Origin of the sequence: Polaribacter sp. Hel1_33_96 (assembly GCF_002846595.1) — a bacterium.
Classification (GTDB): domain Bacteria; phylum Bacteroidota; class Bacteroidia; order Flavobacteriales; family Flavobacteriaceae; genus Polaribacter.
On record NZ_PJMV01000001.1, the window covers coordinates 1,837,916 to 1,895,586 of the forward strand.

The window sequence follows — 57,671 nt, forward strand, 5'->3', positions numbered from 1 at the left end:
CTCCCTTAACCACTGTGAAATTGAATTTAAAAAAAGCTACTGAAAAAGCTTTAGAAAATTTACTACTTCTTATTAATAATAAACCCATTACAGAAAACACATTAATAGAAGGTAAGATTATTTTTAGAGAAAGTACAGAAAAAAAATAAGCACATATATGAAAACCTCAAAACTATTTTTTACAGTCTTATTTTTAATACAAACTTTTGTTATAGATGCTCAAAACTCATTTACCACAAGTGGAAGTGAAGATATAGATAGAGTTCGTAAAGAAATTGTTACCAATTCAACAACCAAAGAAAATTTTAGAGAACATTCTGTTTTGATGTATATGTGGGTAGGAACATTGCAACATTTAGGTGCAGATTTACGTTCATTTTATGATATTGATAAAAAATATTATCAGCTAGAAAACCAAGTAAATAGAAAAAAAGGAAAAGAAAAAATAGAAGCAACTCAAAAAATGACTGTTTTAATTGATGCAGGTTTCGCAAAATTAGAAGAGATTCACAATGAGTATTTAAAAAATGGTTCAATTTTTAAACCTTTTGAAAGTGATGGAAAAGGATTTCCAAAAGGTGGAAATATGGATGCTGAATGGCCCATGTTTCAATCCAACAAACACAACAATGGATATTCAGAGGCACCAGGTCCAAAATATGGAAGAACTGCCTGGAAATTCCCTGTAGGTTTGGGTTGGTATGTGCGTCCAGTTATTGAAAATGGTAGTGTTTATGTAACTTCACCAGGAATGTACACTACGTGTTTTAAGCTAAGTTTAAAAACAGGGAAAATTCTTTGGAAATCAACACAAGAGCATCCGTTATTTGGTATTTACAAATATCCTGCAATGATGTCGACACCTGTAATTCAAGGTGATAAAATAATTTTACGTGAAGTAAATAGTCACGGAGGCAATAAAGGACAAGCAAAAAACCTAGTGTATATTGATAAAAACACAGGTAAAACCATCTCAAAATCTTATGCAGGTCATGTAGATTATAGAACGCAAAATGCACCTGTTGCAAGTAATAGCGATTATGTGGTTTATCCTTTTGGAGTTTCAGATATTTATCAATATCCGCCTGTTTGTCAAAATTTTAATAGATTAATTTGTAAAGATAAAAATAATAAAAAACAAATGTGGGATTTTAATGTAGGTGATATTGATGCACTTGCAGAACCTGTTTTGTCTAAATATCAAGTTTTTCAAGGCACTACTGAAGGTTATTTATACGCTTTAAACTTAAAGCCTGGTGTTTCGGGTCAAAAAAACTTTAATAACGAACAAGCAACCAATGAAAAAAAATTAATTGCTTGGAATTTTAAAGCTGAAGGTGCTATAAATACAAAAGTATTATTGGACGATGGAAAAGTGTATTTTGGCGCAAATGATGGTGTTATCTATTGTTTAAATGAAGTTGATGGAAAATTACTTTGGTCTAAAAAAGTAAACAAAATTGAAAAAAGAGCGCGTAAACATTTTACAAATCCGTTAATTGATAATGACGTTTTATACATAGGTTCTGCAAATAAAAATGCATACGCAATTGATGTAAATACAGGTGATATTCTTTGGAAAAAAGAAACAAAAGATTGGATAAGAGCAAAACCAGTTGCTACTAAAAAGCACATTTATTTCGCTGATGTACAAGGAAATATTTACAAGTATAAGAAAAACGGAAAACAAGTTTGGTGCAAGCGAATTAGCACACATCCTATTTTTGCAGATTTAACAATTTCTGAAGATAAAATTGTTTTAAACGACAGTAATTTACTAACGTTTTGCTTGGATTTAGACGGAAAAGTAATTTGGAAACACAGCATTTTATCAGCTTATTGGGACAACGAAGGAGAACGTATTTTTACGGATGTACTTTCTGGTGGTACCTATTATCAATCCAAACCGACAGCAGCAAATAATAAATTATTTTTTGGAAATCCTGCTGGTTTTTTATATGCTGTTGATGCTGATACAGGCAAAGAAAAATGGAAATTTGAAATGGGAGGAGCCATTTCAGTTGGACCTGCAATTATGGACGGAAAAGTATATGTCGGTCAACAAGGAGGAGAACGTTTCTTCTACTGTTTAGATGCAGAAACTGGCGAAGTCGTTTGGAAGCAAACTGTTCCTGGTGGATGGGTTTGGGGTTCTGCAACAGTAGATGACGGTTTAGTTTACGTGCCTACAGTTAATGGTTATGCAGTTTGTTTAGACGGGAAAACCGGCCATATTGTTTGGATGTACCCAACTGCAAAATCAGTTCCTGCAGAACCTGCTATTGATGGGGATATTGTCTATTTTGGATCTTGGAGTAGATCTTTATACGCCTTCAATAAAAAAACTGGAAAAATTATATGGAAAGCCAATGGTGTTGGTTTAGATTCTGGTACCCTTATCTCTCAAGATGGTAAAATTTATTTGCCTCATCACAGTAATATTTTTATGAGTTTTAACTCTAAAACTGGTGAAATTTTAACAGAAGGAAACACAAATGAAAGTGATAAAGGAAAGTATACAAATTTTAATGCAAGCCCGGCTTTTCATAACGGCAAAGGCTTTTTTACAGCAAGAGTTGGTATTGGTTTAAAAGGAGTTCCTTTAACCTCAAAAGTGTATAGCGTAGATGCAAAAACAGCCAAAGTAAATTGGACATTTCCTGATGGAGGAGGTTTATCTGCACCTGCTTTAGCTAATGGACGACTGTATATTGGTTCTGGAAACTATCCGTATTTGTATTGTTTAGATCAAGAAACAGGAAAATTATTATGGAATTATAAAATGGGAACTCGTATTGAAGAATCTACCCTTTGTATTTATAGAGATAAAGTGTTCGCGCTTGCTGGTGATGGATATGTGCACGCTGTAGAATAAGCAATTTATTTTTTATTTAATTGCATGTAAATATCCATCAGAAGACATAATACATGTGCTTCCTTTACATAAAGCTAGTGTAGATTTTCCTACCTTATTAACCATTATATATTTACACTTTATGTTGGTTTTGCCATGTTAAAGGTTCGAGTCTGATGATAATAATAATTATTTTAATGTTGGTAAGTTATATTCCAGAAATATCAATGTTTTAATAAGATTATTTAATTTATAAATTTAAAATCTAATTATTTTTAATATGAAAAAAGTAGTAACATTTGGGGAAATCATGTTGCGCTTAGCTCCTCAAGGATTTTTAAGATTTTCGCAAGCGTCAAGTTTTGATGTCATATACGGAGGAGGAGAGTCTAATGTAGCAGTTTCACTAGCAAATTACGGAGTAGATGTAGATTTTGTAACACGTTTACCGAAAAATGATATCGGTGAAAGTGCAATGATGGAAATGCGTAAAAGAGGTGTTGGGGTTGATAAAATTATTTGGGGTGGCAATCGCCTCGGAATATATTTTTTAGAGACAGGTGCTGTGTCTAGAGGATCTAAGGTGGTGTATGACAGAGCACATTCTGCTATTGCTGAAATAGAATCAGGAATGATCGATTGGGATGCCGTTTTTGATGGTGTAGAATGGTTTCATTGGACAGGAATTACACCTGCAATATCTCAAGGAGCTGCAGATGTTTGTTTAGAAGCCGTTAAAATTGCAAGCGCAAAAGGAATTACAATTTCTACAGATTTAAATTATAGAGCTAAACTTTGGAAGTATTGTGATGATGCACATAGAGAAAAAATAATGACAGAAATTACATCTTATTGCGATATCATTTTAGGAAATGAAGAGGATGCAGAAAAGCATTTTGGTATTCATCCAGAAGGGTTAGATGTGCACAAACATGGGCATGATATTAAAGCAGAAGCATTTTTATCTGTTTGTAAGCAAATGATAAAAAAATTCCCAAGCGCAAAAAAAGTAATTACAACATTAAGAGGTTCTATTTCTGCATCTCATAATACTTGGGCTGGTGTTTTATACGATGGAAAAAAAATGTTCTATACTCGCCAATATCAAATTACAGATATTGTGGATAGAGTTGGAGGAGGAGATTCTTTTATGGGAGGTTTAATATATGGATTACTTAAATATCCAGAAGATAACCAAAATGCACTTGATTTTGCAGTAGCAGCCTCTTGTTTAAAGCATACTATTAAAGGAGATGCCAACTTAGTAACGATTGAAGAAGTAGAAAAATTAATGGAAGGTGATGCCTCTGGACGCGTAGCACGATAAACAAAATACAATGGCACAATACACACGAATAGAAGTAGCACAAGTGATGAAAAGTACAGGGTTAGTCCCATTATTTTTTCATAAAGATATAGAATTAAGTAAGAACATTTTAAAAGCTTGCTACGACGGAGGAGCCAGGTTATTGGAATTTACAGCACGAGGAGATTTTGCTCATGAGATCTTTGGAGAACTTACCAAATATGTAATAAAGGAATTACCAGGAATGATACTAGGTGTTGGCTCTATAACCGATGCGGCAGCAGCATCTTTATATATGTCATTGGGTGCTAATTTTATTGTAACCCCCGTATTACGAGAAGATATTGCCATTGTTTGTAACCGCCGAAAAGTATTATGGTCTGCAGGTTGTGGCTCATTAACAGAAATAGCCAATGCAGAAGAATTGGGTTGTGAGATAGTAAAATTATTCCCGGGAGATACTTATGGGCCAAACTTCATAAAAGCTATTAAAGGTCCTCAACCTTGGACCAATATTATGCCAACAGGTGGCGTGTCAACAACAAAGGAAAATCTAAAAGGATGGTTTGATGCTGGTGTTACTTGTGTAGGTGTGGGGTCTAAACTGATTTCAAAGGACATTATTCAAAACAAAGATTTTGATAAACTAAAACAAATAGTTCAGGAAACATTACAAATCATTAAAATGCTTCAACCATTAGAAAAATAGTTAGCTGTTTATGGTCGTTGTTATTTTTTATTTAATAGCATGTAAATATCCATCAGAAGACATAATATATGCTCTTCCTTTATATAAAGCTGGTGCAGATTCTTCTACCTTATTACCCATTTTATATTTCCATTTTATGTTGGTTGTGCCATCAATATTCCCTTCACTGTCAACACAGTAAAAATATGGGTCTGCAATATTTGAGAAATATACATTACCTTTTTCACCAATAACAGGACTGCTTAATCCTGCACCTAATTGTGTCCAATTCAAATCACCAGTTTTTGCATCTATACAATACACAACTGCTTCTATACAAACGCCACCTAAACCCAGACCATGCCAACAAGACATATACACTTTTCCATCGTGAACAGCTGGTGTAATATTAAAAATGTTATTACCATCTTTAAACTCCCAAATCAATTTCCCGGTTTTTAAATCGAGGCATTTATTTTTTAAATACACTTTGCCATCTTTTATGACAGCTACACCAGAATCTGTACCTCCTCCATTATATTTCCAAAGTAATTCTCCAGTTTTTTTATTAAACGCTTTTAAATAATCGTCCCAACTTCCAAAAATAACGATATTTCCTTCTACTGCTGGTTCACTACAAACTGAACGTGAAAATGGTTTTTTCCAAATCATAGCTCCAGTATTTGAATCTAAAGCCCAGGCATAACCATCTATTCCTGGGATATAAACCATATTATCAGAACAAGTAGCAGAACCCCAAACCCAATCTACATTTTGTTTCCAAATGAGTTTACCTGTTTTTGCATCCAAGCAGTAAAAATCATCTTCACCTCCTTGTTGACCTACATAAATTTTACCTTGATAATAAGTTGGTGCTCCAGAAATAGATGCTCCAATTTCATGTTTCCAAATTTCTTTTCCTGTTTTAGCATCTAAAGCATAAATAAACCTTGAGGGAGAACCTACAAAAACCATATCATCTGCGGCTGTTGGTTTAGATTGGTAATATGCACCTCCTGCAATTTGATCAGAAAATATTCTTGTATTATCTTTTACAAAACTATCTATGGTGCTAATTTTCCAAATTTTATCACCTTTTGTATTGTAACAATGCGTGTATAAATCAGAATCATTAATGACAATTTTATCATCTTTTATGCTTAAATCAGCAAAAATAGGATGATGACTAATTTGTGTTTTAAACAATTCTTTGGATTTGTTTTTATGAAATTCTACACCATATAAAGTACCTTTCATTGTAGCAAAAAAGAATTTATTTTCTGATGCAACTGGAGCTGAACGAATCCAATCATCTGCCTTTTTATTGATTAAAACTTTACCAGTTTTAATATCAAAAACATAGAAATGTTTGTCTGCACTACCTACAGCTACTTTTCCGTTTGCAACATAAGGTGCAGAAAAATGCTTGAAAGCGTTAGTTTCAATTATATCTACTTTATGCTTCCAAATTAATTTACCAGTTCTTTTATTAAGGCAGTAAAAAACACCATCATTTGCCCCAAACAAAACAAAGTTTCCACTGGTAATTACTTTATCATTTATAGCTCCTTCTGCTCTAAACATCCAATTAGGCTTGGGCCTATTGTGCAATCTTTCATCAGCTTTCCAAGCATATAAATACCCTTCTGCAGTTCCTTGATATGCCCAATTTTCTTTATCTAAATGAGGTTCTGAAAACGTGTAACCAATATACATTTCATATAACTTTTGACCTGTTTTTATATTCTTGGCGATCATCCTGTCAAAAGCTTGTGTTAAAGGGGGTGTTGTATGAATATCTTGCACACCAAAAGGGTAAACAACTACATCATTATTAGCAGCAAAAGGAGCATGACCAGCTCTATAATCTACATGACCAACTTCAATTTCTTTAGTAATTTCCCCTGTTTTTTTATCAACCAAAACCACGTCTTTTGTTGGGCCTTTGTTCCCTCTTGCACCCATTTCTCTATACATAATATAATTTTCTAAAATAACTGGACTTGACTGGTTATTAGGAGCGTGGTATAATTGATCACCCATAATTTCTATTTCTTGTTGGGTTTTCCAAATTGTTTTTCCTGTATTTAAATCTAAACAATACAACTTGGTTCTAATTCCTGGTGATGAGATATACACACGACTTCCTTCTATAGCTGGTTTTGATTCCCAAGCTAAACCAATAGGGAATTTCCAAGCTTTCTCACCTTTTGTTGGTCCAAAAGCACCTGTATAACCAGATAAACCCTCATTTCCTTTGTATGATGTCCAAGGAATTTCTTTTTGTTTGTTGTAGTTTAAAGGATTTAGATTACTGGTAAAATCTGTTGATTTTCGAGTATTAGCAATCGCTTGATATTTTTCTAAAATAGCATAACCAGCATCAATAATTAAACAAACTTTTTGCATTTGCTTGTCTGAAAATTGTTGTGGTTTATTTCCACTCCAAAGATTATTCCATCTTGTTACTTTGTTTAACCTATTATCAATAGCAACATACTCTTTTAAAGGAATGCCTTGTTGTTGCAACATAGCAGCCCATAACTTCATTTTTATAGCTCTTAATTTAAAGGTTTTTCTTTGTGTAATATTAGAAGTTATTTCTTTTCGAATCTCATCTAATTCCAAATCACCACTCGAGTTTTCAATAATTCCTTGAGCAGATATTTCTACAATAAGCAATAAAAATATAATTAGTTTAAAATTCTTCATTAACAAAAAAATTAATTTACTTTACCGTTTGCATAAGGCACAGGTTTTGATTTTTTACCCCATTTTGTAGGTTTAGCACACATTGTAAATTCTAATATCCCACCTCTAACAATATCTTCATGTTTAACCCATACCTCGTTATATGGTTGTCCATTTAACTGTACAGATTTAATATAGATATTTTTATCTCCATAATTTTTTACTCTTACACTAAATATTTTGCCATTTTCTAAATTTAAAGTTGCTTCTTCAACCAGAGGAGAACCAAATACATAAATTCCACCAGCAGGATTTACAGGATAAAAGCCTAAAGCACTAAACACATACCAAGCAGACATTTGGCCAGCATCTTCATTACCAATATATCCATCTGGTGCAGCTTTATAAAAATCTTTATCTATTTGATGAATTAGTTTTTGTGTTTTATGAGATTGTCCAACATAATTATACAAATACGCTACGTGATGACAAGGTTCATTTCCGTGTGCATAATCGCCAATAAAACCAGAAACATCACCAACTTTAGAATCTTGTTCTGGTAAAGTAAAAAGTTTGTCTAACTTTTTACTCATCGCTTTTTTACCTCCTAATAAATCTGCTAAACCGTATACATCGTGGGGCACAAACCATAAATATTGCCACGCATTTCCTTCTGTATAATCTCTATCATGAAAATCTTCTCTGTGATACGCTCTTGGATTAAAAGGTTCTATAAATTTTTCATTATTAAGTTTTGCCCGAAAAAATTTAGAATTATCATCCCAAACATTATTAAAGGATTGTGCTCTTTTTAAAAAAGTATCTGTGGTTTTTTTATCACCTAATTTATCAGAAAATAAAGCTACAGCCCAATCATCATAAGCGTGTTCTAATGTTACAGAAACGCCTGTTCTTACCAAATCATTTGGATGGTATCCTTTTTTAAGATAGTGTTGTTGTCCATAATAAGAGGGGTAAATATTTCTGTGTGCTGTACTATCTATTCCGGGTTGATTGGCGCTTATTACCATTGATTTTAGCAAATCTTTTGCATCCTCTTTTATCAATCCTTTAGAATAGGCATCAGCAATAACAGGCAATGCATGTAAGCCAATCATACACGTATTTTCGTTTTGATACATAGACCACATAGGCAACATTTTACGTGGATTTTCTTTTTGAAAATTAAGCATTGTACTCACAATGTCTTTTGTTCTTTCTGGATGAATAATTGTAAAAAGTGGGTGTGCTGCTCTAAAAGTATCCCATAAAGAAAACATGGTGTAATGTGTAAAATCTTTGGTTTTATGAACCTCTTGATCCATACCCCTATATTCTCCATTTACATCATGGTTTATAGTAGGATGTATGTTATTATGATACAAAGCAGCATAAAATTTAGCTTCTATATCTGGCGTTGCTTTTACCTCTATTTTATGGAGTTGTTGCTCCCATTTTTGACTAGCTTCTTTTTTAATTTTGGTAAAATTCCAATGAGGAATTTCAGTTTCTAAATTCTCTAAAGCATTTTTCATTGATACAGAAGAAATTGCAATTTTTACCATTATTTCTTCATTCTCTTCAGTCTTAAAATTGAAAAATGTTTTAATTTTTGGAGCAGAATAATCTACCATATCCCAAAGGAACTTTTTCTTTTTATTAAAAACCAATCCTCTAGGATCATATATTACATTAGATATAAATGGTTTTGAAAATTTGATAGCAAAATACAATTGTCTATTTGCTGCCCAAACTGAACTTGTTACTCTATAACCAGTAACAGTTTGGGTATCTTTAATTTGAATATAAGCCTGTTTTACGCCACTTCCTCCGCCTTTTATATGGTGCACCAAATCTAATAAAACATGTGATTTGTCAGATTTCGGAAAGGTGTATTTATGAAAACCTACACGTTCTGTAGCTGTCATTTCTGCGTTGATGTTATCATCTAGCAAACGAACTTGATAATAACCAGGAGTTGCTTTTTCATCAGTATGAGAAAAGCGTGAACGATAACCAGCATCGGGGTTTTCATGAGTTCCTGGGTCTACTTTTATTTTTCCTACTGTTGGCATTAGAAGTAAATCACCACCTTCTATTAAGCCTGTACCACTTAAATGTACTTGACTAAAACCTAAAATATTTTTTGCATCATAATGATAACCACCAGCAGCATCCCACCCTTGGGTTTCCCAATCTGGACCTACGGCAACTGCACCAAAAGGAACCATTGCATGTGGAAAAGTATGTCCGTGACCGCCTGTACCAATAAATACATTTACTTTATCGGCTAATTTATTTTGTGAATATGCTGTTAGATGATTGAAAACAATCAAAAGAATTAGCAAACTTGCATACATACTTTTTTTCATCAGTTTATGATTTGATTATCAAATATAATGAATATATTACACGTGTAATAAAAGTTGTTATTTTATTAATTAAATTGCGAAATATGATTTTCAAAAAACTTAATATTAGTATTTTAAACAAAATATTGTTTTCATTTTTTCTAGTTATTTTAAACTCTTATTACCTCTCTGCCCAAAAAAATAATTTTTCGTACTTTAAGTTATGTGTAACCAATAAAAAAAATGAAGTTTTATTAGTAAAATACAATGGCATTTGGGAGTTAGCTGGGAAAAAATATGTTGACCCTAGAACTATTTCTGAATTTACAGGTTTTATGGCAGATGAATTGGGTATAAAGTTCAAAGATTTACGTTTACGTGGTTTATTTACTTTTTATTATAATAAAGGTACATACCCAATATTATTTAATTATTACAGTGCAAAATACAAATCAGGTGAATTAAAAATTCCCCCAGGATGTACAGATATAGCTTGGTTTCCAATAAAAAGAGCTATTAAAATTATCCCTTTTGAAACGATGAAAGCTATTTTAACAAAAATGTATCAGAAAAAAAGATATGTTTGGGGTGCTTCCATCAGAATTTTTAAAAAACCAAATTCACTTGTAAATACGATAAAAATGGAGGAAGATTTTTATCCGCTTTCTAAATAATTTTAGTTGGAAGGTTTTATAATTTCATTATACACGTTTTCATTTTTATCAAAACAACCAGAAAACTGAACAACGGCTTTTTTATTTTCAATAAAAATTGGACAATCGCTCATATAATTTCTAAATCTACCTCCTATTACAGAAACGGTTAACTTTTTATCTGTGTTACAGATTCTACAGTAATAAATACATTATTTTGATCTGTAATTTTAAAGACACTTCCAACCGGTTGATTCTTTATTGAGTGTTTTGTTCCTCTAGAAGTTGGTCCGTGAACACCAATTAGAGATAAATTATTTCTTAAAATAATACCACCATTTATATGATAAGGTTCTTCAGACGGTTCCAAACAAAAAGAAGCGCCTTTTAATGAAGCCCAAAATAATTGCGAACTTGTTAACTATATAGTAAGAGAATTATTTTTTTCCTAAACTTAATTCGCTGGCTCAACTCTGTAACGTCTTTTAATTCTGATGTCTGTCATTTCTTTTAATTCTTCATCAGACAAATCCATTTTATTTTCTTTTTTAAGCGATGCTAATCGGGTTTTTAAAGTTGCAATCAACGCACTGTTTTCTTTAGTGTCGTAGATGTTATTGGTCTCATTAGGATCTTTTTCTAAATCGAATAATTCCCATTCATCCATATCATAATAGTAATGTATTAATTTATACCTGTCTGTTCTAATGCCATAATGCGGCTGCACATTATGCCAATAAGGATACTCGTAATAATGGTAATACACTGCGTCTCTAAAAGGGGCCGTTGTGGTGTTTTCTAACACAGGGACAAAGCTTTTTCCTTGCATATCATTTGGAGTTTCGACGCCCGCTAAACTTAACAGGGTAGGCGCATAATCAACATTTAGGATTAAATCGTTGTTGACACTTCCTGCTTTTATTTTTTTAGGATATTTTATCAATAAAGGCATGTGCATTGATTCTTCGTACATAAAACGCTTGTCAAACCATCCGTGTTCACCTAAGTAAAACCCTTGATCTGAAGTATATACAATGATTGTGTTTTCTGCTAAACCACTTACTTCTAAATGATTTAACATCTCACCAATTGCATCATCAACGCCTTTTACAACCCGTAAATAATCTTTTACATAACGCTGGTATTTCCAGTTTTTACGTTCTTGATCTGTCATCTTTGGATCAGGAGTCCAGAATTCTCCATCGTTATTTCCGTATTTGTTCCAAGCAATTAATTCTTCCTCCGTTAATCCTGATGGTGGTTTAATTTTCACATCCTTTCTATTCATATGCCCATCAATTCGCATCCAAGAATTTTTAGCGGCTTTTCTGCCTTTATAATCATCATTAAAAGTTGTAGGATAAGGCAAAGTAACATCACTTAAATAATTTTCATAACCAGGTCCTGGATCCCAAGGTCTGTGTGGTGCTTTAAATTGATACATCAACATAAAAGGTTTTGTATCGTCTTTTCTGTTTTTCAACCAATTAATAGCATCGTCTTTAATAACGGTTGTAGAAAATTTTCCTTTCTCCTCAACAATACTATCATTTGCCATTTCAAAAACAGGATCAAAATAAGAACCTTGTCCTTCTTTGTTAAACAGTACTTTATAGTAATCGAAACCCGTTGGTGCGGTTCCTAAATGCCATTTTCCAATTACAGCAGTTTCGTAACCTGCTTTTTGCAATAGCTTTGGAAACGTTTGTTGTGCGCCATTAAAATCGCCACCACCTTCATTTTTAAAAAATCCATTGACGTGCGCATATTTCCCTGTTAAGATCGATGCTCTTGAGGGTCCACAAATAGAATTGGTACAAAACATATTATTAAAACGCATACCATCATTTGCTATTCTATCAATATTTGGAGTGGGTGCAACTTCAGACAGAAAACCCTTGTAAGCACTAATGGCAGCCAACGCGTGGTCATCCGTCATTATAAAAAGAATGTTTGGCTTTTGTGAAACTTCCACTTTTTTTTCAGTTTTACAGCTAAAAAAAGACATCAATAAAACTAATATTATACTATATTTTTTCATAATTAATTCTTTTATTTAAAGTTTGATTACTTTCTTTAATGCGATGTTTTCACTCGACTTACCAATTAATATTTCAAATTCTCCAGATTCTAATTTCCAATCTTTAGAAACGCTATCCCAAAAGGCAAAAGCACTCTTTGTAAGATTAAATTCGATTGTTTTTTTCTCCCCTTTCTTAAGATATATTTTCTTAAATTCTTTTAACTCTTTTAAAGGTCTATCCGCAGAAGATTCTATATCTCTAACATAAAGTTGAACTACATCTGCACCATCAAATGAACCTGTGTTTTCTATATTTACGGAAACTTTTGTACTGCTTTTCTTTTTACTTACTTTTAGTTTAGAGTATTTAAAATTGGTATAACTTAAGCCGTGACCAAATGGAAATAAAGTTTCTTTTTTAAATTTATCAAAATATCGATAACCTACATAAAGCCCTTCTTTATATTCGTTTCCGTCTCCTCTAGAATGAAAATCTTTTGGATATTGTTCTAACGATTTAGGAAATGTTATGGTAAGTTTAGCACTTGGGTTTACTTTACCAAACAATACATCTACCAATCCATTACCTCCTTGTTCCCCAGGATACCAGGCCATTAAAACTGAAGACACATTTGGCAACCAATTTCTCATATCTATTGCACCGCCTGCAATAATTGTAACTACCGTATTTTTATTAATTTTAGCAATTTCGTTAATTAAGTTTTCTTGAGCTGGAAATAATCTTAAATGATTTCTATCTCCAGCTTCTCTTTCTCCCATATGACCAGAAAGACCTACTGTTAAAATAACAGCATCTGCTTCTTTTGCTATCTTTTTTGCTTGTTCTAACCAAGCTACATTTTCATAATCCCAACCTAAACGAAAATCTGCACGAGGACCACTCTTTGCATATTCTGCTCTAATTTTGTATTGATTCCCAGCTTCCAATTCAATAGAACCCATACCATTCCAATCTAACCAATTTCCATTTTTATTGGAAGCAATTAATTTATCATTTATAAATAGTTTTGCACTACCAGCAGAGTTTCTAACACTAAAAGTATAATTTCTAGTTGCTGGAGCCGTTAAAATCCCAGACCATTGTGCAGAGAATCTAGATAAATCATCTTTTTCATTTCCAGCCTCTGGGATATCTAATTCTTTGGTCCAAACTTTAGATACAACCAAATCAATTTCTCTTTTAACTTCTTTACGGTTTTTAGAATTATTATTAAAGTAGGTTGCTAATAACCCTGGTTTACCATTTGGTGTTTTAATATACTTAACAGGTATAATTCCACAACCAGATTCTGCATAACTTCCCGGAGAATAAGTGACCTTAACATCTTTTTCTACGTTGTTTTTAATTCCTTGAAAAGGCGTTATCATTAAATGCTCTTTAACTTCTACAAAAGCACTTCCTCCACCTTGTAATAAATGCGGATTATATTGGCCATTGTTATAATGAATACCATAATTACCATTAGGACCAATTACTGCTATTTTTTTAATTTTATCAGCATTAAATGGTAGTACCTGAGCATCATTTTTTAATAAAACCATACTTTTTGCTGATGCTTCTCTGGCTATTTTTAAATGTTTTTTATTGTGTAATATAGATTTATCTAAAGATGGTTTTGTATCAAAAGCACCAGACCAAAACATACCTCTTAACAAATTCCCTGTCATTTTATTAATAGTTTGTTCTGTTACTTCTCCATTTTCTACAGCTTTTATTAATTTTTTACCATACCAGCGTTCTCTTGGCATTTCCATATCTAAACCTGCATTTGCAGAATTAGCTGTAGAATGTGTACCAGACCAATCTGATAAAACAAACCCTTTAAAACCCCAATCTTCTCGTAATATTTTATTTAATAAAAAAGGGTTTTCGCAACTGTAAATATCATTTACTTTATTGTATGCACCCATAACACTCCAAGCACCACCTTCTTGTATTGCTTTTTTAAATCCTGGTAAATATATTTCTCGCAAAGTGCGCTCATTTACAATAATATTTAGCTTGTGTCTATTAAATTCTTGATTATTACAAACATAATGTTTCAAGTTTGCCATTATTTTTTGGCTTTGTAAACCTAAAGTATACGCTTTGGCAACTTCTCCGTTTAAAAAAGGATCTTCTGTAAAATATTCGAAACTCCTACCTCCTCTTGGATCTCTTATAATATTCATTGCAGGCCCTGCATTTGCTTGTCCGCCAGAAGCTTTCATTTCTGACGCCATTGCAGCGTTTATTTCTTGTATTAAAGGTCTATCCCAAGTACTAGCTTGTGCAATGGAAACAGGAAAATACGTTCCCATTTCTTTAGCTTCATTGGGTCCAAACCAACCTTTAAAGGCATAAGGACCATGTTCTATTTTAAACCCAGGAATGTTTAAACGCTTTATCCCTTCTGAGCCAATAACACCTTTTGCAGGAATTTTATCTCCTGTTACTAATTCAACTTTTTCTTCTAAAGTCATTCTAAGCAACAAATCGTTAATTCGTTCTTCTATTTTTAACTCTGAATTTTGATACGGTAATTTTTCTTGTGCTTTTATGGAATTAGTTATGATGAATAAAAAAATAACCATCATTATTTTTGTTAACATACGCATCTCTTTATCGCTTAACATTAATTATTTTCTTTAAAATAATATCTCTGCTAGACTTACCAATTAATATTTCAAATTCTCCAGGCTCTAATTTCCAATCTTTAGAAACGCTATCCCAAAAAGCAAAAGCTCTTTCTGTAAGTTTAAATTCTATTGTCTTTTTGTCTCCTTTTTTAAGATATATTTTCTTAAAAGCTTTTAATTCTTTTATAGGTCTATCGACTGAAGATTTTAAATCTCTTACATAAAGTTGAATAACATCTGCACCATCAGAGTTTCCTATATTTTCTATTTTTACACAGACGTTGGTTGTGTTCTTTTTGGTACTAACTTTTAATTTTGAATATTTAAAATCTGTATAACTCAAACCGTGTCCGAAAGGAAATAAAACCTCTTTTTTATATTTATCAAAATATCTATAACCTACATAAATATCTTCTTTATATTCTATTTCACTATCATAAGAATAAAAATTAGCAGGGTATTGGCTATACGATTTCGGGAATGTTATTGGCAGTTTTCCAGAAGGATTTACTTTGCCAAAAATAACATCAAAAATAGCGTTTCCACCTTGTTCTCCTGGATACCAAACATCTAAAATAGCAGGTACATTATCTAACCAACTATTCATAGTTACAGCGCTTCCTGCAACTAAAACTACAGCAAGATTTTTGTTTATTTTTGATATTTCGTTAATTAAATTTTGTTGTGCTTCTGGCAAGGCTAATGTTCTTCTGTCTCCAGCTTCTGTTTCGCCAACTTTAGCACTTAACCCAACTGTTAAAACAACAGCATCAGCATTTTTGGCTGCTATTTTTGCTCTTTCTAGGTATTGAATATTTTCATAGTCCCAACCAATTCTTAAATTTGAAATATGACCACCAAAACTAGCGTACTTTACTTCTAGTTCATATTCTTTTCCTTTTTCTAATTTAATGTTACCTGTATTATTCCAATCAATTCTGCTTCCTTTTTTATTTTCTGCAATCAATTTTCCATCAATAAAAATCTTTGCGCTACCAGCTTCATTTCTAACTTCAAAAGAATAATCTCTTGTAGCTGGTACTTTTAATGTTGATTTAAATGCTACAGAAAATTTATATTTATCATTATTCTTAGCAGTACCAGCTTCAGGAATTTCTAATCCTCTTCCCCAATTATAAGCTAATTTTTTGTTTACTTCTTTTTTTAAAGGTGCACCTTTAAAACCAACATTATTATAATATGAAGACTCAATACCTTCTTTATTATCTACTGAAAGATATTTGGTTGGTATTAAACCGTAACCAGACTCTGCATAACAACCAGGTTCGTAAATAACTTTAACATCTTTTGTTATATTATTTTTAATCCCTAGAAAAGGAGTGATTACATTCTGTTGTTTAGAGACTATTTTTGCACTTCCTCCTCCTTGAAACAACCCTATATCATATTTACCATTATTAAAATGTTCACCATAATTTCCATTTGGGCCAATTACAGCAATATTTTTAATTTTATTAAGATTAAAAGGAAGTGTATTATTTTCGTTTTTTAGTAAAACCATTGCCTCAGATGAAGCTGATCTTGCCATTTCTAAATGCGGTTTAGAACGTACAATATTTTTATCATACATTGGGCCTTGGTCAAAAGCACCACTCCAAAAAACAACGCGCAACACATTTTTAACCATAGTGTTAAGCACATCTTCACTTACTTTATTATCTTTTACAGCTTTTAACAATTTATCTCCATACCATCTAGGTCTTGGCATTTCTACATCTAAACCATTATTTGCAGAAGCAACAGTAGATTGTGTTCCAGACCAATCTGAAAGAACGAAACCTCTAAAACCCCATTCTTTTCTTAAAACTTGATTTAAAGTAAAATCGTTTTCGCAACTATGTACGCCATTTACTTTATTGTAAGCGCCCATAATAATTTTGGCATCAGCATCTTTTATGGCAGTTTCAAATCCTGGAAAATAAATTTCTCTTAACGCTCTTTCACTAACCTGAACATCTACTTTGTGTCTATTTAATTCTTGATTGTTAACGATATAGTGTTTTAGTATTGCTGCAATTTTTTCGCTTTGAATTCCTTTTGTGTAAGCCGCTGCTATTTGTCCGTTTAAAAAAGGATCTTCTGTAAAATACTCAAAACTTCTACCTGTTCTTGGGTCTCTAATAATATTCATTGCAGGACCCGCATTAGACATTGCACCTACAGCATTCATTTCTTTCCCTATTGCAGATGTAATTTGTTTTACTTTATCTATATCCCAAGTTGCAGCCATCGCAATAGAAACAGGGAAATAAGTACCTGCATCTAAAGTGATGCCTCCATTTTTATTTCTTCTTCTCATTTTCATACCAAAAGGACCGTGGGCAATTACAAAATCAGGAATTGATAATCTTTCAATGCCATTAATAGATTCTTGATTATTGCTTAAAACACCTCCTGTGACATAATTAACTTTTTCTTCTAAAGTCATTCTAGGCAACAAATCGTTGATTCGTTCTTCTATTTTTAACTCTGAATTATGATACGGTAATTTTTCTTGTGCTTTTATGGAATTAATTTGTAGTATTAAAAAAGAAAACACAATGCATACTGTAAGTTTATTACTAATTATTTTCATTTAGTTTGTTTGTTTTTTTATTTTGGTATTACTGCATTTTTACCCCATTCTTTGTTTGGTAACTCACCCAAGTCTAATTTTAAAGTGGCACCATTCATAATTTGCTGATGTGAAATAAATGGCGAGAAAATCTCTTTCCCGTTGATAAATGCTTTCTGAATGTATTTTTTTCTCTTGCTAGAACCTTCCGCTACAACCGTAAACGTATTTCCATTTTGAAGTTTGATAGCTGTTTTTTCGAAAATTGGACTTGTGATGTTATAATATGGTAAGCCTGGTGTTACTGGATAGATACCCATAGAAGTGAATACCACAAAAGCAGTCATGCCGCCACCATCTTCATCTCCTGGGATTCCGAAAATGTTGTCTTTAAACCAAACGTCTAACAAGAAGCGTGTACGTTTTTGGGTTTTCCAAGGCGCACCAAAATAGTTATATAAATATGGAATATGAAATGAGGGTTCATTGCCCATAGAAAACTGCCCTACCATCCCTGTAGAATTGGAACCATTAACGAAAAAATCACTTTTCCTAATGCCCAAACTTTCTCTGAATAACTGATCTAATCTGTTTTGAGCGGCTAGTTTACCGCCTAACAAATTGGTGAGACCTGCAATATCATGTTGTACAGACCAAGCAAAGGTCCACCCATTATTTTCATCATAGTACTCTCTATAGCCTTTTCCACCATCTAGCTTTGGATTAATATTTACCCAATTTCCTTCGGTATCTTTTGGCATAAATAACCTTTTTTTAGAATGCCATAAGTTTTTATAATCGTTTCCTTTTGGAGACAGTTTTGAATAGTCGTCTATGTTTCCTAATTCTTTTGCAAATTCTGACACTGCCCAAAAATCATAACTGACTCCTAAAGTTACAGCAACAGGTTGTCTTTTTTCAAAACCATCTACATTTCCAATTGTTTCTTGTTCTCCTTTTTTAAGTGATGGAAAATAGCCATTGTCGTGATAGAAATCGTCTAACGCGCCTCTCGGATTTCCTTGCCTCCAAGGAATAAATGTACCTTCCATTAGGTTTTTTTTGATGCCTTCGTATGCTTTTTCTACATTATAGTTTTTCAACCCTTTTCTGTAGCCATCAATAAAAATAGCAGAAGAATGGTAGGCGTTCATACACAAATGATTTCCATATACTTGAGGAAATGTTGGCATCCAACCACTTTGTTCATACATTAAAGTGTACGAGTTCAGCATTTCGTTTTCTAAGGCTGGGTTTAAAATAGTTCGTAAGGGATGTTGTGCTAAATAGGTGTCCCATACCCAATCATCTACATAAAAAGGACGATTACTTTTATGCACTTGTTTATCATAACCACTATAATAGTGTCCATATTCATTTACATCCACCATGCGTTCATACGTTCTGTATAGCGATGTGTAGAACGTTCTTTTTTGAGCCGTTGTTCCACCCTCAACTTGAATTTGATTCGTTACCGTATCCCAAGCTTTTTTTCCTTCTTTAGATACATCCTCAAACGATTTTTTTTTAATTTCTTTATTGAAGTTTTCTTTCGCTTGTGCCGCACTCACATAAGAAATCGCATATTTTATGAGCAAGGTTGTGGGTGTGTTTTTTGTTGCAGTAATTTGTAGTTTGTGAGTGTTAAATATGTAGTTGATGTTTTCAATAGGTTTGTTATTCTCATCTACGACCTTACCATATACATAAATGGTTACAGTATTTATAACAGCGTGTTCCCCTCTGGTTGGTTTGCTTCTTTTTTCTTGAATGGTAAATGAATTTTCACCTTCAGAAAACTGCATATCTTTCGTGCCTTTTATTAAAAAGTTTTTTTGTTTCCCCTCTGGAAATTCAACCTTATAAATCGCCGATTTTTTAGAAGGGGTAAAGCTAACTTTAATATCATCTTCTATTAAATACGTTGAATATAACCAAGGATGTACTATTTCTAAATCGTGATCAATAGCCATTCCTTTATTCCAGGAACTGTTTTTCATATCTCCTAAAGTAGTTTTCATTTGTAGAATTCCTTGTCGTCTGTGTGCGGGAACTTGAAAAGTAAATGCTTGCACCATGTCTGAAATATAATCCTGTTTTACAGGAAACATTCTCAACATTTGATTGGGTAAATGAATGGTTGGATATGTTGGCACTAGAAAGCGGGAAACATTACCAATGGTTGGATCTATGTATTTGGTGTTGTCATCAGTTTCTTGAGCTAAAGAAGTTGTAAAACTTAAAACCGATAGGAGTGCTATTAAATAATTTTTAACCATTTTTATTATAATCTGTTATGCTAACAAATAAAACATCAATGGCTTAATTATTGATTAATAAACAATTAATTCAGGGTTACAACCTATTAAATAATTTAATTATTTGCTGCTCTTTTTGCTTTTCTATAGACAACTAAAAGCTTAAACTTTTCGATACCAGCTAACACTCTTAAATCTTTGTTATATGCTTTTTCTACTTCTTTAGCTTTTACTTTAAAGGTATCTTTATCATCTGCGTATTCTTTTCTCAAAGCTCTTTTCTTGTTGTTTCTATCCAGAATTAATTCCAGAAGCTTTGCACTTTGATCTTCATCAAACTCCATTACTTTCGATAGTTTTTCTGCTAACGCAACTGCTTTTTGATTTTTTTGAGCCTGAGCTACTGACACAGTCAAAAGAAGAAGTAATACAATTATTTTTTTCATGTTGTTTAATTTATAATTTTATTCAAATAAAAGAGGTTCACATTAATTTACTATTAATATTGAATTAACTAAGCGCTATTTATTAATAGTAAACTTCTAATACCCTTGCGCTTTCTGATTGTAAAGTGATTTTTTTTAAACTAGCTGGTAATATAAGCGTTTCACCATTATTTATGGTGTAGGTTTCTCCTTCAGAAATAACATTAACTGTACCTTCTACACACATGTAAATAATAAACGAATCTATGACAGAATAATCTTTTTTTACTGTTGAATTGATGTCTAAAATATTAGTTCTAAAATAAGGTGAATGCACCAATGTATTGGACACATTCTTTTCTATAGAATAATCCGTTTTGTAATTCTTGTGCACTTTATAATCTATGACATCAATTGCCAATTCGTTATGCAATTCTCTTTTTTCTCCTGTTTTAGAATCTACCCTATCATAATCATAAATACGGTATGTAATATTTGATGTTTGCTGTATTTCTGCTAACAAAACACCTGCTCCAATAGCATGTACCCGACCTGTAGGAATATAAAAAGTATCGCCCTTTTGCACATTTTCATGATGCATTACATTTAAAATGGTATTGTTTTCTAAATGTGTTTTATAATCATCAGTGTTTATTTCTTGATCAAAACCAACAATCAATTCTGCATCTTTATCCGCTTGCATTACATACCACATTTCATTTTTCCCAAATGAATTATGACGTTCTTTAGCCACTTCATTACTTGGATGCACTTGAATAGATAAAGGTGTTTTCGCATCAATAAACTTAATTAATAGTGGAAATTCTTCTCCAAATTTTTCATGTACAGCATTTCCAACAAAGTCGCCCTTAAATTCTTTAATTAAATCGCTTAAAGATTGTCCTTTTAGAGCACCTTCCGCTACAACAGTTTCATCGCCAGAAACATCAGAAATTTCCCAAGATTCTCCAATATTTTCTTCTGTATATTGTTTATTTAATTCAGTTTTTAATTTTTCTCCACCCCAAATTCTGTATTTGTAAAGTGGTGTAAATTGTAAAGGGTATAATTTCATTTTGAAGGAATTAAATTAATTTTCGTTTTGACACACCATCGTAATGTTTAGAGTTATTTTTTTTCAACCATTCTAGTAAATTGATCCTTAATTCTTCTGCTTTCTCATTATATTTTCTTCTGTCAGGGTTATTCCCTAATAAGTTATTCATCTCCTGAGAATCATCATTCAAATTATATAAAACATTTAATATTTTTGAATCTTCTGTGTACGGAATCATTAATTTCCATCCGTCTTTGACAATCATATAATTAGGTTGAATAGGCCCACGGTAATCCCATTCAGTAACTACGTAGTTCCCATGATTCGTTTGTTTTTGTTCTATTAAATCACGTAAACTTTCGCCATCGGATTTATAATTTCCAATTTGTAAATAATCCATAATTGTGGCGAATAAATCTACATTAGAGACATAACCATTCACTGTAGTTTCCTTTTTAATTTCATGGGGTATTTTTATCATTAATGGGATGTGAGAAGATTCTTCATAAAATACATTTTTTTCGCGCATTCCGTGTGCTCCCAACATCTCTCCATGATCGCTTGTAAAAATCACCATAGTATTTTCTGCAATACTTTCATCTTCAAGGGTCTTCATTATTTTTCCAATCCAATCATCTAACTCAGTAATTAAACCATAATAATTAGAAATCATATATTTTATTTTTTCCTCATCTGCAAAAACAGTCAACTTATTTCTACCATTTGCATTAATATAAGGGGAATTTTGCATATTATCTTTAATACTAGAGGGAATAGGCATCTTATCAGGATCGTACATGCTATAATAAGGTTCGGATGGAATCATGGGTGCATGAGGAAAGTGAAAAGAGGTCGTTATGCTGAAAGGTTTGTTTTTTAACCTCTTGATTGCGTCAATGGTTTTATTCGCATAATACGCAGTGATGGTATGTTCTTTAGGAATACTAGATTTGCCATGATAATTTGGTTGAGAATGACGATGTTTTACTTCTTTTTTAACGTCATTGTATGTTTTTCCATAATCTATATCTAATGGATCTGGGGTGTAAGGTCTTTTAGTAAATCGATCTAAAAGCTGCCCTTTTTTAGGTTCCTCTCTAGGAAATACCTCGTTTAAATAATCGAGATACAAATGCCTTTGCCCTTGGGGTTTAAATATATATTTCCCGTTTTTAGCATATTTATTTGGATTTTTATAGACCTCTGCATGCGAAGTTAAGACATGCCATTTCCCATAATACTCTGCATGATATCCTTTTTCTGTGAGAATTTCATCAAAGGTTTTCATGGTCATTACTGGGGTATCGTTATAATCGTAGGTTTTATCATTTGTTGTTACTTGGTGTGTATTTATTGTTGTTCCAGTTAAGATTGAAGATCTCGCAGGTCCACAAACAGCAACAGGAGTGTACGCATTTTTAAAATATGCGCCTTGTTTTGCTAATCTGTCTAAATTTGGCGTTTTTAAAATAGTATTGCCTGCATAACTCAATGCATCATATCTTTGTTGATCTACTATAATAAACAATAAATTCTTTTTCTGACTATTTAAAGCAATCTTCTTTTTAGCAGTGTCTTGTGTTTTACAACCAAAAGTTAAAATTATGAATAAGGTATATAAAAAATATTTCATGAATGATTTTTAATAGATGCTTTTATTTTTTAACTTTCATATAATTAAAACGTCTATATTTAGCTCTAGTATTTGCAATAACATATTCGTAGAGAATTCTATTGTTTTTGCGCATATAAAACATTTTAGTTTTGCCATTAACCTTGAAAGTTATCGAATCTTTTTCTAAAGTATATGTGAATATTTTTGTGCTATTATTTTTAGAATTTAAATAATAACCTTGTCCATTTTCATTTAAAGTGATGATAATATTCTTAAATTTCCAAGTGCCTAAAATCTCTTTTTCCTTAATATTTTCTTTGGTATACTGTCCTTGAAGCCTTTTATCTAAAAGGACTTCTATTTGATTCATATTTGTGTTTTCTAGTTGAAATTCTTCAATAAACAATTTGGCAATTTCTAAAACACTATTTTTTAGTACTTCAGGGTAGGATGCACTTAAACAAGTGTGATTAATTTTATCGTACAAAACAGCTTTTACTTTGCCTCCTTTTTTCTTGATTTGTTCAGCAAATTTTTCTGTTTGTGAATAATGACATAAGACATCTTCTTTTCCATTTAACAATAAAGAAGTTGGGGGGCTTTCTCTTAAATTATAAAAGCTAGATGCTTTTTTACTTTCTTTTTCCGTCGCTAATCCATATAATGCTCTTCCTTTTTGACTGGGAAAAAGAGATTTTTTAGCATCATGATCTACTAAATTATACATGCCTTCTGCACCAACAAATAGTTTACAATTTTTATATTTTTGAGCCATCATAGCTGCCAATGTTGAACCTGCTGATGCTCCTCCAAACCCAATTCTTGTTAAGTCCGCATTGTATGTATCTGCATTATCAAAAAACCATTGAACAGATGCTTTTAAGTCTTTTATAGCATCTGCAAATGTTGCGTTGTTTCCTTTGCATCTATACCCTAATCCAACATAAATAACACCTAATTGATCAGCTAGATAATTAGCATCTGTGTGCAATCTTGCTGGCGGAACACGAGTTGCAGTACCTCCATTCCATCCACCTCCATGCACAAAGAAATACACAGGATTTTTGCCTGTAGTCTTTTTTGGTAGTTTTATTCGAATGGGAATATCATATCCACCTGCTTTTGTCGCTATTGTATCTATTGTTTTTTGAGCAGCACTCTTTAAAATAAAACAGCACGTAAAAATTACTAGTATTGATTTTATAGCATTGTCCATATTACTTTACAAACTCTGCGTAAGGTCTATTAGGAAATAACATTAAGCTTTTTGTCAATAGCTTTTTAAGTTCTTCTGCTTTTTCTTTGTTGTCTTTAAAAACATTTTCCGTTTCACGTGGATCCTTAACTAAATCAAATACTTGATCAGCATCAAAATAAAAAGCACTGCTTTTTGATGCAATATTTCCCAAATGACCATTTCTGGTGTAATAGGGGTATTGAAGTTCTGCACCTTTCCATCCTTTAAATGTTCGACCTCTATTGATTCTATTCTGTTTTTGTTTATCATATCTCACAGAAATGTATTTCCAATCTTTAGTCATCACACTTCTTGCGTAACCCATCTCAAAAAATAAATAATCATGCACTGGTTTTTTAGTTCCTTTTAATACTTTTTTTAAACTAACACCGTCTAATTTTGATTTTACAGTCTTTAATTTTATCCCTGCTAGATTTAAAAAAGTAGGCGTAAAATCAATATTTTGAACTAACTCGTTATACTCTTGGTTTGGTTTAATTCCATTTGGCCAATGCATCATCAAAGGAACTTTTGTTCCACTTTCATACAAGCTCGTTTTTCCTCCGTTGTAGTTCCCATGATCTGAAGTAATTATAATAATGGTATTTTCATAAATTCCTTCTGCTTTTAGTTTATCTACCACGGCACCAACTGCATGATCAAACCAACGCAACCAAGCATGTGCTACTTTTTTATCGAGGTTTTTGACTTCTTCTTTGATTTCTTCTCTAGTGGGTAAATAAGAATAATCTGCATCTACTAGACCTTCTCCCGTAAATTTTGGATTTGAATCTAAACCTCTAAAATATTTTCCATTTTTCATATTATATGGAGCTGGACCATGAGGAACCGTTTCGCTGTAATATAAAAAGAAGGGATCTTTTTTGTTTTCATCGATGAATTCTAAAGCAGCCTTATTTTTCCACTCTATATTATGAACATTTAATGAATCATTATATTGTTCTCTTAAATTTCCTGCATAAACTCCGTTTGCATAATCAAAACCATATTCTTTAATTACTTCTGTCCATTTTTGATGGTTCTCATACATTTTTTTAGAAACTGCTGGGTCATTTGGATCTGCATTTTTTGCATAGGTTTGAAAGCCATTTTTTGTCCAATTTTTTTTATTGTTAACGATGTTATGCTCTACGATATGACTTTTACCAACAAAACCTGTTTTGTACCCCACTTCTTGTAAAAGTCTTGGTAAGTTTGGTTTGTCTTTTTCTATTTCCGTATTATTTTCTACTCTTGTCATCGTTCCTTTAGGATGCATTCTCATAAAAGCAGGGCCTTCAGATCTTCCTGCATAACGTCCCGTTAGCATTGTATATCTACTTGGCACACATACAGAACTTGATACATATGCGCTGTTAAAAATCATACCGTTCTTTGCCAAGTCATCTATAATGGGTGTGTGCACTTCTTTATCCCCATTAAATCCAAAAGGACGCGATTGAATTCTCTTTTCTGAATCTAAAGGAACAACAGCACTTTGATCATCTGTCATAATGAAGATGATGTTTGGCTTTTTTGTGTTTTGGGCTCGTGTTTTAATAGTATTAATTATCATTAATAAAAGAGCAAAAAATATGATTTTAAAATTTGATGTATTCATTATTTTTTTGTTTTATTTTGTACGGTTTCTTGTTTACCAATCCCAGGTATTTTTTTATTAAATTCTTCATAATAGTTACGAAGTTTTAATATAGACGCTTGATTTTTTTCTTCCTTAATTCCATTTTTTATTTCTAAAGGATCTGTATTTCTATCAAAATACATGTCTCCATATTCTCTGTAATCCTGTCTAGGTTTTACTTTATTTTCTAACATAATACCTAATTTTGAGTCTTTACCAATTACGGTTGCTTGAAACCAACTTTCTGAAACTATATAATCTCTATTTAAAGGTTTGTTTTCTATCAAAAGCTTAGCAAGGGAACGGCCTTCAAAATTATGTTTTAAGACTGGTACTTTTAAATCTAAAACGTCTACTAAAGTTGGTATAATATCTACTAGAGTAACTAACTCTGCAGTATGTTTTCCATTGGTTGTTTTTTCAGGGATTCTTATAATTAAAGGAATATTTAAAATATCTTCATATACATTATGCCCGGCAGCAGCTTTTTCCACCATACCATGATTACCTACAAAATCTCCATGATCTGTAGTGTAAATAATAATGGTTTCTTCTTTCATATTTGCTTTGTCTAAAGCTTCTAATATTTCACCAACATAATGATCTACTTCTGTAACTAAAGCGTAATAACCGCCTATAAAATCTCTCCAGATTTGCTCATCTTTAAAGGCTTTATCCATATTCCAAACTTTATTACCTCCATTTCTTTGAAATTGTAACAATGGGGGTAAATCTTTAGTTGGTTGATAAAAACTTGCTGGTATTTTTATACCGCTTTTTAATTTGGTTCCTTCCCCCCATTCAGAAACATTATATAAATCTCTGAATTTTTTTAAAGGAGTATATGGCTGATGTGGTCTGTAAAAAGATGAAAAACAAAAGAATGGCTTGTCACTATTTTTTTGTTTTTTAATCATTTTTATGGTTTCTGAGGCTGTGTATGCTTCCATTGTATAACCAAAAGGTAATTTAGAAATTCTTGTTCCTAAATCAGCGATAGGTATTTTGGCGCTCGCATCGTTACTTCCTTTGGGACCTTTCCCAAATTCTGCAGCCCAATCATAAGAAAATTCACTTTGATAGCCTTGTTTTGTAATCCAGCTTAAATAGTTTCCATTATCGCCCTCTTCTGCGTGTACCTCTTTTTTCACATCCCAACCTTTGTCTCCACCACCAACTAAATGTCTTTTACCAAAACTGTAAGTGTTATAATCATTAAACTTAAAAATACTTGCTAGTGAAACAGCATCTCTTGTGATTGTAGTTTTTTCTTTATTATCCATTAAGCCCATAGTTCTTGGATATAAACCGGTCATTAAAGACATTCTTGAAGGTACACAAATACCTCTTGTTGCATATGCTCTATCAAAAACAGCAGATTCACCAGCTAATTTGTCTAAATTTGGGGTGATTGCATCTGGATGATTTTCAAAACCCATTACTTTCTTATTATGTTGGTCTGAAAATAACAACAACACATTTGGTTTCTTCTTGGTTTCAGTTTGATTTACAAGTTCGTTTTTAGACTTGCAGTTAAACATCAACAATAAAAAACCAACAATTAGTAATATTATTTTATTTTTCATTTTAATTATTTTTCCAAATTTCTTTGGATGACTTTTCTATAATTTTAGATAAATAGTTTTTTGCTTTGTTAACAACTGCTTTTTCTGTTTTAGCAAGATTTGTAGATTCCTTTTTATCTTTAGTTAAGCTAAAAAGCATTTCGGCATTCATCTTTTTCTTTGTGTCTTTATTTTTTTCTTCAATAAATTTCCAACCTTCAAAACGAATTGCTTTTCTACCTTGCGCATCTCTATGCACTAATGGTGGTCGTTCATAAAATTGATCTGGTTTTAAAACAGCCTTTTTAAAGCTATAACTATCCGGTGCATCTTCTAAATCTAACCCCTTATCATTACCAACATAATCTGCCAGAAACCCATAAACATCAACAGTTGAGACTGTTGTCTCAGAAATTTTATTTTCTTTTATTTTATTTAGATGATTTACAATAAACGGAATTCTAAAACCTCCATCCCAAATGGTATGTTTATCTCCTTTATAATCTCCATTAATTTGTAAGCCTTTATTAATGGCAAAATTTTCTGGCATTACAAGATTTTTCTTTCTAGGAATATCTCCTCCATTATCGCTCGCAAAAATGATAATGGTGTTTTCTCTAATACCTCTTTCTTCTAAAAATGAAATTAAATCTCCTAAAGAACGGTCTATATCTTGAATAAAATCTCCATAAGCACCTGCGTTACTTTTACCTCGCATTTGCGGACTAGGGACAATGGGATGATGAACTGCAGCTGCTGCATAGTATAAAAAGAATGGCTGGTCTTTATCCAAACTTTTCATCCACTCTATAGATTTATTTGTTAAATCATCTGTTACTTGCTCAGTAACTCTTTGTGGGGCATCATATCCTTTGTATTGTTTTCCATAAAATGATTTTCCGTAAGGAGAAATTTTATCAGAACGCAATCCATAAATCTTGTTATTTTCAATGTAAACTTTATGTCCATCATCTAAATTATTAGGCAATGCAAAACTATAATCCAACCCATAATCTGTTGGAGCAGGATAAATATCTCCTAATAAATTATTGAACTTTTTTTCTTTAAAACCTAGATGCCATTTACCAACCATTGCTGTCTTATAACCTAAAGATTGCATATATTTTGGTAATGTTTTTCTTTTCACATCAATTAAGGCTGGGTCGTTCATATTAACAACCCCTTTTTTAAGTTTTGTTCTCCAAGAATATTGACCGGTCATTAATGCATATCTAGTAGGAGTGCATACAGAACCTGTTGTATATGCATTTGTAAATTTTACGCCTTCTTTGGCTAATTTATTTACGTTTGGCGTTTTTATTAATGCTTCTTGCGCACCATAAATATTGGTTGAACCGTAACCAAAATCATCTGCAATAAATACAATGACATTTGGTTTTTTTGATTGTGAAAAAATTATTGAGTTACTAAAAATAGAAACTATAATTATCAAATACAGTTTTATACTTCTTTGCATACTTGTTTTTTATATCATTATGAGCTACTAGATTCATACTTTTTAAATACTCTAAAACCATACCAAGCTATAAAAGTGAAACATAGTAATGGTAATATAAATGAAAAGTTTACTTCTGAAACTCCCATAATCGAAGTGTCTGCAACACCATTTCCACCAGCATCAATAATAATTCCTTGCAGTTTTGGCATTAATGCACCTCCAACAATTGCCATAACCAAACCTGCAGAACCTACTTTAGATTGCTCTTCTGACAAACCTCCTAGAGCAATACCATAAATGGTTGGAAACATTAAAGACATAAAGAAAGAGATACCCACTAAACAATATAGACCAATAATACCTTGAATAAAAATAGTTCCTAAGGAAAAAACCATTGCTAAAACAGCAAAATACATTAGTAATTTTCCTGAACTAATAAAACGTAATAAATATGTTCCAATAGCTCTACCAAACGTAAATAAAACAAAGGCAGCCATTTGATAATAACCTGCTGTAACACTATCCATACCTATGCCTTCTGCATATTGATAAATATAAGTCCAACACATTATTTGCCCACCAACATATAAAACTTGAGCCAATACTCCAGATGTATATTTAGAGTTTTTACCTAAAGCCGCAAAAGTTTCACCAATTTTTGGCATTTCACCCTCGGCTTTAGATTGTGGCATTTTACTAACTAAAAAAATCACAAAAACTACTGTAATAAATAATCCTAATACTACATAAGGATCTCTAATTACCAATAAATCAGTAGTTCTAATAAGCATTTTAGAAGCTTCTTCAAGCGCACTAAAATCAACAATATCATCAGACTGTAAGTTCTTTAAAACAAATTGTTGGGCTACAAATAATCCAGCAATTAATCCAACAGGATTAAAGGCTTGTGCTAAATTTAAACGCTGTGTAGCTGTTTCTTTTGCTCCCATTGCTAATGCATAAGGATTTGCTGCTGTTTCTAGAAAAGCCAAACCAAATGTTAATACATATAGACCCAAACAAAAGAACATAAAGCTTTCTGATTGCGCTGCAGGATAAAATAATAATGCTCCTGTTGCATATAGAGCTAAACCAATTAAAATACCTACTTTATAAGAATATTTACGCATAAACATTGCTGCTGGCAAAGCCATACAAAAATACCCACCATAAAATGCCATTTGTACCCAAGCTGCTTCAGAATTAGATAATTCTAATACTTTTTTAAAAGCCTGAACCATTGGATCTGTAACTGCGTTCGCAAAGCCCCATAATGCAAATAATGAGGTAACAAGAATAAAAGAAATTAAATTCTTTTTAGGTACTACAGGTATTTTTTTTAAATCTTTCATTGTAAGTTTAGTTGATGTTACTCTTTAATTATTTAGGTAAATTACCCATTTTAAATTCCATTTTTCCTCCAGCAATTAACTGCTCGTGTGTAAAAAATGGAGTATCTAATTTTTTTCCATTCAATTTAGTTGTTTGAATGTATTTATTGTCCCGACTATTATTTTTTGCTTTAATCACAAATTTCTTGCCTGTTGGTAAATTGATTTCTACTTCATCAAAAATTGGACGACCAATAGAATATGTCGTATTTCCTGGGCTAAAAGAATAGAAACCCATCGCATTTAATACGTACCAAGCAGACATTTGTCCACAATCTTCATTACCTGCCAATCCATTTGGGTTATTAAAATACAACTCGTTCATAATTTTGTCTGTAACTTCTTGTGTTTTCCAAGGTTGACCCACAAAATTATACATATGTGCAATATGATGACTTGGCTCATTTCCGTGCGCATATTGACCAATTAAACCTGAAATATCTCCAGAAACATCATCTCCAGTTAATTCTGAACTTGTAGAAAATAAAACATCTAAGTTTTTAATAAACGTCTCTTTTCCGCCAACTAAATCTACCAAACCTTCAACATCATGAGGTACAAACCAAGACCATTGATAAGCATTTCCTTCAGTATAATCATCTTTTCTATGTTTAGAAAAACGAGGATCAAAAGGCTCACGCCATTTTCCATCTTGATTTTTCCCTCTCATAAAGCCTGATTTGGTATCGTAATATTGTGTGTATTTTTTAGAGCGTTTCATAAAATGATTGTAATCATCTGTTTTGCCTAAATCTTTTGCCATTTGTGCAATACACCAATCATTATAAGCATATTCTAAGGCTTTAGATACGGATTCATTTTCTAAATCAGCAGGAATAAAATCCATTGTCTCATTATAGAGCTTACCTTTCGGCATCAAAATGTTTTTTACTTGTTTTGATGGAAAAAATATATCTGTAGTATCATACTTTGATGCGTGAACGACTGCTTTATAGGCTTTCTTCACATCATAACCTCTAATTCCTTTATTATAGGCGTCTACAATTACTGGCACAGAATGATAACCAATCATACAACCGGTGTAATTCCCTTGTAATTCCCACATTGGTAAAATACCACCTTGATCGTATTTTGTTAAAAGTGTATTTATAAATTCGTTAGTTTTATCAGGATCAGTAATTGTCTTTAAAGGATTGTATGCTCTAAAAGTATCCCACAAAGAGAACACTGTATAAATTTTTTCTTCATTAGATTGATGAATTTTTCTATCCATTCCCCTATATCTGAAATCTACATCAGAAAATGTATTTGGACTTATAGAAGTGTGATATAATCCTGTATAAAAAATTGTTTTCTCATCTTCCGTACCTCCCTTTACATTAATTTTTGATAATTCCTTTTTCCAAGTTTCATGAGCTTCATTTTTAACTTTATTAAAATCCCAATGGTTTATTTCTGAGTCTAAATTTTTACTAGCACCTTCATAATCTACAGAAGAAATACCCACTTTTGCTAAAACTTCTTCGCCAGCTTTGGTATTAAATGTTAATACAGCCAATAATTTTTTAGACATTCTATTTGGTAAGGCATCAATTTTTTTACCATTTTCGTAAAAAGTAACTGTAAAAGGTTTATTAAATTTTGCTTTAAAGAAAATATCTTGAGTTACAGCCCAACCACCAGAACCTTTATAACCAGAAATTTCAGTATCAGAAATCAATTGAAATTGGTGATTTGGTTTATGATCTGGGTAAATAGTATGCGATAAATCTATAATGATTCCCGATTTCCCTTCTTTACGGAACTTATATTTATGAAAACCCGCTCTTTTAGTAGCCGTAAGTTCAGCTTTAATATCGTAATCCTTTAATAAAACCGAATAAAATCCTGGAGAAGAAACTTCATCTTCATGACTAAATCTAGAACGATATCCTGCATCCGGATCTTCTGAAGTTCCTGGAATTACTTTCGCTTCACCTGAAAAAGGCATAAATAAAAAATCACCTAAATCACTAATTCCTGTTCCACTTAAATGTGTGTGAGAAAATCCTAAAATTGAAGAATCTGTATGATGATATCCTCCACAAGCGTCCCAACCTAAAGTTCTTGTATCCGGACTTAATTGCACCATTCCATAAGGTGTAGTAGCTCCTGGAAACGTATGTCCATGACCACCTGTACCTATAAATGTGTTCACATATTTTGTATTATCAACAACTTTTTTAGTTGTTGTTTTTGTGATTTTACCAAAAGAGAAAATACCTATTAAAGTAAGTAATAGCAGTAAAAAGTAATTTTTTATATTTTTCATAGGTAATCTGTTGTTAATTTTTAAAATTGTTTGGAATGAGAGATTGATCTGTACCCCAATTTTTATTTGGATATTTCCCCATTTCTAGGGTAATTGTAGCTCCATTGATAAGATCATCATGTGTAAACCAAGGACCTTTTAGTTCTTTTCCGTTTAAAGTTGCAGACTGTATGTATTTATTGGTTTCATTACAATTTGGTGCGTTTATGGTAAACTTATTGCCATTTGGTAAATTAATACTGATTTTAGAAAATAATGGGCTTCCAATAGTATATACTGGAATTCCAGGAGTAACAGGGTAAAAACCCATAGCAGAAAAGACGACAAATGCAGACATTCCTCCACCATCTTCATCTCCTGGAATACCAAAAATATTGTCTTTAAACCAAGTGTTTAATAACATTCTTATTCTCTTTTGAGTTTTCCAAGGTGAATCTGTAAAATTATATAAATATGGAATATGAAAACTTGGTTCATTTCCCATAGAATATTGACCAACAATACCTGTAAAATCGGGAAACCGTGCATTTAAAGCATACGTGCTTCTTCCTAAATCTTCTCTAAACATTTGATCTAAACGTGCTTCAAACGTTTTTCTTCCGCCCATTAATTCTTGCAATCCTAAAATATCTTGTTGCGGATTCCATAAATAAGTCCAACCATTATTTTCGTCATAATAATCCCGACCTCCCATTCCGCCATCAAATTTTGGATCGATATCAATCCAATTTCCTTTGGCATCTTTAGGCATAAAAAATCCTTTTTCTTTCCAGTATAAATTTTTGTAATTTTCTGCAGTTTTAGAAAAATATTTATAATCGTCTTCTTTACCTAATTCTTTTGCAAATTGCGCCAAAGCCCAATCATCATATCCTTGAGCTAAAGTCACTGCAACAGATTGTCTTTTTTCAAAACCGTGCACTCTTGATTCAGTTTCCTTTTCTCCTGGATGTAATCCTGGAAAATAACCCAATTTTAAAGCCAATTTGTCCAATGGAGCAACTGCCCCCATTTTCCAAGGAATCATTGTGCCTTCTAATGCGTTTTTTTTCATCGCCTCAAAAGCTACTTCTGCATCAAAATTTTTAACTCCTTTTCTATGCGCATCTAATAACATAATTGTAGAATGAAAACCATTCATTGGTGGTGCATCTCCGTGAATTTGCGGAAATTGAGGCAACCAACCAGATTGTTCATACATTCTTACATAAGAAGCCATCATATCTGATTCCATTTCTGGTTGTAAAATATAACGTAAAGGATGTAATGCTAAAAACGTATCCCAAACCCAATCATCTGCATAAAAATCTTGTTCGCCTTCGTGAATTTTTTTATCATAATTACTATAATATTTTCCATCTTCAGTAATATTTATCATTCTTTCATAAGAACGGTACAAGGCTGTGTAAAAGGTTCTTTTGTAAGCTTCTGTCCCCCCTTCTACTTCTATTTGGTTCACTACTTCAGACCATCTTTTATGGGCTTTTTCTTTTATGTTTTCAAAATCGAAATCAGGAATTTCTCTTTCTAAATTTTTTTGTGCTTGCTCAGTGCTTATAAATGATAAACCGTATTTAAACTGGACTGGCTTAACGTTAGTAGTATCATTAAAAGTAATCCATGAGTTTACTTTATCGTCAACAAATTTTGTCGAACTGAAAGTTCCTTTTTGGTTTATAATGGCGTATACATAAGCTTGCATACCCTCAAAAGATTCTGTTCCTGTTAGAGAACCATCATCATTTAATTGCCAATCATCACCAGATAAATCTCTTAAATATAACTTTCTTGTATTTTTATTTTGATAACTGAATCTAAAAATACCTGCTTGTGCAGAAGGCGTAAATTCTGTAGTAATATCATAATCTTCTAACCAAGTTGAGTAGTAATGTGGATGCGCAATTTCTAAATCTTGATCCCATGCTGAAATTGGTTTTTTAGTCTCGTTAACATTCCCAGAAACTGGCATAATATTAAAAAGTAAATCTGACCTATGCTTTCTCGTAGTAAGTGGAAATGAAGTAATTTGATCATCTCTATAATCTTTTCTTTCAGGATACATGCGTACCATAGAATTTGGCAAATGTATACGTGTTCTTGTTGGTTGTAAAAAAGGAGCAACACCACCAATTTGTGGGTCTACATATTTTACATTATCCAGATTTTCTGATATTCTGTTTTCTGAATTACTACAAGAAAAAAAGAAAAAAGAAATTACTAGAAATTGTATACAATTAATAAGTTGTTTATTAAATACTAAATTCATCAATTAATGGATTTTTATTTCGTTGGATAAATTGGCTGTTTTTTTGTTAAAATGATTTCTTTACGCAACATTTTTGCTGCTTGTCCTGTTTGCCATAAATAATAATCTGAAGGCAAACCTTCATAAGTTAAAAACTTACTTTCTCCAACAGGAGGATTGTTATCTATTTTAAAAATACTTGTGCCTTCATCTATTTCATCAAACATAGCCACGTAAATTGCTTTTACATCCGAAGAAATTGCATTGTAAAATTGTCTCCATAAAAAAGCTCCTTTTAAACGTGGTATTTTATTAAATTTATCTTTACCATTTTTCATGTTATACCAACTGAAACCAGGAAAAACAACAGGCATATACATTAATCCGTTTTCAGTACACCATATTTGGTCTTGTATGGTATAATTTTCTTTGTGTTGGTCTGCAGATTGTAAATCATTGTACCTGCCTGGAGTCCATGGATGCACAATATCTGCCAACTTAATAACTTCGTGTAATTTAGGATCACTGACAGCATCTCTCTCTAATGCTCTCCAACCAGTTGGAACACCTAAAAGCACTGCACAATTGCCATATCTCGGATCATTTTTAAAGAAATTAATGAGCTCTTTAACATCTTCTAAAGTGTATTTTCTATTATTAAAGCCAACACCCCAAATAGATACCACCGCTTTTCCTTTATAGGTTAAAACATTTGGGTTTGTTGGGTCGTTTAATTTATATCGTCTAACCAATTGTTTCCAATCTTCTTTGGTAGTTTCTACAACATTATCTTTAGTCGTACCTGACAAATCGTACATTAAACTTAATACCCTATCATTGTTTTTTGCAGCCTTAAAACAGTTATCAAAAACAGTATTGTAATTATCTATTCTTTCTTGACCTCTAGTTAAACCAACCACAAATCGTTGTGCAAAAACGCCATCAATTCCGTAATCATTCATCCATTTAAAATGACGATTTACCGTTTTTGCATTTGCAGAACTAAATACATAGGCAGGTTCACCATCTTTATAAACAAATTCTGTTTTAAAAAGTTCATCTTTATCTAGTTCGCTTACATCTGGCCAAAAATCTACAGAAGTATTCCCGGGATTAAATTGTTTGTTGTTAGCATAATGTTTCCAATTTAAATTAGAGCCATCACCTTCTGCATTAAACCAACCTTGATAACCTGCTAAAATTTTACCTTCTATAGAATTGTTTATTTTAACGTTGGTTTTATTATCAATCTTTATATTTTCAATATTGCTTTTACAACTATTAAAAAAGAAAAGCGTTAGCATTGATAAAAATGAGATTGATTTGATTTTCATATAAAAATGAATTAATTTGTCTTAAACTCTTCTCTTAATATTTGAAGATATTGTTCTCCGTAAGAAGTTGCAGATTCAAGTTGTGTTCCTCTATTCCAATCGTTAAAAGAATCAACTAAGACAATCTTGTTACTTCCAGCGGCTCTTCTTGCTACGTTGCAATTTGCTCTAAACCAAGGCGCATCCTTATCAAACACATTAATATTACTTCCTCCATTTATTATTTTTAAATTTATAGATGGAGATATTGTAGGAATGTATTCAATATTATATTTTTCAAAAGTTTCTTTATGATACAACCATGCTTGATCCATGAATTTGTGAAAATTAATTATTCTATCATACAAATTCTTATTCACTGCAGCATAGGTTGCATGTGTAACGGCGTCAACTCCGTTTACAAACCTAAAATCATATCTTAAAGTTGGTGTCCATTCATTTTGCATACCAATTAAATATAGCTCAACACCAAGATCAGTTAACTCTGCCCTCATTTGCTGATATAGAGCTGCATTATCATCAGAATGTAAATTGTGGCTATTTAAAAGATACACCACATTTTTCCCATCAACTTTCATATAATTAGTTTGATCAAAAAATGGTGTCATCAATTTAAAATCATCAATAAACCTTTGAACAAGACCTTTTGATTCAATTCTATTATTGTTATTTAACCCCATGTTCCCAAAATTATAGGATAGTGCAAAATTTACATCTCCTGCATTTGGTGCCGCTTGTAGTTCATTAATAAATGTAGTGTCTTGATTGTTTTGATTTTGATTATTTGCAGATCTAAATTGAAAGATAAAAAAATCTATACCTGCTATTTGTGCCTGTTTTACATGTTCTTCATAGACAGCAGGATCTGATACATTAGGATTATAAACACCAATAGTAGGTTCTTCAGGGACTGTACTTCTTCTAATAAACCTACTATACTGTGCTCCAACAATATAGTCTGAAGTTACAGATACAATAGGGATGTCATAATTTAAAAAAGAATCTTCTATTGCAATATTATCTTCAGTACATGAAAAAGATATCATTAAGATAATTAGTAGTAATATTTTTTTTATATTTTTCATAATATATTTATAGTATTGTATAGGTTATTCCAGCGGCAATTAAATCATCCTCTGAGTCTCCATAAAAATTATTTGCAAATTCTTGATTAAATTCAGGGATAATTGTTTCCCATTTTGTTGGTGTATATGGTTTGTTAATTTTAAGTTCACTATATAATGAATTACCTTGCGATAAGTTGGAAACGGCTTCTTGAAAACCATCGTTATTTAATACACTTTCTGAAAATGGTGGATATGCCATTCTTTCTGGTAAGGACGCATAATCTAATCCAAGTGCTCCATCTGGTGCAAATTGATCGATAAGAGGCAGCAGTCTTGTTCTTTTCTGCATACACCATATATCATGACCTTGATTAAAACTAGCTAGCCAACGTTGTCTTGTAATTTTATCTAAAGGGTTCGCAGAAATACCGCTGTTTACCACACCGAATAAATGTCTATCACCAGTGCTTGAAGTCCCCCATTTGATGCCATCTCTGTTTTTAAACTCATTTTCTCCTGTAACTCCATACTGTTGAAAAGAAGCATCAATACCATCATAATAATATTGTTCTGCTGTTTTAGAGCCTCCCCAGCCTTTTAGTTGAGCTTCTGCTTTTATAAAATTTAATTCTGCATACGTAATAAGATTATAGCTCATATCTTGAGCCATAAACACATCTACTTTAGGCCTGCTATATCTTCTAGTTTCAACTCCGTTAAGAATGTTGTCATTCCCATTTAAATCCCATCCATCTACAGTAGCATTACCTCCAAGAGGTCTTCCAAAATATGGTAGCTCATATTCTACAATAATTTTTTCTGTTATAGAACCAGACTTAAACACCTCATCTCTAATAGTTAAAGGACTTAAAGATGGTTCAATTAACGCTACTAATCTTGGGTCTCTGTATGTTTTTAAGTTTAATAAATAATTTAGATTAATATAGGGAACTACATCTTGATTTGCAGTTATAAATATATATCTCCGATAATTAAACGACCAATTTTCTTCTTCTAGACCCCACTTTAGAGCGACATTATCTAAATTTTCGCTTAAAAGATTGTTTTCATTTGCCATAGCTTCAGAACCATGTTGCTGAGCCAAAGCAGGGAAACCTTCAGAAATTCTTAAAGCAATCTTTAAGCGAAGTGAATTTGCAAACTTTATCCATTTTGTATTATCTCCATTAAAAACTGGGTCCTGCAAGAGTGCATCTCCATTGGGATCCATATTTTCTCCAGCTTCTTTTAAAACATTTAAAATATCAGTATAAATAAATTCTTCAGATGAATATCTAGTTGCCAGCATACCTTTAGAGGCATCTTCATAAGGAACAGCTCCAAAAGTTGACACTAAGACTGAATACACATAACTTTTCCATATTTTTGATATATACACTCTATTCGTATAGCTTAGGTCGTTGCTATAATTATCAATAATATCTTGATTATTTTTCAAAACATCTACATAAAACTGCCTCCAAAAATTATCTAGCCCCGATTCTGTATAAAAGTATCTATTAAATTGGCCTCCTTTACCACCATAATAACTAGCATACGTATTAAACATTTGGTCGTTCAAAGTACCACCAATTAAATCTAATCCTTTTTTTACAGTGCCTGCAAAAAGTTCTTCAGGTGAGGCTACTGAAATTGCATCTGGATTTGTATTAATTTCTTCAAATTTGTTTGTGCATGAATCTAATATTGTTAACAAAAAAGTAAACAATAATAATTTGGTTAAAAATCTCATTTTCTTTATTTTTTTAGTTAAAATACTAGTTTTACATTAACACCAATAGTGCTTGTAGGCAAGAAAGAACCATATTCTATACCCTGACCATTACCAGATGTTGTACCTGATTCCGGGTCTATTCCTTGTGGTGTATTCCTATAAATAGTCCATAAATTTCTACCAACAACAGAAATTTTAGCATTCTTTATTTTTATTTTTTTAATCAATCTATGTGGTATGTTGTAACCAAAAGTAACTTCTCTCAATTTTACATAAGAAGCATCATAGACAAACCTTCTTTGATCTTGAAGACCATCAAAACCATATACTTGTGGATTTAACCACCTTTGTGTGTAAATAATTTCTCCATTAGCGTCTCTTTCTGCTGCCCAGTTTCCATCAGCATCTTGCACTCCTAAAGCTGAATTTTCATAAATTCTACCTTTTGGCCTATCGGAATCCGCATAGTTATTTCCAAATAAACCCCTTCCTTGCCTTTCGTTATTATTCTCTCCTAGTATTAATGTTGATAATAACCACTCTTCTCTTCCTTCTAGAGTGCCAGCGTGCACACCATGATTATAGGTTTTGGCCATTGTTCCGGAGTATAAATCTCCTCCCATTTTAATATCAACTAGAAAATTTAAACTGAAGCCTTTGTAAGAAAATGAGTTTCGTATACTCCCTATCCAATCTGGTTGTGCATTTCCTAATAATTGATTAGACTCCCAAGCTGCCCTTCCATTAGCTAACACCAATGGTGTACCCGTTTCTGGGTCAACTAGTTGAGAATTTCCTCTAATATTACCAAAAGGCTCCCCTACCTCTGCAAATACACCTACATTAAACCAGCTTCTTATTAATCTGCTTTCTACACCATCAAAAAGTGAGGCTACAAATGATTCGTTTTTAGACCAGTTAATATCTGTTGACCATTTAAACTTTTTATCAAATAGTTTAGCAGATAAAAATAATTCCATTCCTTCATTTTGAATCTCTCCTGCATTCAAAAATTTCCCTACAAAACCAGATGTTGGCGTAGTTGAAACATTTATAATTTGATTGTTTGTAGATGATTTATAATAAGTACCATCAAAAGAAATTCTATTATTGAAAAACTTTGCTTCAATACCAAATTCTGTTGATGAAGTTAATTCTGGTTTTAACTCTAAATTTTTTCTTATTCTTTCTAATGCTACCCAATCTGTATTATTGTAATTACCTCCTTGGACATAGCTATTTCTAATTTGATTAAAACCGGTATCGTTACCAACTTGTGCATAGGAAGCTCTAATTTTCCCGAAAGTTAAAATATCATTTCTAGGAATAAATTCTGAAAATAATATTGTACCACCTACGGAAGGATAGAAGTAAGAATTATTACTTGCTGGTAAAGTTGAGGCCCAATCATTTCTTGCTGTGAAATCTAAAAAATATGTTTTTTGGTATCCTAAAGAAACGGAACCATATACTGAGTTTATTCTTTTATTATTATTAATAAAAATTTCAGGTGCAAATTCATCACCATTTGATAAACTCATAATATCTCTCTCAACTAACGAAATAGCAGTTAACCTATTTCCGTCTGTTCTTACATCAAATCGATTTACGCCTATTAAAGAAACTAATGACAAATCGTTAAATTTCTTTGTATAATTTAAGATTGCTTCATAATTCCAATTTTCTCTTGAAATATTTACTTCTCTATATAAACCATTGGGGTCATAATCGGCTCCTTTGTTATTGAACTCTTGTCTATCTACATTATTTAATGCACCATTAATTCTAGTTTTAAGTTTTAGCCCTTTTAATATTGTCCAATTTAAAGTTATATTAGCTACAACTCTATTGGTAATATCTTGATTACTATTTTCAAATATATTCCAATAAGGGTTATTAAAATCTCCCTCATATTGGAAAGCTTCATTATTCTCATTTATATAAGGAAGTAAATTAGATTGAGACATATTTGGTAACATATACATGTAGTTATTGGCTGGGTTTCTATTACTCCCATTTTGATACATTCTGTTATTTACTTTTTGATGCGTATATATAAAACTAACATTAGCCGTTAACTTATCTGTAATATTTTGTGACATACGCAGAGCAATATTATCTCTGTTAATTTCTTCCATTCTTTTAATTACGTGATCTCCAATTGTCTTACCATAAGAAAACCTTAATGTATTTTTATCTGTTGCTCTGCTAATTGAAAATGTGTTGGTATTTACAACACCAGTCTGATATAAATCTTTTACATTATTTATATCTGGAGCATAAGTACCAACAGTACCATTATAATCTAGTACCTGCTGCCCTAAAAAAGGTGCTCCATAAGCTCTATTGTAGGAACCAACCATTGGCAATCCAGTTGTGGGATCTAGTTGTCCCGCATTTTGTACCAATCCTCCACCATTACCTGCACCATAAGAATATTGATAATTTGGATATTCTCTGTTTGAAACAATAGATAGGTTAGAATTGACATTTACATTTATTTTACTAGTACCCTTTTTAGCTTTTTTAGTTGTAATAATTACTACACCATTAGAAGCTCTAGAACCATATAGCGCAGATGCGTTTGCACCTTTTAAAATTTGAATAGAATCAATATCATCTGGATTAATACCAGATATTGGGCTTCCTAAGTCAATATCATCTCCTTCATTCCAAACAGAAACACCTGCATCACCCGATGAACTATCTAAAGGGACACCGTCTAAAATGTATAAAGGCTGATTGTTACCTGTTATAGAAGTTAAGCCTCTAATAATTACTCTCGTTGAACCTGTTGGAGTCGATGAATTTGTGATTTGCACACCAGCTGCCTTACCTGATAAAGCATTTAAGAAATTAGAAGATCTAGCCTCCGTCATGTCTTCCGTATTAACTCCCTGAGTGGAGTAAGACAATGATTTTTTATCTCTTTTAATACCAAGAGCTGTCACCACTATTTCTTCCAATTGCTCAGCAGATTCTATTAATACGACAGTAAGATCTTTTGTGTTTTTTGTAAAGTTGACATTTTTAACTGCAAATCCTAAATAGTTAAAAATCAATACTCCTTCAGTCTTTTCTTTTGTATTAATACTATAATTACCATCTAAGTCTGAAGTGGTCCCTATTTGACTATCTTTTAGTAATATAGAAACACCTAAAAGAGGTTCTCCTGTCTTATCTGTTATTTTTCCTTTAATGATATTTTTTTGAGAAAAAATAATCAAAGGAAAAAAAAGAAGTATTAAACTTAGTTTTAATTTCTCCATAATTTTAATTTCGATAGATTTAATTTATTGGGTGAATATAAATACTGACTTATTTAAACAAATGAAGTATATTTCATTAATTAAGGATTAATATTTTCTTAACTTTTTGATATTAACTCAAAAAAAATAAAATAATTTAAGAAATCCTTAAAAAACAGTAAAGCAACTTAGATTGCGTTTTAATACTTTATTAATTTAAATTGGTTTTCTAATGGAATGCCAAATAATTCCTCAAGTTGTTTCGCACTTCGTTTATAAAATTTAGAGTCGGGTGGTAGGTTAATATTTTTCCAAAAATCTGAATTGTATTCGATGTTATAATCGCCTATATCTTTTCCTTTAATAATATTATCACGAACTCTTATTTTTTTCCCATTATTCTCAACACCCAATACTATAGCCTCATGTCTATATGATAATTTGATCATATTACTTTTCAATTTTAAGAGTTTTTTCATGTATGGAGTCACTTTTTCATTAAAAACATATTCCCTATTATGATAACTTAAAACTAATTTTCCTTCTTTATTTTTTTTATAAATATAAACAGCTTTTAGATTGTAATTTTCTAATTTGTATATTCCCTTTGTGTCAATACCAATGTATAGTTTTATCCATTTCTTTGGATTTTCTTTTTGCTTACCTTCAACAACAATAACATCTTCACCATCATAAGAGGTATCATCTATAACTTCCCATTTATAATCATTTCTATAAATTCCTTTTCTTAGCGGGTTTTGTTTTGCAATCATTACAGCAGCATGAAACTTTTGTTTCTTTTTTGCAAATCTATAATCATTCGATTTTCTGGACTCTGCAACTTCTATCTCCTCAAATTCGCTAGAAGTTGGACCTCTATCATACACTTTTAAGTAATGCTCTACTAAAAACCTTGAAGTACCATTTTCATTCGAAAACCTTCTGTATAAAATATTGAGTTGATGTCCTTTTCTTTGAGTTGTATTTTTTAGATTTTTAAGTGCATCTTTTACATAAGATTTATAATCTACTAACGTAATTTCATCTAAGGAAACTACATCTTCAACAAGCGTAATTATTTTTTCGTCAAGTCCTATAAAATCTTCTACTTTAATTGTAAAAGTTTTAAAACCTAATGCAGAAACTGTAATGGAATCCTTAAGATTATCTTGAATTAATTTTAAAACAAAACCACCATCATCATTACTTGCGGTTCCAATAGATTTCGATAAAATACTAACGGCAGCATAAGGTACTGGGTATTTGTCCTTATCAACTATTAAACCCTCTACTTTTATAGTTTCTTGCGCATTAAAAACTAAACTTAAAAATAAAAATAAATAAACAACACTACTTTTTTTAAACATAATTACCTTATTTATTATTAATAAAGAATAAACTTTCGTGAAAAATATTTCCCTTCGATATTCGCTTTTAGGATATAAACTCCACTTTCTAAATATGAAATATCAATTTTATCTTTTGCATCCATTTGGTTTTTGAGTACTACTTGACTTCCATTTATATTGTAAATTGTAACCTTCATCAATGAAGTGAATGATGTTATGATCTGTATATTTTTTACAGTTTTATCATAATAAATACTAAATTTCTCATTTGGAACTTGGTTATCGTCAAGTGACAAGACAAACATTGAGTCCCAAGCACCCGCATCATTTCCATCAGTTCCAAAATCTACAGGAGTATTATCTCCATTTGGTGCAATATCATATTCTACTTTTCCAGATGTTTCATTAAAATGTAAATTAGAAGAAGTTAAAACTGCTTTTATTTTAGAGGAGCTATACATGTCATCTGGTCCAAAACCTTTAGAAACACCAGACAATGAATTTATAAAGTTTAATTGGACTACGGAAGCAATATTTATATCAGATTCTGGGTTCACGGTATCCCCTAAAAGATTGTCATAAATCAAGGAGTTTTTAATCTCGAAATTTCTATTTCCTTCAATTCTAATTCCTCCAGCTTTTCCTGCTTCTGCAGATGTTAAGATTACTTTGTTACCAAAAACAGTTATATTTTCTAAATTACTGGTAGCATTTAAACCACCAAAATATAAACCTCCGCCTTGAAAAGTTGCTTGGTTATTATAAAATGTATTTTTAGACATTATTACTTTTCTGCCATCTCCAAAAATATTTATTGCACCACCATTGGCTCTATCTCCATTTCCATCAATTTTGTTAATATTTGCTGCTGTATTATTTATAAATAAAGAATTAGTTATGGTTAAAGTTCCGTCTCCAGAACCACTAATTGCACCACCATTTCCTCTGGCTAAATTATTTTTGAAAATTGAGTTTGTAATCGTTACATTTCCTTCACTAAAAAATAGACCTCCACCAGCTTTATCTACGCCTCCTGTAGAATTATCATCAAATATGCTATTGGTAAAAGTTAAATTAGAGTCCGTATTCATATTTATTGCTCCACCATTAATTGATGATTCCTTGTTTCCTTTAAAGGTAATATCTGAAAAAGAAACATTAAGATTTGGTTTGCTAATATGAAATAATCGGTCTGTATCTTGTTTATTTGCATCTGGTGAAATTATGGCATTTTCTGTGCCCATAAAATTCATGCTTTTTTGAACTGAAATTTTAGAATTCTGTATTACAGCACCAGAGATATTAATTGTACTTCCTTCTTTTGCAAGATTGTAAGCTTTTTTAACAGTTGAAACGGCCGTTCCTAGACTTGTTCCTGTATTGGTGTCATCTCCAAATTCTTCCACATAATAATTTGTTATATCTGGTAAATTAGGATAAGAAGGTTGGTTTGAAGTCAGATTAATTTCACCTCTTAAAGCTTCGCCAGCTTTACCTGTAAGCCATAAATAATAATCGTTTGGTAAGCCTTCATAATTTGTAAATTGACTTTCTGCTGATGAAGGTGGATTATGATCTACTTTAAAGATACAGGTACCTTCGTCCATTTCATCAAACATTGCTACATAAACTGTCTGTGAACCAGCATCTATAGCATTATAAAATTGCCTCCATAAAAAATTTCCTTTTAATCTTGGTATACTGTTAAGGCTAGAAATTTCTCCTTGACTTTTCTTTAAATTCTGCCAACTAAAACCTGGAAAAACTACAGGCATATATAATAAGTTTTCTGCATCACACCATGCTTTATCCGCAATTATAATACTCTTATGACTATCAATACCACTAATATTACTATACCTTCCAGGCGTCCAAGGATGTACAATGTCTGCTGATTTTATGACGTTAAGCAGCTGAGGGTTATTAATGGCATCTCCTTGTCCTGGAGTTCTCCAATTTCTTGGAACGCCTAATAAAACTGCACAACCATCGTTTTTAAAATAGTTGATCAATTCTTCTATATCATCTAAATCGTAATTATCCGTTCTATTAAAACCAACACCCCAGATTGCTACCACAGGTTTTTGTTGGTAGGTTAATACATACTCTTTTGTGTTATCATTAACCCCGTGTTTGTTAGCCATTTCTTGCCAATGTTGTTTAATATCATTTATCATGGTTCCTGTTGCATTGGATCCAGATAAATCATACATAATACTAACTAATCTATTGTTATTTGCTTTTGCTCCGGCTATAATATTGTCAAATACAACAAGAGCATTGGCCCTACCTTTTGGATTATTAGACCTTAAATTGGAAGCAAATTGTTGAAAGAAAACACCATCAATGTCATAATCATTCATCCATTTAAAATGACGATTTACGGTTTTTGTATTGGTTGAAGAAAACACATTAGCTTGAGATCCATCTTTGTGCATAAAAGGTGTTGCATATTTTTCATCTGCATCTGCTTCACTCATGTCTGGCCAAAAATCTACAGTTACCTCTCCTGGCTCAAAGGCACCACTTGCAGTTTTATAATGCTGCCAACCACGATTTGAGCCATCTGTTGGTGTATTAAACCAACCTTGATAACCTGCCAAAACCTTGCCCAAAATTGAAGTATTTTCTGTACTAACCGACAAATCTACATTGGTATCTGTGAATTCTTGATAGGGTCTGTTGGGAAAACTAAGCAATTCTGTTCTTAATATATTTCTTAATTCTGTAGATTTTTGAGGTTGTGTATTAAAAAGATTAGTAGTTTCATAAGGATCGTTTTTTAAATCGAATAATTGATCTTTTATATTGTATAAAGGATATTGAGCAGCCGCTAAACCACCTAAAGAAACATTAGGAATATAATAGGGTAAGGGGACTTGGGTACCATTTATACCATTAAAAGTTTCTCCATTTGTAATTTTAGTATTTACAGCATCAGGATAACGCACTGTAACGTATTTCCAATCTTTTGTCCGTATGGCTCTTGAATATCCCAACTCAAAAAAGAGGTGGTCATGCACTGGTGCTTTTGAACTGTTCGTAATTACTTCTTTTAAGCTTTTACCATCTATTTCAGAATTAGAAATATTCACCCCTGCTATATCTAAAAAAGTAGCCGCAAAATCTATATTTTGAACCAACTCATCATATGTTCCAGTAGTTGATATGCCATTTTTCCAATACATCATTAACGGAACTTTAATTCCTCCTTCATAATTTGTAGATTTTCCTTTGTTAAAATCTCCATGATCTGAGGTGATAATAATTAACGTATTATCTAATTTCCCTTTTTCTTCGAGTTTATTCACAACAGCGCCTACTGCATGATCAAACCATCGCAACCAAGCATGCCTTGGATCTTTGCCAGCAATTCCATTAATTTCGTTTTTAATTTCATCTCTAGTTGGTAAATAGGAATAATCTTGAGTTAAAACACCTTGAGAAGTAATATTTACATCGGCATCTAAGCCTGCATAATATTTGTCATTTCTTCTCCAATAAGGTGAAGGTCCATGCGGAATGGTTTCACTATAATACACAAAAAAAGGATCATCTACAGCATTATCTATAAAATCTAATACTGCTTTGTTGTTATACTCAACGTTATGCACATTTAAAGCATCGTTTTTAAGCTCTCTTAAATTGGCAGCATAAAAAGCATCTACCACATCAAAGCCAAATTCTTTCATGCGATCTGACCATTTATCATGATTAAATTTCATAGCATCAGAAACTGAAGATGCGTAAGGGTCTGCTGTTTTTGAATAAGCCATAAAACCATTATTACCTTCGGTATAACTCGCTAAGACATTATGATCTATAATATGAGATTTACCAATAAATGCCGTTTTATAACCTGCATTTTGCAGCTGTTTGGGTACGTTTGTTTTGTTTTCTTCTAATTCAATATTATTAGCAATTCTACTCAAATTACCTAAGGGAAAATTATTTATAAAGCTTGTGCCTTCAGATCTTCCAGCATATTTTCCTGTTAAAATACTATATCTGCTTGGACTACAAATAGAAGATGAAACAAATGCATTGTTAAAAACTATACCATTGCTAGCTAAACCATCAATGATAGGTGTATGCACTTTAGAATCTCCATTAAAACCAAATGGTCTTGACTGATTTTGATTATCACTGCTTCTCAAAGGAATTGAACTTTGATCATCAGTCATTATAAAAACAATATTTGGTTTTTGGGCTCGCCCAAGCAGGGAACCTCCTATAAAGAATAAAAGAATAAGTATATTTTTTAATGCCATTTTTAATGTAAATTTATTCAAATATAATTTTCTTGTTTAGTTTACTCGTTTCTGTTTCTAAGTGCACTATGTATACCCCTGTAGCTAATTTTGGTACTGTAATTTCTTTTACACCAACTGATTTAAAAGATGTATTTAAAACTTGTTTACCAAGAATATCAAATAATTTAATAGTAGCGTTTCCATTAGGCAAGCCTACTAACTTTAAAGTAGTTGCATTAGACTTATACATACTAATGTTTTCTAAGACTATATTATCGTCTATATTTAAAGCACTTTTTGAAGCGTGCATATAAAATCTACCAACATCATTTAAAGCTTCTGATAAAGTAACTTTAAAAGTTTTGCTATCTGTTAGTTCATTAAAAGTCTTTGCTACTCTATCTTCTAAATATACTTTTACATCCGTAGGAAAATTAGTTTGCTCTATAGAAAAAGTAAGTTCTTTACCAGCTTCTGCAATAACACCTACCGGAATTACTATAGACTCCATTTCTGAGATTGGTAATGATTGTACTTGGTATTTTTTACCTTGACTGTCTGCTACTAAATCTGTAAATACACTTAAAGTACTTGCAACACCACTAAAAACTTCACCTTCCCATCCACTATCAAAACCTGTGGTTACATTGTCTAAATAATACAATTCAGCAATACGAACTTTTTGACCATCAGTCAGAGATAATTTTACTTCAGCCCTAGTATTTTTTAGAAAAGTGTCTACTGCTGCAGACGACTGGTTACTTTCTGCAAAATTTACAGTTGCGATAGTAGCATTTTTAAAATATAAACCCGGACTTGGTAATAGTAATTCGACTTTTACAAAAAAGCCTTGTCCTGGTGCAATTTTAAAAGGAATATTCTTAACTTTAGCTATGTAATTTCCTCCAGAACCTATTGTTTGATCCCAAACCCAAATTTGATCTTGAGCCAATTTTACGTTGTCGCTTAAAAATGTTTCAATATTTATAAAAGAAGTGTATGGATTTCCTAATAAGTTAAATCCATCTCCAGTATTATATATTGCTGCATCAATACCAGCATCAGTGGTATTTAAGTTTCCATTAAATACAACTGGTCCCGCAACAGATCTTTTCATAGAGTACCCATAACCTGAAATAAAATTACCTGCATTTGTATCATCCTTTTTAAGATATTCCCATGTATTTGTATCGGTTACATATTTTCCAAGACCCCTAAATAGGTTAGAAGTACTTGTTGCCAAACTTTCACTAGTTGCATAAGCATTGTTATAAGTTTCACCTGAAACTGGTGAAGACATTAAGTGCCAGCCTTCTTGATTACCTTCTATGTAACTTAAATTTCTAGTGTAGAATATTTTACCAGTATCTCCGGTAACATTTCCAGTTATAATTAGACTCTTACCATCATTTATTTTTAAATTATCTTTTACTTTTAAATCTACAAAAGTAGCATCCGTATCTAAGATTGCTTCTGCACCAAGTAATATTGCAACATAGTCTGTGCTTATTGGCAAACCGCCATTTGACCAGTTTAATGTATTACTCCATAAGTTACTTGTTGTTCCTTTAAATATATTTATGTTAGAATCCCAAGCACCTATATCACTCAAGTTATCTCCAAAATCAATGGGTGTGTGATCTGTTAATGTATTTGGTGCAATAAAAGTTACTTTGTTAATATTATCACCACTTATTTGAAATTCTAAATTTGATAATGATAGATCTGCATCAATTATTGATGTAGTAAATATATCTTCATGAGCAGAATCTAAAGCTGGTTCTATACTTTGAGTAATTGAATTTTCTAAGGTCACTTGCACATTCGTAGGCACACCGATATCTGAAAAATCTGTTCCATTTCCATCAAATACAAAGTTACCATAGATCAAAGAATTTTTAATTGTAAAAGGTCTATTACCTTCTAATCGTATGCCACCACCTTTAGATTGATCTAAAGTACTCGAGGATACACTATTATTAAAAATAGTAGTATTTGTGATACTGCTATTAGTATTAGTACCTCCTAAATACAAAGCAGCTCCAGAAATTGTTGATGTATTATTGACAAAAGTACTGTTGCTCAAAACTAATTGTCTATTACTTGTAGTTATGGCAACTGCACCACCTGTGGCACCAGAGTTTCCATCAAAAAGAGCGCCAGAAACTGTAATGTTTCCAGTACCACTTGCTAAAATAGCACCTCCATCTGCAAAACTTGTATTATTTTTAAAAACACAGTTAGTAATTGTTAAATTTGAATCTGTTGTTAAATTGATAACAGCTCCGCCTGAACTAGTATCAGCATTTTGAAATGTAATACCTTCAAAAGAAACAGTGCGACCCCCAGCAGTAATATCAAACATTATTGCTGTGTCTGTAGCGGTAACTATAGCACCTGATTGCCCCTTAAATGATAATGATGTAGAAATCCCTACTGTTCCAGTATGGTTAAGTGCTCCTACTATGATAATAGTAGTATTATCATTATCAGCTGCTGCAGTAACAGCTTCGTTTATAGTTGTAAAAGCTGTTGCTTCTGTTAATCCGTCTGACCCATCTCCATTTGCAGACACATAATATGTATATAAGTAGGCTGGTTTTGTAGGTAATAAGGTTAATGGGTCTCTTAATTTTTTACCTGCTTCACCTGTTAACCATAAATAATAATCACTGGGTAAGCCTTCGTAATTTGTAAATTGACTTTCTGCTGATGAAGGTGGATTATGATCTACTTTAAAAATACAAGTTCCTTCATCCATCTCATCAAACATAGCAACGTAAAGGGTTTCTGCTCCTTCATCTATGGCATTATAAAATTGTCTCCACAAAAAATCACCTTTTAAACGCGGAATGCTATTTAAATCAACTGTCGTTCCTTGAGCTTTTTTTAAATTTTGCCAGCTAAAACCAGGAAAAACTACAGGCATGTATAGTAAGTTTTCGACATCACACCACGCTTTATCTGCTGCAATAATATTTTTATGGGCGTCTGCTGAAGTTAAATTGGTATATCTTCCTACCGTCCAAGGATGCACAATGTCTGCAGATTTGATAACTTCATGAAGTTGAGTATCGTTAACAGCATCATTATTTAAGGTTCTCCAACTTCTAGGAACGCCCAATAAAACAGAACATCCTCCATAAGTTGGGTCATCTTTAAAATAATCTATCAAGTCTTGCACATCATCTAATGTGTACTTATCCTCACGACTAAAACCTACTCCCCAAATGGCAACTATAGGCTTTTGCTTATAGGTTACTAAGTGTTTGTTGGTGTTGTCATTTAGCCCATGTTCATCTACGAGTAGTCGCCAGTAAGCTTTAATATCCTCTACCATGGTTCCTGGTGCATTTTCAACAGATATATTTGCACGAGATATATCGAACATAACACTCACCAATCTATTGTTATTGTCTTTTGCTGAGGTAATAATATTGTCCAACACCTTTTTATCATTGATATAGGCATTTGATGAAGTTGACTTTAAATTTGTAGCAAATTGTTGAAAGAATACACCATCAATTCCATAATCATTCATCCATTTAAAATGACGATTTACGGTTTTTGTATTTGCAGAAGAAAACACTGTAGCTGCAGATCCATCTATTTTGGTAAAAGCAGTTGCGTATTTTTCATCAGCATCCGCTTCACTCATATCTGGCCAAAAGTCAATCGTTGCTGTGCCGGGCTCAAATAGACCATTTGATCCCTTGTAATGATTCCAACCACGGTTTGAACCATCTCCTTGGGTATTAAACCAACCTTGATAACCACATAATACTTTACCAATAATTGAAGTCTGAGAATCTTCTGTTTGTGCCTTTATTTCTTGTTGATAAATAAAAAGGACAATAGAAAATGCTATAAACGTAGCTTTCTTGGATATTAATTGGATTGTTTTCATCTTAAATAGCAATTAAGAAAACTTAGTGTTACTAAAAAAAGGGGCTTCCATAAACCCCTTTTTTTAATTCCTAAAATTTAAATTTTTATTATTTTAATTGATTAAGAATTTTTTAGAGAAAAACTTTTCTGAAGTTTTACCCACTAAAATATAAATTCCTGTATTTAAATGGTTTGCATTTATCAATTGTTTAGCATTTACATTATTCAAAGACAATACCTTAGCTCCTAAAATAGTATATACCTCTAAAGAAATTGGTTCTGCAATACTATGTAAAACCTCTAAATTTTTAGATGAACCATTATAATAAACAGAAAGTTTAGTTGCTAAAAAATCTTCTTTATCTAAAGATAAGGTTAAACCAGAATCCCAAGCACCAACGTCATTACCATCAGATCCAAAATCAATAGGGCTATCTTCCGTATAACTTACAGCATCATATTCTACTTTACCAGTAGTTGGATTAAATGTTAGATTAGAAGATGTAAGGTTTGCATCAGTTATAGATGTTGAAAACACATCATTTCCTCCATCACCTACTGCAACTAAAGAGGGTTCTATATTTTTAGTTATTGTATGGTTTAATGTCAATTCTACTGCCGGAGGCCCTCCGATATCCGAAAAATTTGTTTCGTTCCCAAAGCTTACATAGTTACCATAAATTAGAGAATTTGAAATTGTAAAAGGTCTAGCGCCTTCTATTCGTATTCCACCGCCTGTAGATTGATTTAATGAGGTAAAATTTACAGTATTATTAAAAACAGTCGTATTAGTAATACTACTGTTGGCACTTGTACCTCCAAAGTACATCGCTCCTCCACCATTACTTGATACGGAATTATTCACAAAAGTACTAGTGTTCAAAACGAAATCTACACCATTGCCTGTTACAGCAATTGCACCACCTTTAGTTGCTGAGTTCCCGTTAAAAAGAGATCCAGAGATGGTTACATTTACAGAATTTCCAGCGACAATAGCCCCTCCTTTATCTGATGATGTATTGTTTTCGAAAACACAATCTGTGATGTTCAAATTTCCGTTGGAGGCTAATATAACTCCACCACCTGCGGCGTTAGTTACAGAATTTCCAGTAAAGGTACAGTTCTCAAAGGTAGCTGTAGCTCCTGCGTTGTTATTAAAAAAGACACCACCTCCAGCAAGTGTGGTAGTGTTGTTTTGAAAAGTAAGATTCTTAAAGGTTACATTTGCCGACGTTGCTCCATTTATTGTAAAGAGTCTGCCTGTACCACCGTTTCCAGCTAAAGTTGAGCTAGCATCCAAACCTTCTATAGTAAATGCAAAATTCTTAGAGGTTAGATTAGCGCCATCTGGCGTAATTGCTCCTATAATTATAAGTTTATCTCCAGCAGAGGTTATTTGTCCAAGTGCAGTTCCGAAGTTACCAAAAGCATTTTCCACGCTTGAACCATCAGAAGTACCAGCACCTGTTGCTGAAACATAAACGGTAGTTTGCGCGATTAATGAAAAACCAGTAAAAGCAATAAATAAAAGAGTTAATAAAGTAATTTTTTTCATATTTTGATTATTTAAGTTAAATTAATTACTAAAAATAGACAATTAAGATTAATTAATTATTAATTAACCATTAATGTATTCCTTTTTTTGAGAATAATAACATACAGCCTCATGAAAAAACATGAGGCTGTATGTTATTATTTTATTAAAATCCTGTACCAGGTTCTGCAGGACTTGATGCCTGAGCTTTTTGAGGGTTTAATATCATATAAGTTCCTAAAGCTGTTAGGGCAGCATACTTACCATAGTTTCCTATTTTTTTAAGTGCCTCTTTTCTGTTAATTTCTTCTTGCTGCTGTTTTGTGTCTATATTTTTATTCATGGTTGTCTTATTTTAAAAAGTTAGTTGCTTATTCTATTACAATTTTCTTGTTCAATTTACTAGTTTCTGTTTCTAATTGCACTATGTAAACTCCTATAGCTAATTTTGGTAAAGTAATTTCTTTTACACCATTTGCTGTAAAAGATGTATTTAGAACTTGTTTTCCTAGTATGTTGAATAGTTTGATGTTTGATGTTCCATTAGGTAAACCAACCACCTTTAAAGTAGTTGCATTAGATTTATACATACTAATGTTTTCTGACACTACATTATCATCTACACTTAAAGAACTTTTAGATGCATGTAAGTAAAATCGACCAACATCATTTAAAGCTTCAGATAATGTAACTTTAAAAGTTTTGCTATTTGTTAGTTCATTATAAGTATTTGCTACTCTATCTTCTAAATATACTTTTACATCTGTAGGAAAATTAGTTTGCTCTAAAGAAAAAGTAAGTTCTTTACCTGCTTCTGCAATAACACCTACCGGAATTACCATAGACCCTATTTCTGATACTGGTAAAGATTGTACTTGGTAGTTTTTACCTTGATTATCTTCTACTAAATGTGTAAACACATCAACAGAATTAGGAATACCTCCAAACGTTTCTCCTTCCCATCCATAATCAAAACCTTTAGACGCAGTATCTGTTAAATAAATTTTTGCAAAACGATTATTAGTACCATCATTCATTAATAATTTAATTTCCGTTCTAGATGTTTTTTGAAATGCACCTCCAGTTGTTGCTTGGTTAGATTCTACAAAGTTTACAGTACCTGGAGAAGTTGCGTTTACAAAAAAGCCTTGAGTAGGTGCTAAAACAAAACCAGCTCCAGAAACTTTAGTTTCATACATTCCTGTAGCTTGGTTCCATAACCAAATTTGAGTTTGATCTATATTTGTACTTGTAGCTGCACCTAAAAACGTTGCGCTATTTACAAAAGAAGCATAAGGGTTTCCTATTAAGTTAAAACCTACAGTTAAAGTACTTGTTGTTACACCAGCATTATCTGTATTAAAATCTCCTTCAAACGCTACTAAATTATCAGTAAATTCACCAGCAGTTACAGCATCTGGTGTTATTTTCATAGAATATCCTTGACCAGGACTAGTTGTAATATCTGCTCCAGTAAAATATGTCCAAGCAGCTGCTCCAGTACTTCCTGGGTTGTATGTCGCAATACCTCTATTACCACCATTTGTTGCAATGTCATTTTTATCAGCATAAGCAACATCAAACACTTCTCCTGAAAGTGGAGAAGAAACTAAATGCCAACCACTAGTTACAGCAGCATTATTTGTTAAAGTTCTAAAATAACGTACTAAACCTGTTACAGTAGACGTACCATTAACGATTAAAACTCTATTATTACTTATTTTTAATGTACTTGTTACTTTTATATCGTTTACGGTTGCTTCACCTGCAAGTGTACTTTCTTTACCAGTAAGTATAGCTACATTATCTGTAGCAGTAGGTACTGATCCGTTAGACCAATTAGTTGCGGTTATCCAAGCCCCAGAATCTGTTCCTTCAAAAATATTTATTTTAGAATCCCAAGCTCCAACATCGCTGTTATCTGAACCAAAATCTACTGGTGTATCATCTGTTAATGCATTTGCTGCTGTATAAATTACTTTGTTAAGTGTAGCATCAAAACTTAAAGTTGAGTTTGTAAGGTCTGCAAGAATTGTTGAATCAGTACTAGAATCTAAATTATTAGTATAATCTGCAATAGAATTCGTTAAATTTATAGTAGCACCACCAGGGCCATTAAGACCAGAAACATTTCCTGCACCGTCATTTGCTTTATTATCATTAAATAAGCTATTAGAAACTGTACATGTAGCTGTACCATTAACTCTTATTGCTGCACCAAAATTTCTATCAGTTCTAGTGATTGTATTTTGATAAAAAGAACAATTTGTTATGGTAGCAGTAGAGGTACCATTTATAACGATAGCGCCACCTTGACCATTTGTTGTTAATGATTTAACAGCGTTTTGATAAAAAGTAGTTCCAGTTGCAGTAAAACTTGTTACATTATTAATTAAAATTGCACCTCCACCAGCTAGATGTGCTACAGAATTACCATTAAAAACACAATTCTCAAAAGTTAATGTTGAAGGTCTATTACAAAATAACACACCACCACCAGCACCTGTAGAGTTTGTTGCACCAGTAAATATTAAATTTTTGAATGTAATATTATGACCTGTACCACTATTAATTGTAAACATTCTTACTGCTCCATCTGTACCAGTAAGAGTAGAACCAGCTGCATCACCCTCAATTGTGAATTGATCTGTTTTACCATTTAAACTAACTCCACTAACATTTATGTCGCCAATTACTCTAATAATATCTCCTGCTGAATTTACATCTGCTAATGCAGTTGTAAAACTATCATAAGCATTTGCTTCACTTGTACCATCCATTGAACCTGCACCAGCTGCTGAAACAAAAATTGTTTGCTGTGAGAATACACTCGAAACAATAAACAAAGTTAGCAATGTTAAAAACGTATTTTTTTTCATCATATAAAATTTTAAGGTTAATTAATATTTTTGATTTATTCTACAAATAAGCGAATAGGGTATTAATTTTTAGTTAATTTTTGATTAACTAATCAAGTTATTAATAAAAAAAACGCTAAAAATTTACAGATTTATTATTTTTTTATTTTAATCTCTTTTTGGAAATTCTAATTGTAAAGGCAACTCTCCTCGTAACATTTTTGCTCCTACTCCTGTTAACCATAAATAGTGGTCTGAAGGCATACCATCATTATTTACAAAATGAGCTTTATTACTATTTGGTGGATTATCAGACACTTTCATAATTGCTGTGCCTTCATCAATTTCATCAAACATGGCTACATAAATCATTTCTGAACCTGCTAAAATAGCGTTGGTCATTTGGCTCCAATAAAACCTACCTCCTAATCTTGGTATGGCTCCATAAGCTGTATATCTTGCCAATTCTGGACGATTTAACGAAAGGTTTCGCCAACTAAAGCCTGGTGTAATTACTGGTACGTAATCTATGTTTCTTTCTTTTGTCCATTTTATATCTGCAATAATATGATCTCTTAAATGATCACCAACTTTATGTACTAAAGGCGTAAAACGTTGCACCATCCATGGTAAAACAATATCTGCAGATTCAATAATGGTATGTAAATAAGGATCTGGTAAACAATCTTTATCTAAATCTCTAAAATAAGTTGGTACACCTAACATAATTGAACAGCCTCCATAAACAGGATCGTTTTTTAAGAAATCTATTAAACGATTAATTCCTATTTTTCTGGTATCATAAGGTCTGTCTGGAAAACCAATACCCCAAATAGCGACTAATGGCTTACCATTATGGTATAAGTAATTCTGGTTTTCTCCTTGGTTGGTTACTTTTAATTCATCTACCAACATTTTCCAATCTTCTATGATAGAAGAACAATCCTCACCAGTCTCTTTTAAGCCAGATAAATCATACATAACAGCAATGGCTCTGTTATTTTCTTTGGACGCTTTTAAGGCGTTTCTTAAAATAATATCTTGGGGTTTGTTGGTATTTGTATGGTTTCTTGTAACCCCAAAAAAGCGCTGCATAAATACGCCATCTACACCATATTCTTTCATCCATTTGAAATGAAGATCTGTTGTGCTTTTATCTACAGAGCTAAATACCTCTGCATTCGTTTCATCATCATATTTAAAAACGGTTTTGTATGTTTTTTTGTATTCTGAAACATCAGGCCAAAAGTCTATTGTATTGTTTTCAAAATCGAATTTGTTACCTCTACCATAATGCCCCCAACCTCTTTTAGAGCCATCATTTGGCGCTCTAAACCAACCTTGGTAACCTGCCATGACTAAACCTTTATAGCTTAAATAATTACTAGTTGTTGCATGTTTTGATTGCGAAATAAGTGAAGTTGTTGCAAAAACAACCATTAAAAAAGAAATACAGAA

The 57,671-nt window shown here is 32.1% G+C and carries 33 protein-coding genes (2 of these 33 running past the window's edge); 5 read left to right on the forward strand and 28 right to left on the reverse strand.

Annotation, left to right across the window (positions count from 1 at the left end; genetic code table 11):
* From ATE90_RS08125 to ATE90_RS08140, 4 genes are all read left to right on the forward strand, one after another.
* On the forward strand, positions 1-149 hold the 3' end of the coding sequence (locus ATE90_RS08125; RefSeq protein WP_036785275.1) for a LacI family DNA-binding transcriptional regulator. The gene continues 862 nt to the left of window position 1, outside the view; the window shows 149 of its 1,011 coding nt (coding positions 863-1,011); the start codon falls outside the window, past its left edge; the stop codon is at positions 147-149.
* 8 nt (positions 150-157) lie between these two features.
* Positions 158-2,875 (forward strand): PQQ-binding-like beta-propeller repeat protein, encoded by a 2,718-nt coding sequence (locus tag ATE90_RS08130; protein ID WP_036785272.1) that lies wholly within the window; start codon positions 158-160, stop codon positions 2,873-2,875.
* Positions 2,876-3,134: 259 nt separating this feature from the next.
* Positions 3,135-4,181, forward strand: a complete 1,047-nt coding sequence (locus ATE90_RS08135) for a sugar kinase (RefSeq protein ID WP_036785270.1) — start codon at positions 3,135-3,137, stop codon at positions 4,179-4,181.
* Positions 4,182-4,191: 10 nt separating this feature from the next.
* On the forward strand, positions 4,192-4,869 hold the full coding sequence (locus ATE90_RS08140; RefSeq protein WP_036785267.1) for a bifunctional 4-hydroxy-2-oxoglutarate aldolase/2-dehydro-3-deoxy-phosphogluconate aldolase: 678 nt from the start codon (positions 4,192-4,194) through the stop codon (positions 4,867-4,869).
* Between the two features lie 27 nt (positions 4,870-4,896).
* Here ATE90_RS08140 and ATE90_RS08145 read toward each other — a convergent pair whose 3' ends face one another.
* Positions 4,897-7,560 carry an outer membrane protein assembly factor BamB family protein gene (locus ATE90_RS08145; protein WP_101451221.1) on the reverse strand — a complete coding sequence of 888 codons (2,664 nt, stop codon included), beginning with the start codon at positions 7,558-7,560 and terminating at the stop codon, positions 4,897-4,899.
* Between the two features lie 11 nt (positions 7,561-7,571).
* Positions 7,572-9,911, reverse strand: a complete 2,340-nt coding sequence (locus tag ATE90_RS08150; protein WP_052107524.1) for a GH92 family glycosyl hydrolase — start codon at positions 9,909-9,911, stop codon at positions 7,572-7,574.
* 83 nt (positions 9,912-9,994) lie between these two features.
* On the opposite strand from ATE90_RS08150, the gene ATE90_RS08155 reads away from it, so the two are divergent.
* Positions 9,995-10,564, forward strand: a complete 570-nt coding sequence (locus ATE90_RS08155; RefSeq protein WP_143741111.1) for an NUDIX hydrolase — start codon at positions 9,995-9,997, stop codon at positions 10,562-10,564.
* Between the two features lie 148 nt (positions 10,565-10,712).
* Here ATE90_RS08155 and ATE90_RS08160 read toward each other — a convergent pair whose 3' ends face one another.
* From ATE90_RS08160 to ATE90_RS08280, 26 genes are all read right to left on the reverse strand, one after another.
* On the reverse strand, positions 10,713-10,913 hold the full coding sequence (locus tag ATE90_RS08160; RefSeq protein WP_101451223.1) for a hypothetical protein: 201 nt from the start codon (positions 10,911-10,913) through the stop codon (positions 10,713-10,715).
* Positions 10,914-10,997: 84 nt separating this feature from the next.
* Positions 10,998-12,584 carry a sulfatase family protein gene (locus ATE90_RS08165; RefSeq protein ID WP_081958151.1) on the reverse strand — a complete coding sequence of 529 codons (1,587 nt, stop codon included), beginning with the start codon at positions 12,582-12,584 and terminating at the stop codon, positions 10,998-11,000.
* Positions 12,585-12,599: 15 nt separating this feature from the next.
* Positions 12,600-15,203, reverse strand: a complete 2,604-nt coding sequence (locus tag ATE90_RS08170; protein WP_101451225.1) for a beta-glucosidase — start codon at positions 15,201-15,203, stop codon at positions 12,600-12,602.
* Complete coding sequence (locus ATE90_RS08175) at positions 15,190-17,802, reverse strand: beta-glucosidase (protein WP_101451227.1); 2,613 nt, start codon at positions 17,800-17,802, stop codon at positions 15,190-15,192. Before ATE90_RS08175 ends, ATE90_RS08170 begins: the two co-directional genes overlap by 14 nt.
* A gap of 17 nt (positions 17,803-17,819) precedes the next feature.
* Positions 17,820-20,060, reverse strand: coding sequence for a GH92 family glycosyl hydrolase (locus ATE90_RS08180; RefSeq protein WP_036785251.1), 2,241 nt, complete (start codon positions 20,058-20,060; stop codon positions 17,820-17,822).
* Positions 20,061-20,155: 95 nt separating this feature from the next.
* Positions 20,156-20,485 (reverse strand): hypothetical protein, encoded by a 330-nt coding sequence (locus ATE90_RS08185; RefSeq protein WP_036785249.1) that lies wholly within the window; start codon positions 20,483-20,485, stop codon positions 20,156-20,158.
* An 82-nt stretch (positions 20,486-20,567) separates the two neighbouring features.
* A complete protein-coding gene (locus ATE90_RS08190) occupies positions 20,568-21,539 on the reverse strand; it encodes a type I phosphomannose isomerase catalytic subunit (RefSeq protein WP_036785247.1) in 972 nt (323 codons plus the stop codon).
* Positions 21,540-21,549: 10 nt separating this feature from the next.
* A complete protein-coding gene (locus ATE90_RS08195; protein ID WP_036785245.1) occupies positions 21,550-23,154 on the reverse strand; it encodes a sulfatase-like hydrolase/transferase in 1,605 nt (534 codons plus the stop codon).
* A gap of 22 nt (positions 23,155-23,176) precedes the next feature.
* On the reverse strand, positions 23,177-24,352 hold the full coding sequence (locus ATE90_RS08200; RefSeq protein WP_101451229.1) for an alpha/beta hydrolase: 1,176 nt from the start codon (positions 24,350-24,352) through the stop codon (positions 23,177-23,179).
* A gap of 1 nt (position 24,353) precedes the next feature.
* Positions 24,354-25,994: a sulfatase family protein gene (locus ATE90_RS08205; protein ID WP_081958149.1), complete on the reverse strand. Its 1,641-nt coding sequence runs from the start codon at positions 25,992-25,994 to the stop codon at positions 24,354-24,356.
* Positions 25,994-27,601 carry a sulfatase-like hydrolase/transferase gene (locus ATE90_RS08210; RefSeq protein ID WP_101451231.1) on the reverse strand — a complete coding sequence of 536 codons (1,608 nt, stop codon included), beginning with the start codon at positions 27,599-27,601 and terminating at the stop codon, positions 25,994-25,996. The genes ATE90_RS08205 and ATE90_RS08210 overlap by 1 nt, the downstream gene beginning before the upstream one ends.
* A 1-nt stretch (position 27,602) precedes the next feature.
* Complete coding sequence (locus ATE90_RS08215; protein ID WP_036785234.1) at positions 27,603-29,057, reverse strand: sulfatase family protein; 1,455 nt, start codon at positions 29,055-29,057, stop codon at positions 27,603-27,605.
* 17 nt (positions 29,058-29,074) lie between these two features.
* Positions 29,075-30,391, reverse strand: a complete 1,317-nt coding sequence (fucP, locus tag ATE90_RS08220) for an L-fucose:H+ symporter permease (RefSeq protein WP_036785233.1) — start codon at positions 30,389-30,391, stop codon at positions 29,075-29,077.
* 28 nt (positions 30,392-30,419) lie between these two features.
* On the reverse strand, positions 30,420-32,702 hold the full coding sequence (locus ATE90_RS08225) for a GH92 family glycosyl hydrolase (protein WP_036785230.1): 2,283 nt from the start codon (positions 32,700-32,702) through the stop codon (positions 30,420-30,422).
* A gap of 13 nt (positions 32,703-32,715) precedes the next feature.
* Positions 32,716-34,968 (reverse strand): GH92 family glycosyl hydrolase, encoded by a 2,253-nt coding sequence (locus ATE90_RS08230; protein ID WP_052107523.1) that lies wholly within the window; start codon positions 34,966-34,968, stop codon positions 32,716-32,718.
* Positions 34,969-34,982: 14 nt separating this feature from the next.
* Entirely contained in the window at positions 34,983-36,281 is a 1,299-nt protein-coding gene (locus tag ATE90_RS08235; RefSeq protein WP_052107522.1) for a glycoside hydrolase family 71/99-like protein, read from the reverse strand.
* Positions 36,282-36,292: 11 nt separating this feature from the next.
* Entirely contained in the window at positions 36,293-37,366 is a 1,074-nt protein-coding gene (locus ATE90_RS08240; RefSeq protein WP_081958148.1) for a glycoside hydrolase family 99-like domain-containing protein, read from the reverse strand.
* Positions 37,367-37,373: 7 nt separating this feature from the next.
* A complete protein-coding gene (locus ATE90_RS08245; RefSeq protein WP_101451233.1) occupies positions 37,374-39,101 on the reverse strand; it encodes a SusD/RagB family nutrient-binding outer membrane lipoprotein in 1,728 nt (575 codons plus the stop codon).
* Between the two features lie 17 nt (positions 39,102-39,118).
* Positions 39,119-42,352, reverse strand: coding sequence for a SusC/RagA family TonB-linked outer membrane protein (locus tag ATE90_RS08250; protein ID WP_036785223.1), 3,234 nt, complete (start codon positions 42,350-42,352; stop codon positions 39,119-39,121).
* 179 nt (positions 42,353-42,531) lie between these two features.
* Positions 42,532-43,698 carry a carboxypeptidase-like regulatory domain-containing protein gene (locus tag ATE90_RS08255; protein ID WP_036785220.1) on the reverse strand — a complete coding sequence of 389 codons (1,167 nt, stop codon included), beginning with the start codon at positions 43,696-43,698 and terminating at the stop codon, positions 42,532-42,534.
* A 17-nt stretch (positions 43,699-43,715) separates the two neighbouring features.
* Positions 43,716-47,951 carry a sulfatase-like hydrolase/transferase gene (locus tag ATE90_RS08260; protein ID WP_052107521.1) on the reverse strand — a complete coding sequence of 1,412 codons (4,236 nt, stop codon included), beginning with the start codon at positions 47,949-47,951 and terminating at the stop codon, positions 43,716-43,718.
* A gap of 13 nt (positions 47,952-47,964) precedes the next feature.
* Positions 47,965-51,840 (reverse strand): T9SS type A sorting domain-containing protein, encoded by a 3,876-nt coding sequence (locus ATE90_RS08265; RefSeq protein WP_052107520.1) that lies wholly within the window; start codon positions 51,838-51,840, stop codon positions 47,965-47,967.
* A 93-nt stretch (positions 51,841-51,933) separates the two neighbouring features.
* A complete protein-coding gene (locus tag ATE90_RS08270) occupies positions 51,934-53,376 on the reverse strand; it encodes a T9SS type A sorting domain-containing protein (protein ID WP_036785218.1) in 1,443 nt (480 codons plus the stop codon).
* A 145-nt stretch (positions 53,377-53,521) separates the two neighbouring features.
* Entirely contained in the window at positions 53,522-53,698 is a 177-nt protein-coding gene (locus tag ATE90_RS13560; RefSeq protein WP_180335189.1) for a hypothetical protein, read from the reverse strand.
* A 28-nt stretch (positions 53,699-53,726) separates the two neighbouring features.
* The gene (locus ATE90_RS08275; protein ID WP_036785215.1) at positions 53,727-56,234 is read right to left on the reverse strand and encodes a T9SS type A sorting domain-containing protein; all 2,508 of its coding nucleotides are present in this window, start codon (positions 56,232-56,234) and stop codon (positions 53,727-53,729) included.
* A 147-nt stretch (positions 56,235-56,381) separates the two neighbouring features.
* Positions 56,382-57,671: the 3' portion of a glycoside hydrolase family 71/99-like protein gene (locus ATE90_RS08280; protein WP_052107519.1), read on the reverse strand. It continues 9 nt past the right edge of the window; only the last 1,290 of its 1,299 coding nucleotides appear in the window; the start codon falls outside the window, past its right edge; the stop codon is at positions 56,382-56,384.

Bases quoted from the DNA above. Each gene is read 5' to 3' on its own strand.
- ATE90_RS08130 (WP_036785272.1), top strand. From the start codon at position 158: ATGAAAACCTCAAAACTATTTTTTACAGTCTTATTTTTAATACAAACT.
- ATE90_RS08135 (WP_036785270.1), top strand. From the start codon at position 3,135: ATGAAAAAAGTAGTAACATTTGGGGAAATCATGTTGCGCTTAGCTCCT.
- ATE90_RS08140 (WP_036785267.1), top strand. From the start codon at position 4,192: ATGGCACAATACACACGAATAGAAGTAGCACAAGTGATGAAAAGTACA.
- ATE90_RS08145 (WP_101451221.1), bottom strand. From the start codon at position 7,560: ATGAAGAATTTTAAACTAATTATATTTTTATTGCTTATTGTAGAAATA.
- ATE90_RS08150 (WP_052107524.1), bottom strand. From the start codon at position 9,911: ATGAAAAAAAGTATGTATGCAAGTTTGCTAATTCTTTTGATTGTTTTC.
- ATE90_RS08155 (WP_143741111.1), top strand. From the start codon at position 9,995: ATGATTTTCAAAAAACTTAATATTAGTATTTTAAACAAAATATTGTTT.
- ATE90_RS08165 (WP_081958151.1), bottom strand. From the start codon at position 12,584: ATGAAAAAATATAGTATAATATTAGTTTTATTGATGTCTTTTTTTAGC.
- ATE90_RS08170 (WP_101451225.1), bottom strand. From the start codon at position 15,203: ATGTTAAGCGATAAAGAGATGCGTATGTTAACAAAAATAATGATGGTT.
- ATE90_RS08175 (WP_101451227.1), bottom strand. From the start codon at position 17,802: ATGAAAATAATTAGTAATAAACTTACAGTATGCATTGTGTTTTCTTTT.
- ATE90_RS08180 (WP_036785251.1), bottom strand. From the start codon at position 20,060: ATGGTTAAAAATTATTTAATAGCACTCCTATCGGTTTTAAGTTTTACA.
- ATE90_RS08185 (WP_036785249.1), bottom strand. From the start codon at position 20,485: ATGAAAAAAATAATTGTATTACTTCTTCTTTTGACTGTGTCAGTAGCT.
- ATE90_RS08190 (WP_036785247.1), bottom strand. From the start codon at position 21,539: ATGAAATTATACCCTTTACAATTTACACCACTTTACAAATACAGAATT.
- ATE90_RS08195 (WP_036785245.1), bottom strand. From the start codon at position 23,154: ATGAAATATTTTTTATATACCTTATTCATAATTTTAACTTTTGGTTGT.
- ATE90_RS08200 (WP_101451229.1), bottom strand. From the start codon at position 24,352: ATGGACAATGCTATAAAATCAATACTAGTAATTTTTACGTGCTGTTTT.
- ATE90_RS08205 (WP_081958149.1), bottom strand. From the start codon at position 25,994: ATGAATACATCAAATTTTAAAATCATATTTTTTGCTCTTTTATTAATG.
- ATE90_RS08210 (WP_101451231.1), bottom strand. From the start codon at position 27,601: ATGAAAAATAAAATAATATTACTAATTGTTGGTTTTTTATTGTTGATG.
- ATE90_RS08215 (WP_036785234.1), bottom strand. From the start codon at position 29,057: ATGCAAAGAAGTATAAAACTGTATTTGATAATTATAGTTTCTATTTTT.
- fucP (WP_036785233.1), bottom strand. From the start codon at position 30,391: ATGAAAGATTTAAAAAAAATACCTGTAGTACCTAAAAAGAATTTAATT.
- ATE90_RS08225 (WP_036785230.1), bottom strand. From the start codon at position 32,702: ATGAAAAATATAAAAAATTACTTTTTACTGCTATTACTTACTTTAATA.
- ATE90_RS08230 (WP_052107523.1), bottom strand. From the start codon at position 34,968: ATGAATTTAGTATTTAATAAACAACTTATTAATTGTATACAATTTCTA.
- ATE90_RS08235 (WP_052107522.1), bottom strand. From the start codon at position 36,281: ATGAAAATCAAATCAATCTCATTTTTATCAATGCTAACGCTTTTCTTT.
- ATE90_RS08240 (WP_081958148.1), bottom strand. From the start codon at position 37,366: ATGAAAAATATAAAAAAAATATTACTACTAATTATCTTAATGATATCT.
- ATE90_RS08245 (WP_101451233.1), bottom strand. From the start codon at position 39,101: ATGAGATTTTTAACCAAATTATTATTGTTTACTTTTTTGTTAACAATA.
- ATE90_RS08250 (WP_036785223.1), bottom strand. From the start codon at position 42,352: ATGGAGAAATTAAAACTAAGTTTAATACTTCTTTTTTTTCCTTTGATT.
- ATE90_RS08255 (WP_036785220.1), bottom strand. From the start codon at position 43,698: ATGTTTAAAAAAAGTAGTGTTGTTTATTTATTTTTATTTTTAAGTTTA.
- ATE90_RS08260 (WP_052107521.1), bottom strand. From the start codon at position 47,951: ATGGCATTAAAAAATATACTTATTCTTTTATTCTTTATAGGAGGTTCC.
- ATE90_RS08265 (WP_052107520.1), bottom strand. From the start codon at position 51,840: ATGAAAACAATCCAATTAATATCCAAGAAAGCTACGTTTATAGCATTT.
- ATE90_RS08270 (WP_036785218.1), bottom strand. From the start codon at position 53,376: ATGAAAAAAATTACTTTATTAACTCTTTTATTTATTGCTTTTACTGGT.
- ATE90_RS13560 (WP_180335189.1), bottom strand. From the start codon at position 53,698: ATGAATAAAAATATAGACACAAAACAGCAGCAAGAAGAAATTAACAGA.
- ATE90_RS08275 (WP_036785215.1), bottom strand. From the start codon at position 56,234: ATGAAAAAAAATACGTTTTTAACATTGCTAACTTTGTTTATTGTTTCG.